Genomic DNA, 51,739 nt, shown 5'->3' on the forward strand with positions numbered 1-51,739 from the left:
GCGTGACGGCGTGACGGCGGGCGCGCATGCGTGCGCCGCGTGTCGTCGACGCGGGAGCGTATCCGCATCGTCGACGAAGGGCTTGGGGGGCGAGCGCCCCCCGGGATCTCAGGCGGAGACGAACTCGTGCACGAAGCGGTTGAACACGGCGGGGCTCGCCGCATTCATCCCGTGCGACGCGCCGGCAACGGTCTGACGTTGCGCATTGCCGATCCACTGCGACAGCGTGTCGACGTTGTTGCGAAACATCTTCGGGCTGCGCTGGCCGTCGATCAGCAGCGTGCGGCACGCGATGTCGCCGGCCGTGTGCTGCGAGTACGCGGGCAGCGGGTCGCGCAACTGCTTCGGCAGCGTGCTCGCGTTATCGATCGCCATCGTGCGGAAGCGCGACGTGCTTTTCTTCCATGCGCCGGGCAGGCTCACCGAATCGACGAACATCTCGAGGCCCGATTCGACGTCACCTTGCCCGATCAGGCTCACGGCCTTCGTGCGCAGCGCGATCGCGGCGGCCGGCAGCGCGGCTTCGCGCACGCCCGGCTGCTGCAGCGGGCCGCCCGGATCGGCGAGCGTCAGCGACTCGACGAGGTGCGGATGCTGGCGCGCGACGTTGAACGCGACGCTGCCGCCGCGCGAATGGCCGACCAGATGCACGGGGCCGAGATCGAGCGCATCGATGAATTCGGCGAGTTCGTCGACATGATTCTGCCAGCTGAAATCGTCCTGGATGCCCGCTTCGACGGCCGGCCAGTAGTGGCTGAGGCTCGGCGCGATGCAGCGGTAGTGGGCGGACAACGCCGCGAGCTGCGGATCCCAGTAGCGGTAGTCGCACAGCGAGCCGTGCACGAACACCATCGGCGCACCGCTGCCCCGCTCGACATACGGCAGGCTGATGCCTGACGAAAGCGTCGCAAATTGCAGGTCGGGGTTCGCGAGCACGGACGGCTCGATTCGCATGTTCATGACTGAAAGACTCAAAGGTGCGTCAACACGACGCAACTATGCATCACGGCGACCTGCAAGGAAAACGCATAATTTTCATCGCGACGATCAATTTTATTGATGGATCGGCCGCAAACCCTTGTCGCGTGGGGGTGGGTGTCGATGCTTTCAATCGTCTGACGGTGGGGCGCGATGCTGGAAAGGCCAGGAAAGTGCGGGCGACGGCGCACGCACGGGTGCATTTCCGGGGAAGAAAACGGACCGTGCGCGCGCCGCGCGGGCGGCCCGCGCGTCAGCGCGCCGTCGAGGCGGGCGCGGTCTGAAGCTCGACGGGGAGGTCGTTGTCGGCCGCGAACCGCATCGCGAAGTCGAATGCGTCCGCACACACGGTGCGCAATTCGTCCGACACGATCAGGCATTTGGCGCCGCCGTCGACGACCGGCATCGCGAGCCGCGACAGCGCGCACGGATAGCCGGGCCGCCGTTCGCCGACGAACAGCGTGATGACGCCCGCGAGGCGCTCGGGCCAGTCGCTCGGGCGGAAGGTCTTTTGCGCGCGCGTGACGCCGCGGATCAGGTGGCCGTCGACGCGGCCGTGGTCGGGGTGTTCGATGCGATCCATGCTGGTGTGCGTGTCCTCGTTCGCGTCATTCGCCGCCGTCGGCCGTCGCGTCGCCGCGCGCGGGAATCCGCAGGTTGCGCAGCTTGTGATAGAGCGTCTTCTTCGGCATGCCGAGCGCTTCGCTCGCGTCCGCGACGTTGCCGTGGTGACGCTGCAGCATGTCCTCGATCAGCATCCGCTCGAAATACGCGAGCTGCTCCGCGAGCGTGACGCCCGCGGCCGGCGCGCCGCCGGACGACAGCAAGCTGTCGCCGGTGAGCCCGAGCACGAAGCGGTCGGCCACGTTCTGCAGCTCGCGCACGTTGCCGGGCCACGCGTGCGTCATCAGTTCGGATACCTGCGCAGCCGTGACGACCGGCGCCGGCTGCCCGAAGCGCCGCGCGGCCGCGAGCACGAAATGCTCGAACAGCAGCGGCACGTCCTCGCGCCGCTCGCGCAGCGGCGGCAGCTCGATCTGCGCGACGTTGAGGCGGTACAGCAGATCGGCGCGAAAGCGTCCGTCGGCCGCAAGCCCGGCAAGATCGGCTTTCGATGCGGCGACCACGCGGCAGTCGACCGGAATCAGCTCGTTCGCGCCGAGCCGCTCGACCACGCGCTCCTGCAGCACGCGCAGCATCTTGATCTGGAGCGCGACCGGCATCGTCTCGATCTCGTCGAGGAACAGCGTGCCGCCGTCGGCCCATTCGATCTTGCCGATGCGTTTCTTGATCGCGCCGGTGAACGCGCCGGCTTCGTGGCCGAACAGCTCGCTCTCGAACACCTGCTCGGGCAGGCCGCCGCAGTTCAGCGCGACGAAATGCGCGTCGCGCCGGCCGCCGAAGTCGTGCAGGCTGCGCGCGATCAGCTCCTTGCCGGTGCCCGTTTCGCCGGTGATCAGCACCGACACGGCGGTGTCGGCGAGGCGCAGGATCTTCTTGCGCACGTCGGCCATCGCGGGCGACTTGCCGAGCACGAACGCCTCGATGCCCTGCCAGTTGTTCAGCGCCGCGCGCAGCCCCTGCACCTCGAGCGTCAGGCGGCGCTTCTCGACCGCGCGCGCGACGCGGCCCGCGATCAGGTCCGACGAGAATGGCTTCTCGATGAAGTCGTACGCACCCACCTGCATCGCGCCGACGGCCGTCGAGATATCGGCATGACCGCTGATCAGCACGACCGGAATCTGCGCGTCGATCGCCATCACGCGGTCGAGCAACTGCAGCCCATCGATGCCCGGCATCCGCACGTCCGACACGATCACGACCGGCGCGCCGGGCGCGACGCGATGCAGCGCGTCGGCCGCCGACGCGAATGCGTCGACCGCGAAGCCGGCGAGCGCGACCGCTTGTTCCACGCCGATCCGGACGTTTTCATCGTCCTCGACGACCAGCACCCGAATCTCATCTTCCATGCTCTGTCCTTTGCAGCGTCGCCGCCGCGAATTCGATACTGAACTGCGCGCCGCCTTCGTCGCGGTTCGTCGCGGCGATCTTCGCGCCGAACGCCTCGACGATGCGCGACGTGATCGCGAGGCCGAGCCCGAGGCCCTGGCCGCGCGGCTTGGTCGTGACGAACGGCTCGAACAGGTGCGGCAGCACCTCGGGCGCGATGCCCGGGCCGCTGTCGGCGACCGTGAAGCGCACGCGGCCGGCTTCGTCCGGCCCGGCGGCCTCGATGACGATGCGGCGCACCGGCGCATCGTGCAGCGCGTCGAGCGCGTTGCCGAGCAGGTTCACGATCACCTGCTGCAACTGGCTCGATTCGGCCGATACCGCGGTGCCGGGCGCGATGTTCACGTCGAGCCGCACGCCTTCGTCGCGGATCCGGGCGTCGTAGATCAGGCGCGCATGCGCGACGGCCTCGTTCAGCGAGACCGCGACGCGCTCGACGTCGGGCTTGCGTGCGAAAGTCTTCAGCTCGCCGGTGAGCACGGCCATGCCGTCGACGAGCTTGCCGATCCGTTCGAGATTGGCGAGCGCCGGCGCCGGCTGGCCGCGCTCGAAGAAGGTGCGCGCGTTGTCGCACAGCGTGCGGATCGCGACGAGGGGCTGGTTCAGCTCGTGCGTGAGGCCGGCGGCCATCTGCCCGAGCACCGCGAGCTTGCCCGCGTGCACGACTTCCTGCTGCGACGCGCGCAGCCGCTGCTCGGTGCGCTCGCGCTCGACGATCTCGCGCTGCATCTGCTCGTTCGCGGCCGTCAGCGCGGCCGTGCGCTGCGCGACCGTCAGCTCGAGCCGGTCGTTCGCGCGGCGCAGCGCGTCCTGCGCGTTCAGCCGCGCGACGATCGCCCGGCGGCGCTGGATCGCGTAGCCGGCCAGCAGCGCGGCGATCAGGAACGCGCCGGTGACGAACACGAAGGCCGTCTGCTGCTGGCGCCGCGCGCCCGCGATGTCGAGCAGCACCATCAGCGAATCGCCGGCCTGCGGCGCGGGGCGCGACATCACGAGATAGCGGGTGGTGCGGCCGGCGTGGCGCGGATCCGGAAAGGTGCCGAACCACGCGGCCGAGCTGCGGTCGCCGATGCGGCGGTACGGCAGCGCGTCGACGGTGCGGCCCGCGTATTGGCGCGACGCCTGGATGTCGCGCTGCTGCTGCGCGGTGATCGGGCGCAGCGCGGTGAATTTCCACGCGGGCTCGGTCGAGATCACGACCACGCCGTTGCCGTCGACGACCATCGCGGCAACGCCCGGCGCGCGCCATGCCGATTCCAGCGAATCGACGCTGATCTTGACGGCGGCCACGCCGATCGGCGCGCCGTTGTCGCGCACCGCGCTGGCGAAATAGACGCCCGGCACGCCGGTGTTGGTGCCGATGCCGAAGAAGCGGCCGCCGCCGTGCGCGAGCGCGTCCTTGAAATACGGCCGGTACGACACGTTGGTGCCGATGAAGCTGAGCGCTTCGTTCCAGTTGCTGGCGGCGATCACGTCGCCCTGCAGGTCGATCACGTCGACCGCGCCGCTGCCCGCGTCGCGGTTCACCGCTTCGAGGTAGGCGTTCACCGTGTGCGTGAGCTCGGGCGCGTCGTGCGGCGCGGCTTTCAGCATCGCGCGCACGCCGTCCTGCCGTGCGACCAGGCCGGGCAGGATCTCGAAGCGGCCGAGCTCGCTCTTCAGGCTCGACGCATACAGGTCGAGGCGGTGCGTGCCGGTTTCCTCGAGCGCGTCGATCGCGCGCTCCCACGCGAAATCGACGGCCGCGGCCGCCACGCACCCGTACAGCACGGCGGCGGACGCCCAGCCCCACCACGGAATACCTTTGAAGCTCTTCTGCACGTTCGCCCTCATCGAAGCCAGCAACCGGACGCCCGGAACGACACGCGCCGCGCGCCGGCGAGGCCGGCGGCGGCGCGTACGATTCGGCCGGCGCGACGGCGCGCGCGGCGGCGCGTCATCCGAAGTGCGCGACCAGGATCAGCGTCACCGTGACGACGATCGCGCCGCCGATGCGCGTCGCGATCTGTGCGAACGGCATCAGCTGCATCCGGTTCGCGGCGGTCAGGATCGCGACGTCGCCGGTGCCGCCTTGCCCGCTGTGGCAGGCGTTCACGATCGCGGTGTCGATAGGGTACATCTTCAGCAGGCGGCCGACCACGAAACCGGTGCCCATCAGCGTCGCGACGGTCGACACGATCGTCACGACGTTGACGACCGTAAACGCGGCGGTCAGCTTGTCCCACGGCGTCATCGCGACGCCGATCGCGAACAGCAGCGGATACGTGACGGCGGTCGAGAAGAACTTGTAGACGACGAACGCGCCTTCCTGCAGCGGCGGCGACACCGCGCGCGCGAGCTTCACGAGCACCGCGAGGAACAGCATCGCGACCGGCGCGGGCAGGCCGAACAGCTTGTGCGCCATCAGGCCGACCAGGTACAGCGTGATGGCCGTGATGCCTGCGCCGGCGATGTGCGAGACGTCGACGTGGCCGCGGATTTCCTCGTTCTCGGGCGTCATGTCGCCCGTTTCGCCGACCTGCAGGCGACCGTTGCCGGTCAGGTGCGGCAGGCGCTTGCCGAGCATGTCGAGCGCGCCCGACAGGATGATCGCGGTCAGGCTGCCGAGCATCACCGGCGGCAGCACCATCGCGAACATCTCGCCCTGCGGCAGGTGCATCAGCTCCGAATAGCCGATCGACAGCGGAATCGCGCCTTCGCCGACGCCGCCCGCCATGATCGGCACGACGATGTACAGCAGCGTATGGCGCGCGCCCAGGCCGAGCGCGGTGCCGACCGCCGTGCCGACGATCGCCGCCGCCACCGAGCCGGCCGCGAGCGGGACGAAGATCTTCACGAAGCCCTGGATCAGCACGCGGCGATCCATGCTCAGGATGCTGCCGACGATGATCGACGCGATGAACAGGTACAGGAAGTTGGTCGACTTGGTGAATTCGACCGTGAGGTTCAGCACGGGCTTCGGCAGCACGTGGTAGTAGGTGAGCGCCGACGGCACGAAGGTCGCGAAGATCGCGGCCGCGCCGATGTTGCGCAGCAGCGGCAGACGCTTGCCGAGTTCCGCGCAGGTGAAGCCGAAGAACGCGAGCACCGCGATGGCCATCGAGATCTCGCCGGGCACCTTGCCGGTCACCGAGAAGCCGACGATCAGCGCGAGCAGGATGAAATAGACGGGCAGCGGAATGATGCCGATGCGGATTTCCATCAGTTTCCACCAGCCTTGCGGCCAGAAGCGTTCGCGCGGCGCGGCGACGCCGTCGGAAACCGGCTCCGGATGGGACGGGGTATGGATAGAGGTCTGCAAGACGTGTCTCCTGATGTTGGAATGTCCGCATGCGGCGCGGCATCGTGTGCCGGCTATTACGCAACCTCCGTGCCAGCCGCCCGGCTGCCGGGCGGATATGCAGGTCGTTGATTCGTAAGGGATTCGTTTCGTCTGCGGAAAGGCGTGCGCGCGGGCCGTTCCGAGATTTCGGAATTCGCGCGGCGCGCAGGCCGGGATTTCGGCCAACGGCCGGCCGGGCGCGTTCGCGCGCCATATCGCCGCGCGCGATTTTCTTCCCACAATCGCTTCGTAGACCGTCCGCGCGCCGCTCTCTATCATCGGCTGATCCTTTTCCGACGCGATGCCCACTGTCCGGAGAACGCCTGCGCGTTCGCCGCGCCGTCGCTCATCCGTCGATACCGTCTTTGGACAGGAGAGTGGTTCCCATGCTGCATGCCGTTTTTTCCGCCCGCTTTTCCTCCGGCCGTGTCGTCCGCCTGCTGGCGGCCGCGCTGCTCGGCGTCGCGCTCATGAACGGCGCGCGTGCCGACACCGCGCCGCTGAAGGTCGGCATTTCGACCAGCCCGCAGATCGAGGCGCTGAAGATCGCCGCGAAGGAGGCGAAGGCGCAGGGGCTCGACGTGAAGATCATCGAGTTCACCGACTGGAATACGCCGAACGCGGCGCTCGCGAACAAGGACATCGACGTCAATTACTTCCAGCACATCCCGTTCCTCGAGAACGCGAACAAGCAGGGCGGCTACAACTTCGTGTCGATCGCGCCCGGCACGATCATGAAGATCGGCCTCTATTCGAAGAAGGTGAAAAGCTTCAGCGAACTGAAGGACGGCGCGCGCGTCGCGATCGCGAGCGATCCGGTGAACGGCGGGCGCGGGCTGCTGCTGCTGCAGCGCGCCGGCCTGATCACGCTGAAGCCGGGCGCCGACTACCGCGCGACGACGCACGACATCGTGTCGAATCCGAAGCACCTGAAGATCGTCCCGCTCGAGGCGTCGCAGCTCGCGCGTTCGCTCGACGACGTCGACCTGGCGCAGGGCTACCCGAGCTTCATCAAGCTCGCCGGCACGACCGACCCGAACAGCGCGCTGCTGTTCGACGGCACCGAGAACAAGATCTTCGCGATCCAGTGGGTCGTGCGGCCCGACAGCGTGAACGATCCGCGCATCCGCAAGTTCATCTCGATCTACCAGCACTCGCCGGCCGTGCGCCGTGCGCTCGACAACGCGTTCGGCTCGCTGTACGCGATCGCGTGGTGATGGAGGCGGCATGACGACGGCGAACCGCAAGAAGATCCTGCTCAACGCGTTCAACATGAACTGCGTCGGGCACATCAACCACGGGCTGTGGACGCATCCGCGCGACCGCTCCGCGCACTACACCGATCTCGACTACTGGGCCGACCTCGCGCGCACGCTCGAACGCGGCAAGTTCGACGGGATCTTCCTCGCGGACATCGTCGGCGTGTACGACGTGTTCGGCGGCGGGCCCGATGCCGCGCTGCGCGAATCGGTGCAGGTGCCCGTCAACGATCCGCTGCTGCTGGTGCCCGCGATGGCGCAGGTCACGCGGCATCTCGGCTTCGGCGTGACCGCGAACCTGACCTACGAGCCGCCTTACCTGTTCGCGCGCCGCATGTCGACGCTCGATCACCTGACGAAAGGGCGCGTGGGCTGGAACATCGTCACCGGCTATCTCGACAGCGCCGCGCGCGGCATGGGCCTCGCGCAGCAGATCGGCCACGACGACCGCTACGAACGCGCCGACGACTACATGGACGTCGTCTACAAGCTGTGGGAACAGAGCTGGGACGACGACGCGGTGATCCGCGACGCGCAGGCGCGCGTGTTCGCGCAGCCGGGCAAGGTGCGGCGCGTGAAGCACGACGGGCCGTTCTACTCGGTCGATGCGATCCACCTGAGCGAGCCGTCGCTGCAGCGCACGCCGGTGCTGTACCAGGCCGGCTCGTCCGCGCGCGGCGTCGAGTTCGCGGGCCGTCACGCGGAATGCGTGTTCGTGAACGGGCAGAGCAAGGCCGCCGCCCGCGCCGCCGTACTCGATATCCGCGCGGCCGCCGCGCGCCAGGGGCGCGACCCGGCGTCGATCCGGATCTTCGCGGGCGTGAGCGTCGTGACGGCCGGGACCGAGCGGCTCGCGCGCGAGAAATTCGACGAATACCGGCGCTACGCGAGCCCCGAGGCCGGCCTCGCGCATTTCGCGAGCTCGACCGGCATCGACTTCGCGAAGTACGGCCTCGACGAGCCGATCTCGTACGTGAAGACCGATTCGATCCAGTCGGCCGTCGACGCGATCTCGCGCAAGAGCACGACCGGCACGTGGACCGTGCGGAGGATGCTCGAACAGATGTCGCTCGGCGGCCGCTATGCGCCGATCGTCGGCTCGCCGTCGCAGGTCGCCGACGAGCTGCAGTCGTGGATCGACGAGACCGGCATCGACGGCTTCAACCTGACGCGCACCGTGATGCCCGAGTCGTTCGAGGATTTCGTCGACTGGGTCGTGCCCGAACTGCAGAACCGCGGCGTCTACAAGGAAGACTACGATCCCGCGCCGACGCTGCGCGAGAAGCTGTTCGGCGCGGGCCCGCGCCTGCCCGCGTGGCACGCGGGCGCGCAGCACCGGCCGGCCGTCCGGCCCGAACCCGCGCATCCCGCGCATGCCTGAACGTGACGGAGCGAAGCGATGACGCAATTGTTCGATACGCTGGGTTTCATCGACGCGTCGGCCGCACGGGCCGGCACCGCCGCCGCGACGCATGACGACGCGGCCGCGCCGGCCGCCGGCGGCATCGCCGTGTCGCTGGAGCAGGTCGGCAAGGTGTTCGCGACGCCGCGCGGCCACGCCGCCGCGTTGCGCGACGTGACGCTCGACGTGCGGCGCGGCGAGGTCTTCGGGATCATCGGCCGCAGCGGCGCCGGGAAATCGACGCTGCTGCGGCTCGTGAACGGGCTCGAACGGCCGAGCTCGGGCCGCGTGCGCGTGCAGGGCGTCGACGTCGGCGCGCTCGACGAGGACGGGCTCGTCGCACTGCGCCGCCGCACCGGCATGGTGTTCCAGCATTTCAACCTGCTGTCCGCGAAGACGGTGTTCGAGAACGTCGCGCTGCCGCTGAAGATCGCCGGCGTGCCGAAGGCCGAGCGCGTGCGCAAGGTCGAGGCGCTGCTCGAACTCGTCGGGCTCGCCGCGAAGCGCGACGCGTATCCGGCGAGCCTGTCGGGCGGACAGAAGCAGCGTGTCGGCATTGCGCGGGCGCTCGTCCACGATCCCGAGGTGCTGCTGTGCGACGAGGCGACCTCGGCGCTCGATCCCGAGACGACGCAGTCGATCCTCGCGCTGCTCGCCGACATCAACCGCCGCCTCGGGCTGACGATCGTGCTGATCACGCACGAGATGGAAGTGATTCGCGCGGTGTGCGATACGGTCGCGGTGATCGAACAGGGCGAAGTCGTCGAAACGGGCGCCGTGTGGCGCGTGTTCGGCGATCCGCGCCACGGCGCGACACGCGCGTTGCTCAGCACGCTCGTGCACGACCTGCCGGCCGAGCTGGCCGCGCGCGTGCGGCCGCTGCCCGAGCAGGCCGCGTTGCCCGACGGCGCACAGGTCGTGCTCGACGTCCGCTATACGGGCGAGAGCGGCGGCGAGCCGGACGTCGGCGCGCTTGCGGCGGCGCTCGGCGGCTCCGTGCGCTTCCTGCACGGCGGGATCGAGCGGATCCAGGGGCATGCGCAAGGGCGGCTCGTGATCGCGGCGGCGCCGCACGCGGACGACGCCGGCCGGCCGCCGGCACGCGGCGGCGCGGTGGCCGCGCTGCTCGAACGCGCGCGCCGCCATGCGAACCATGCGGAGGTGCTCGGCTATGTTTGACCTCTGGTGGCCCGAACTGCTCGACGCGATCCGCGACACGCTGTCGATGGTCGCCGCGTCGGCCGCGATCGCCGCGCTGATCGGCATTCCGCTCGCGGTGATCCTCGTGACGACCGCGCCCGGCGGGATCTACGAACGGCGCGGCGTCAATGCGGTGCTCGGCGCGCTCGTCAACGTGTTCCGCTCGACGCCGTTCATCATCCTGCTCGTCGCGCTGCTGCCGTTCACGCGCGTGCTGATCGGCACGACGATCGGCGTGTGGGCGGCCGTCGTGCCGCTGTCGATCGCCGCGATCCCGTTCTTCGCGCGGATCGCCGAGGTGAGCCTGCGCGAAGTCGATCGCGGGCTGATCGAGGCCGCGCTCGCGATGGGCGCGAAACGCCGCCACATCGTCTGGCACGTGCTGTTGCCCGAAGCGCTGCCCGGCATGCTCGGCGGCTTCACGATCACCGTCGTCGCGCTGATCGGCTCGACCGCGATGGCGGGCGCCGTCGGCGCGGGCGGGCTCGGCGATCTCGCGATCCGCTATGGCTATCAGCGATTCGACACGACCGTCATGGCGACCGTGATCGTGATCCTGATCGCACTCGTTTCGGCCGTGCAAATCACGGGCGACCGCCTGGTCCGACGCGTGACCCGGCGCACCTGAGCGACGCCACGAGCGTCCGCTCGCTTCATCAACGATCCTGAGAGACCGAACACATGACCTTGCCCATCGGCGCACCGCGCGAATGGAACGGACAATTCGAGGAGGCGCTGTTTCTCGACGTGGCGCGGCGCCATCGTCCGGATTTCCCGGACAAGCTGGCCACGCCGCCGCGCGAGCCGCGCGACGACGACGAACGGGCCGCCGTCGCCGACTACTACACGAAGATGGCGTCGCACGACCTGTTCATCGTGCAGGTGGTCGCGAAGGCGATCGACACGCTGTTTCGCGACGATCCGCATTTCCAGCTGATCCTGTCGCGCCAGCTCGGCGACGACGGCGCGCATGCGGTGATCGGCCGCGAGCGCGTGACCGAATTGACGGGGCGCGATCCGCTGCCGGAAGTCGACCGGCTCGTCGCTGCCCACTGGGCGCGCATCGGCGACATCGCGGTGCGCGACGTCGCGGGCTTTCTCGCGTTCGAATGGCACTACGAGCTGCACATCCTCGCGAAGCTGTGGATCCAGCGCAAGACCGGCCGCATCGGCGACGGCGCGATGCGCGAGCACGGCGAGAACCGGATCCGGCCGGACGAGGAATGGCATCGCGTGCAGATCGTCCAGTGGTGGTTCGAGACGCTGAACGCGCTGCCGGCGGCCGAGCGCGACGCCCTGATCGATCGCGTGATCGCGGCCGACGAGGAAACGCAGGCGCGGCTCGACGGCTATCTGCACGACGAGTACGCGCATACCGCCCACGTGTTCGGCGCGGACATCGCCGAGTACCGCGCGATCTACGACGACTGGCGGCGCGAGATCCTGTCGCGGCTGACCGGCCGCCGGCTCGGTGCGCTCGTGCCGCTGTCCGGCGAAGCCGTGCTGCAGGAAGCCGTCGCATGAACGATCCGCGTGGCCCGGCGGCCTTCGCGCCGGAAACCGATGCGCCCGCCCTCGATCGCGCCGCGCTGGCGCGCGCGATCGACGCGTTGCGCACGACGGCCGCCGCGCGCGACCGCGCCGGCGGTCACGCGGCGCACGAAAAACAGTGGCTCGCCGATGCGGGCCTGCTGACGCTCGCGGTGCCGCGCGCGTTCGGCGGGCAGGAAGCCGCGTGGCCCGACATCTACGAGGCGATCCGGCAGATCGCGCGGGTCGACAGCGCGCTTGCGCATCTCGTCGGGTTCCAGTGCCTGCAGGTGGTGAGCGTCGACGTCTGGGGCAGCGCCGAGCAGCGCGAGCGCTATCTGCGCGGCACGGTCGAGCAGCGCTGGTGGTGGGGCAATGCGGTCAATCCGCTCGACACGCGGCTCGTGGCGACCGCGACGCCGGACGGCGGCTACCGGCTCGACGGCGTGAAGGGCTTCTGCTCGGGCACGCGCGGCTCGCAGCGGATGACGGTGTCCGCGCACGATCCGGACATCGGCCGCAGCGTGTTCGGCGTGGTGCCGACCGGGCGTGCGGGGATCACGGTCAACGAAGACTGGGATCCGATCGGCCAGCGCCAGACCGACAGCGGCAGCGTGCGCTTCGACGGCGTGACGCTCGCGGCGGACGAGGTGCTGCATCGTTCCGAGGCGCCGCCGACGCCGCGCGCGACGCTGCGCACGCTCGTGTCGCAACTGGTGCTGACCAATCTGTTCGTCGGGCTCGCGGAGGGTGCGCTGGCCGAGGCGCGCGACTACGTGCTGCAGCACGGCAGGCCGTGGATACAGTCGGATGTCGCGCAGGCGGGCGACGATCCGTACACGCTGCAGCGCTTCGGCGACATGCGCGTGCGGGCGCTTGCCGCGGCCGCGCTGGCCGATCGCGCGGCCGGCGCGTTGCAGCGCGCCTGGGCGCGGCAGGATGCGCTGACGGCGGACGAGCGCGCCGACGCGGCGCTGGCGGTATCGGAAGCGAAGATCGTCGCGCAGCGCGCGGCGCTCGAGAACGGCGAGGCGCTGTTCGACGCGTGCGGCGCACGCGCGACGGCCGCGTCGCTCGGGCTCGACCGCTTCTGGCGGAACGCGCGCACGCATACGTTGCACGATCCGCTCGACTACCGGCTGCGCGACGTGGGACGGTTCGCGCTGAGCGGGGAACGGCCGGCCGCGTCGCTCTATACGTGAGTGAGCGCGCGCTCCGTCATTGCTCGACGGAGGGCGGGCCTTCCGTCGGCGCGGGCCCGGGCGTCGGCGCCGGCGCCGGCGTGCCCGCCAGCGGGGTGCCGGTTTCGGTCCCGGCGCGCTGGTACGACGCCAGTTCGTTCGAATAGCGCGCCGTTCGCGTCCCGTTCACGTCGTAGTACTCCTCGACCGACTTGACCCAGCGGCCCACGGCCGGCACGTACCAGAACGCCTTGTAGGTCTTGCCGGTCTGTTCCGCCGTGCCGTTGTTGCGGCTCTGCATCACGATCGTCGAGCCGCCCGCGTTGCGCGATACGCCGGAGGTGATCGACTGTCCCGGCGCGGTCTCGGCCTTCCACGTGCCTTCGGCCTCGATCTTGATCGCATCGAACTTGCCGCCGGCCACGGTGACGGTGTCGGGGCCGACGACCTTGTAGTGCGTGTCGTACGCCTCCGATGCATGTTGCGGATTCGGATGCGACTCGCTGTAGCTCACCGTCCACGTCTTGCCGGCCTTCAGCGGAAACGCCAGCGGACGGTTCACCACGATTTCCGTGCCGTTGACGCTGCGCGAACGGCTCCAGTCCGTATCGACGATCAGTTCGCGCGGCGCCTGCGTCGTGCCGCTCTGCCGGGTCTCGACATAGAGGTGCTCGGCCGTCGCACGCTGCACCGAAATCTGGTCGCGGGTCTGGCGCCAGCCGTTCGGGCCGATTTCGACGGTGTTGATGTAGGTCCAGGTATCGCCCGGTTTCAGCGTCGGGGCTGCGATCGACTGGGCGAGCGCGACGCCGGGCAGCGCGGCGCAGAGTGACAACGCGACAAGTATTTTCGTTTTCATGGTGGGAAGAGGGCCATCGGTCTCGCCGGCAAGCTTATCAACCCGACCTTTCAATCGGCATGCCATGCGCGGCGCCGCCGCACCGTGAATCGCCGCCGGACGACCGGCCTGCTGGACGTCCGAAATGATATGTTATATCGTTGCGATACAATATATCATTCGATCCTCAACGTTCTCTTCCGGAATCGCCCGATGAGCACCGCCCCCCCTCCGTCCACGCGGCTTCCCGTGACCGTCCTGTCCGGCTTTCTCGGCGCCGGCAAGACGACGCTGCTCAACCACATCCTCAACAATCGCGAGGGCCGTCGCGTCGCGGTGATCGTCAACGACATGTCCGAGGTCAACATCGACGCGGCGCTCGTCCGCGACGGCGGCGCGGGGCTGTCGCGCACCGACGAGAAGCTGGTCGAGATGAGCAACGGCTGCATCTGCTGCACGCTGCGCGAGGATCTGCTGATCGAGGTCGACCGGCTCGCGCGCGAAGGACGCTTCGATCAGCTCGTGATCGAGTCGACCGGCATCTCGGAGCCGCTGCCGGTGGCCGAGACGTTCACGTTCGAAGGCGAGGACGGCCGCAGCCTCGGAGAAGTCGCGCGGCTCGACACGATGGTGACGGTGGTCGACGCGTTCAACTTCCTGCGCGACTACGCGTCGCGCGACAGCCTGCGGTCGCGCGGCGAATCGATGGGCGACGAGGATGCGCGCACGGTGGTCGACCTGCTGATCGACCAGATCGAGTTCTGCGACGTGATCGTGATCAACAAGACCGACCTGATCGACGACGGCGCGCGCGAGCGGCTGGTCGCGCTGCTGCGCGGGCTGAACCCGCGGGCGCGGATCGAGATCGCCGCATTCGGCAAGGTGCCGCTCGAACGCGTGCTCGACACGGGCCTGTTCGATTTCGACGCGGCGTCGCGCGCGCCGGGCTGGCTGCAGGAGATGCGCGGCACGCACACGCCTGAAACCGACGAATACGGAATCCGCAGCTTCGTCTACCGCGCGCGGCGGCCGTTCCATCCGCAACGCTTCTTCGATCTCGTCGAAAGCGAATGGCCGGGCGTCGTCCGCTCGAAGGGGTTTTTCTGGCTGGCCACGCACCCGACCGTCGCAGGCTCGTGGTCGCAGGCCGGCGCGGTCGCGCGGCACGGGCCGGCCGGCCACTGGTGGGCGGCCGTGCCGCCCGAGCGCTGGCCGCAGGACGCCGAAGCCGTCGCGCAGATCCGCGCGCGCTGGGACGAGCGCGTCGGCGACGCGCGGCAGGAACTCGTGCTGATCGGCATGGACATGGACGAGCCCGCGCTGCGTACGCGCTTCGACGCGTGTCTGCTGACCGACGCCGAGATGGCCGTCGGCCCCGAACACTGGACCACGTGGGACAACCCGTTTCGCGACTGGTCCTGACCTGAACGCGCGCTGCCTGCTTCGATCCGGACGCAGACGGCGCGCCACCGGATTCCGAGCATGAATGCAGCCCTTCCCGACGTATCCCTGACCGATGCCGCACCGGGCCACCGCCCGCTCGAATGGGTCGGCATGCAGGGCATCGACCTGCCTGTCGCGGTGGCCGAGCCCGGCTGCCGGCGCGACGTGCACGCGCGCGCCGACGTACAGATCGACCTGCCCGAGCCGCACGTGAAAGGCATCCACATGTCGCGGCTGTACCGGCTGCTCGACTGGCTCGCGCAGGATGAGGCGCTGTCGCCCGCCGCGCTGCAGCGCGTGCTGCGCGCGATGGTCGACAGCCACCGCGATTGCGACACGCGCAGCGCGCGCGTGCGGTTGCGCTTCGACCTGCTGGCGCGCCGCGCGGCGCTCGTGACCGAGGGGCTGGCCGGGTGGAAGGCTTATCCGGTCCGGATCGATGCGATGCTGGCCGGCGACGCGCTCGAGCTGCGCGCGCAGGTGACGGTCGCCTATTCGTCGACGTGCCCGTGCTCGGCGGCGCTGTCGCGGCACTGGGTCGAGCAGGCGTTCCTGACGGCATTCGGCCGCGAGGACCGCGTGGACCCGGCCGCGGTTGCCGCATGGCTGAAACGGCATGCGACGGCCGCCACGCCGCACAGCCAGCGCAGCGAGGCCGTCGTGAGCGTCGGGTTGCCCGCCGACGGCGCGGCGCTGGGGCTGATCGACCTGGTCGACCGCGTCGAACGCGCGCTCGGCACGCCGGTGCAGACGGCCGTCAAGCGTGCGGACGAACAGGCGTTCGCGGTGCTGAACGGCGAGAACCTGATGTTCGTCGAGGATGCCGCGCGCCGCGTGCAGGCCGCGCTCGACGGCCGGCATGCGAGCCCGCGCGTTCGCGTGCGTCATCTGGAAAGCCTGCATCCGCACGATGCGGTGGCCTGGGCCGCACCGGTTCGCGAAGGCGCGCACGCATGCTGATCCGCAAGCTGTTCCGGTTCGAGAATGCGCACGTCGTGCGAGGCTGCAGCACGCGGCGCTGCTCGCATTCGATCCACGGCCATTCGTACCGTGTCGAGCTGCTGCTCGAGGCGCATGCGCTGGACCACGGCCAGATGGTCTACGACTTCGGGCTGCTCAAGGGCGACGTGCGCGACCTGATCGACGCATTCGATCATGCGGTGACGCTGTGGTCGGATGACGATCCGCGCTATGTCGAGGACATGCGCCGTCATTCGGAGCGCTGGGTGCTGCTGCCCGTGTCGCCGAGCGCGGAACAGTTCTCGCGCGTGTTCTTCCGGCTCGTCGACGCGGCGCTGGGCGGCACACGCATGACGAACGGCGAAGCCGGCGTGCGACTGCATTCGGTCATCGTGCACGAGACCGAGACCGGCTACGCGCAGTGCTTTCGCGGCGACGCATTCAATCCGCGCATGGGCCGCATCGAGCTCGAAGCGATCACGTTCGCGCCGGCCATCGCCGCGCAGTGGCGCGATCCGGGCCTGTTCGACCGGCTCAGGCGCATCGACTCCCTTTCCACGCAGGAATCCTCATGATCCGGAAGAACCCGCGCGGCGACCTGCCGCAGATTCACCCGAATGCATTCGTCGATCCGACCGCCATCCTGTGCGGGCTGGTGGTCGTCGAGGAAAACGTGTTCATCGGCCCGTACGCGGTGATCCGCGCGGACGAAACGGACGCGGACGGCCGGATCGCGCCGATCGTGATCGGCGCGCATTCGAACATCCAGGACGGCGTCGTGATTCATTCCAAGTCGGGCGCGAGCGTCACGATCGGCCGGCATACGTCGATCGCGCATCGCGCCATCGTCCACGGGCCGTGCAGGGTCGGCGACGGCGTGTTCGTCGGATTCAACAGCGTGCTGTTCAACTGCACGATCGACGACGGTTGCGTCGTGCGCTACAACGCGGTCGTCGACGGCTGCCACCTGCCGCCGGGCTTCTACGTGCGCTCGACCGAACGCATCGGGCCGGAAACCGATCTTGCCGCGTTGCCGCAGGTGACGGCCGACGCGAGCGATTTCTCCGAGGACGTCGCGCGCACGAACAATGCGCTGGTGCTCGGCTACAAGCACATCCAGAACGAGTTCTGAGCGATGGGCGAGTGGCTGCGATGTGAAGCGGACGACCGGGCGACGCGACGCCACGCCGACCTGCTCGTGCACGGCGGCACCGTGATGACGCCCGGCGGCGCGGAACGGCTCGACGTTGCGTGCGCGGAGGGCCGGGTGGTCGCGCTCGGCGCACTGCGCGGCAGCTGGAGCGCCGACACGCTGCTCGATGCGGGCGGGCTGCATGTCCTGCCGGGCGTCGTCGACAGCCAGGTGCATTTTCGCGAACCGGGGCTGACGCACAAGGAAACCATCGAGGCGGGGACGCGCGGCGCGGTGCTCGGCGGCGTCACGACGATCTTCGAGATGCCCAATACGCATCCGCTGACGCTCGGCGAGCAGGATCTGCAGGCGAAGCTGGATCTGGCGCGCGGGCGGGCGTGGTGCGACTACGCGTTCTATCTCGGCGGCTCGGCCGTGAACGCCGAACGGCTGCCGGCGCTCGAGCGCCTGCCCGGCTGTGCGGGCGTGAAGGTCTTCATGGGCAGTTCGTTCGGCGATCTGCTGGCCGACGACGAAACCGTATTGCGGCGGATCCTGCGCAACGGGCGGCGGCGCATGGCCGTGCATGCGGAGGACGAGGCGCGGCTGCGCGAACGCCGCGCGCTCGTGGAGGCGAGCGGCGACGTGCGCGACCATCCGCGCTGGCGCGACGAGGAAAGCGCGCTGGCCGCGACGCGGCGCATCGTCGGGCTGGCCGCGCAGGCGGGGCGCCGGCTGCATGTCTTGCATGTGTCGACGGCCGGCGAAATGGCGCTGCTTGCGCAGCACCGGCGGCACGTGACGGTCGAGGTCACCCCGCATCACCTGAGCCTGCATGCGCCCGATTGCTACGAGCGGCTGGGCACGCTGGCGCAGATGAATCCGCCGGTGCGCGAGCGGCATCACCAGCAGGCGCTGTGGCAGGCCGTGCGCGACGGCGTGGTCGACGTGATCGGCAGCGATCACGCACCGCATACGCGCGACGAAAAGCGCCGGCCCTATCCGCAGTCGCCGAGCGGGATGACCGGCGTGCAGACGCTGTTGCCGCTGATGCTCGATCACGTGCAGGCGGGCCGCCTGAGCCTCGAACGGCTGGTCGACCTGACCAGCGCCGGGCCGGCGCGCGTGTTCGGCATCGCGGGCAAGGGGCGCATCGCGGCGGGTTACGACGCCGATTTCAGCATCGTCGACCTGCGCGCGCGGCGGATCATCCGCGACGAATGGATCGCCAGCGTCAGCGGCTGGACGCCGTACGACGGATGCGCGGTCACGGGCTGGCCCGTGCATACGGTCGTGCGCGGGCACGTCGCCGTGCGCGACGGCGCGCTGAACGGCCGGCCGGCGGGGCAGGCCGTCACGTTCCTGGATGCCTGGCCTGCATAGGGAGCGCATGCGCGTGCCCCATGCAGCCCGACCCTAGATCGGCAGGCGAACCGTCTGCTTGATGCGCTTCAGCGGAATTTCGGTCTCGACGTTGCGCACGCCTTCGATCTGCGTGAGCGTTTCCATCTGGAAACGCTGGTAGTCGTCGAGATCCCGGGCGATCACGCGCAGCAGGTAATCGTAGCTGCCGGCCATCAGGTGACATTCGAGCACCTCGGGCGCCTGCTCGATCTCGCGCGCGAAGCGTTCGACGGTCGCCTTGTCCTGGCGCTCCAGCGTGACGCGCACGAACGCGGTGAACCGGAGGTCGACCGACGCGGGGTTCAGCAGCGCCACATAGGCGTCGATCACGCCCTGTTCCTCGAGCAGGTGAACGCGGCGCAGGCACGGCGTGGCCGACAGCCCGGCCTGCTGCGCGAGTTCGGCGTTCGTCTGGTTGGAATTCCGTTGCAACGCACGCAGGATGCGCCGGTCGATCGCGTCCAGTTTGATTGACATCTTTGACTGCCAGTTGTGTGATTTGTAGAGAATAGCGCCAAACTGGGTGGCTAAAATAGCCAAATACGCATCCAATCTCCACCGGAGGACGTCGATAATCTGACGACCGGCCGGCCTGTACGCCACGCTGTCGTTGCATCGGGCTTGCCATTCCCGCCCGCCCGCCTGTCCCTTTTCCGGAGCTTTCCCATGTCGCACGTATCCTGGTTGCCCTTCATCGCCACGTCGCTTCTGATCATCGTCACGCCGGGCCAGGACATGCTGCTGGTAATGTCGCGCACGCTGTCCGGCGGCACGCGCGCGGGGCTCGTCACGGCCGCGGGCGTCAGCGTCGGGCTGCTCGTCCACACGACGCTCGCGACCCTCGGGCTGGGCGCGCTTCTTCAGGCATCCGAATGGCTGTTCACGGCGTTGAAGGTCGTCGGCGCGCTGTACCTGCTGTACCTCGGCATCGCGCTGCTGCGCTCGTCGGGAGAATTGACGCTCGCGAGCGTCAGCGGCGGCGCGCGGGCCTCGCGGCTTCGCACGTTCGCGCAAGGCGCGTTGTCCAACGTCTCGAATCCGAAGGTCGCGCTCTTCTATCTGGCGTTCCTGCCGCAGTTCGTCCCGGCGGGCGCCGCGCATCCGATGCTGTCGCTGTTCGTGCTGGGTGCGACCTTTGCCGGCCTGACGTTCCTGGTCAAGGGGCCGGTCGCGCTGTTCGCCGGCCTGCTGTCGGCGTCGATCCGCCGCAACCCGCGCATCCTGACGCGCATGCACCGCGTCAGCGGCGTGGTGTTGCTGGCGCTCGGCGTGAAGCTCGCGTTCGAGCGCCGCTGACCGCGCATCGGGCGGGCGTGGCGTCGAATGCGGCGCCGCGCCGTTCCCGGGCGCGTCGCGACACTGCGTTACCATAGCCCCCGTGCCAACTGAGAGACGACGCCGGACCCGCGCCTGAAGCGCATGGGCCGGTGCCGTGCATATTTACGACAAGGCATTCCAGGGGAATCCAACAATGAAAAAGCTTGCCGTCCGGCTCGCCTGCATGGCGACGCTCGCGTTCGCCGCGACCACCGGCCACGCGCAGACCGAAGCTGCGCAGGTGGAGATGAGGGCCGCCGCCGCGGCCGCCAACGAGGCGGTCGTGAAAGGCCCGACCGACATCGACGTGAAACACGAAGCCGTGCTGAAGCTGAAGGCCGGCGAATCGTTCGTGCCGGCCGCCGAAGCCGGCCGCTACCTGCGCTCGATGGGCAACTCGATCGACGAATCGAAGCTGGTCGGCCTCGTGCTGCCCGACGATCCCGACGCCGACTGGATCTCGGTCGTGTCATTCGAGCCGAGCGGCTACATCCGCGACGACGACGCGAAGGACTGGAAACCCGACGAACTGCTGAAGAACCTGCAGGCCGGCACCGAGGAAGACAACCCCGGGCGCAAGGAACGCGGGCTGCCCGAGACCGAGGTGGTCGGCTGGGCGAAGGCGCCCGCCTACGACGCGGCCACGCACCGGCTCGTCTGGTCCGCGATCATCCGCGACAAGGGCGCGGCGCCGAACGCCGAGAACGACGGCGTGAACTACCGGACGCTCGTGCTGGGCCGCGACGGCTACCTGTCGCTGACGATGGCGTCGACGCTCGCCGATCTGCCGAAATACAAGGCGTCGGCCGACGATCTGCTGTCGAGCATCAGCTTCAACGGCGGCAAGCGCTACGCCGATTTCAACCAGTCGACGGACCACGTCGCCGAGTATGGCCTCGCCGCGCTGATCGTCGGCGTCGGCGCGAAGAAGCTCGGCCTGCTCGCGCTGATCGGCGCGTTCGCGGTGAAGTTCTTCAAGGTCGGCGCGGTCGCGCTGCTGGCGGGCGGCGCGGCGCTGAAGCGCTTCTTCGGACGCAAGCCGAAGGCGGCCGCGGTGCCGGCCGTCGCGGATGCATCGGACGCGTCCGCCGCGGAGCGCAAGGAATGACGAAGCTGCTGCTGCTGATTTTCGGCGGCCTCAAGCTTGGCAAGGTGCTCCTGTCGGCGGGCACCATGCTGGCGTCGATCGCGGTCTACGCGCTGTTCTACGGCTGGCGGTTCGCGGCCGGCTTCGTCGCGCTGCTGCTGGTGCACGAGGCCGGCCACTACGTCGCCGCGCAGCGGCGCGGGCTCGATGTCGGGTTGCCGACCTTCATCCCGTTCGTCGGCGCGTGGATTCAACTGAAGGAGATGCCGCACGACGCGGAGACCGAGGCGTACGTCGGGCTTGCCGGGCCGTTCGTCGGCACGCTCGGCGCGCTCGCCTGCTATGCGGCCGCGCGCCATTACGACAGCAACCTGCTGCTCGCGCTGTCGTACACCGGCTTCTTCCTGAACCTGTTCAACATGATTCCGCTGTCGCCGTTCGACGGCGGCCGGATCACCGCGGTGCTGTCGCCGCGGATCTGGTTCGCGGGCGTCCCGGTGCTGATCGCGCTGTTCGTGTATCGCCCGAGCCCGCTGCTGATCGTGATGGCGCTCCTCGCGCTGCCGCAGTTGAAGCGCGCGTGGCGCTACGATCCGGACGCTCCGGAGAACCGCGTGTACTACGCGACGTCGATCGAGACGAAGACGACGTATGCGCTCTGCTACGTCGGCCTGCTCGCGTTCCTCGCGCTGATGACGTCCGGCGTGCACGACATGCTGCGCGTCGCGCATTCCGCGGCCTGACCCGTTGCCGCCGGGACGCGATGCAAGAGCGGCGGCCGCCCGCGCGCGGCCGCCGTCGTTCCGTGCCGAAGCCGGCCGTCAGGCGTCGCGATGCCGCAGTTCGACGCGCCGGATGTCCTTCACGATCACGAGATAGCTGAACACGGTGACGAGCGCGTTGAGCCCGACGAACACGAGCGCGCCGTTGAACGAGCCGCTCGCGCCGACGAGGTAGCCGATCGCGATCGGCGCGACGATGCCGGCCGTGTTGCCGAACATGTTGAACAGGCTGCCCGACAGGCCGATCGCCTCCTTCGGCGCGGTATCGGCGACGACCGCCCAGCCGAGCGAACCGATGCCCTTGCCGAAGAACGACACGGCCATCAGCACGATCACCAGCGCCTCGCTGTCGACGTAGTTGCAGCCGATGATGACCATCGACAGCGCCATCCCGCCGACGATCGGGATCTTGCGCGCGAGCGTCAGCGACACGCCGCGGCGGATCAGCCCGTCCGACAGCATGCCGCCGAGCACGCCGCCCAGGAACCCGCAGATCGCGGGCAGCGAGGTCATGAAGCCGGCCTTCAGCAGCGACATCCCGCGCGCCTGCACGAGGTAGATCGGGAACCACGTGAGGAAGAAGTAGGTGAGCACGTTCACGCAGTACTGGCCGAGGTATACGCCGATCAGCATCCGGTTCGACAGCAGCTGGCGCACGTAGTACCAGCCGGCCACGCGGCTGCCCCCGGACGCCGCGCCGGCGCCGCGCGGCGCGGATCGCACCAGCCCGCCGCCCTGCTCGATATGTTCGAGTTCCGCGCGGTTCACGGCCGGATGGTCGGCCGGGTCCTTCACGACCCGCAGCCACAGGAGCGCGAGCGCGATGCCCGCGAGACCGAGCCACAGGTACACGTGGTGCCATCCGTACGCGTGCGTCAGCCACGCCATCAGCGGCGCGAACACCACGGCCGCGAAGTACTGCGCGGCGTTGAAGATCGCCGACGCCGTGCCGCGCTCGGCGGTCGGAAACCAGCTCGCGACGACTTTCGCGTTGGCGGGAAAGGCGGGCGCCTCGGCGATGCCGACCGCGAAGCGCATCGCGAACAGCGCGGCGACCGCGAACGCGGCGCTGCCGCCCAGGCCGATCGTGCTCTGCAGCAGCGTGAACGCCGACCACAGGAAGATGCTTGCCGCGTACACGCGCCGTGCGCCGAAGCGGTCGAGCAGCCAGCCGCTCGGCAGTTGCGCGAGCACGTACGCCCAACTGAACGCCGAGAAGATGTAGCCCATCGTCACCGGATCGATGCCGAACGCCTTGCGGATCGGCGTGCCGGTGATCGACAGCGTCGCGCGGTCCGCATAGTTGAGCGTCGTGACGACGAACAGCATCGCCAGGATCCAGTAGCGCATGGCGGTTCGCCGCGCGGTGTGCGCGAGGTCGTACGGAAGATCGCGAGGGGAGGTCTGATTCGGCACTTTAATGTACGTCGTCGTATGACATATCGGCAGTTTATTGGCATTGTCTGGCCGCAGAAACCTCGGGTTTTCCCTTTGCGATATCCTGTGAGAGGGTAATAAATACGGGGATATGCCGGATGCGAAAGGGTTTTGTGCGGGTCGGAACGAGCCCGGATGAGGATGTGAAATTTGATGTTTAGTGGGCGGACATCATATCTGTTGGGCTACAATGGGCGATCCATTCCCGAACCACGGAGCACACCCAATGCAACTGACAGGAGAGATGCTGATCGGCGCCGAAGCGGTGGCCGGCTCGGCCGGTACCTTGCGCGCGTTCGACCCGACGAAGGGCGAGCCGATCGATGCGCCGGCATTCGGCGTCGCGACGCAGGCCGACGTCGAGCGCGCGTGCGAACTCGCGCGCGATGCGTTCGATGCGTACCGCGCGCAGCCGCTCGCGGCCCGCGCGGCGTTTCTCGACGCGATCGCGGATGAAATCGTCGCGCTCGGCGACGCGCTGATCGAACGCGCGCATGCCGAAACGGGCCTGCCCGTCGCGCGGCTGCAGGGCGAGCGCGGCCGCACCGTCGGCCAGCTCCGGCTGTTCGCGCGGGTCGTGCGCGACGGGCGCTTTCTCGCGGCGTCGATCGATCCCGCGCAGCCCGCGCGCACGCCGCTGCCGCGTGCGGACCTGCGGCTGCAGAAGGTCGCGCTCGGGCCCGTCGTCGTGTTCGGCGCGAGCAACTTCCCGCTCGCGTTCTCGGTGGCCGGCGGCGATACGGCGTCGGCGCTCGCGGCCGGCTGCCCGGTGATCGTGAAGGCGCACGAGGCGCATCTCGGCACGTCCGAGCTGGTCGGCCGCGCGATCCGCGCCGCCGTCGCGAAAACCGGGATGCCGGCCGGCGTGTTCTCGCTGCTGGTCGGCCCCGGCCGCGTGATCGGCGCGGCGCTGGTCAGCCATCCGGCGATCCAGGCCGTCGGCTTCACGGGGTCGCGGCAGGGCGGCATGGCGCTCGTGCAGCTCGCGAACGCGCGCCCGCAGCCGATTCCCGTCTACGCGGAAATGAGCAGCATCAACCCGGTCGTGCTGTTCCCGGCGGCGCTCGCCGCGCGCGGCGACGCGATCGCGACGGGCTTCGTCGATTCGCTGACGCTCGGCGTCGGCCAGTTCTGTACCAACCCGGGCCTCGTGCTCGCGATCGACGGCCCCGACCTCGACCGCTTCGAGGCCGTCGCCGCGCAGGCGCTCGCGACGAAGCCGGCCGGCGTGATGCTCACGCGCGGCATTGCCGATGCGTATCGCAACGGCCGCGGCACGCTGGCCGAACTGCCGGGCGTGGGCGAAATCGGCGCGGGCGAGGCGGCGCGGACCGAATGCCAGGCGGGCGGTGCGCTGTACGAGGTCGGTGCGCAGGCGTTCCTGGCCGAGCCGGCGTTCAGCCACGAGGTGTTCGGGCCGGCGTCGCTGATCGTGCGCTGCCGCGATCTCGACGAAGTCGCGCGCGTGCTCGACGCGCTCGAAGGCCAGTTGACGGCCACGCTGCAGATGGACGCCGACGACAAGCCGCTCGCGCGCCGGCTGCTGCCGATCCTCGAGCGCAAGGCCGGGCGCCTGCTCGTGAACGGCTACCCGACCGGCGTCGAGGTGTGCGACGCGATGGTGCACGGCGGGCCGTTCCCCGCTACCTCGAACCCGGCCGTCACGTCGGTCGGCGCGACGGCGATCGACCGGTTCCTGCGGCCCGTGTGCTACCAGGATTTCCCGGACGATCTGCTGCCGGAAGGGTTGCAGGAGAAGAATCCGCTCGGGATTCCGAGGCTGCGGGACGGGCGCGCGGAGTGACGGGCCGGATCGGCTGAAGGCGCGATACCCGGCGTCTGCGGAGGTGCGAGGGCACCGGCAGATGTCGGGACGCAAAAAGGCGGAAGGGGCGAGTGAGCCGCTTCCGCCTTTTTTGCATCTCCCAGGCGTAGCGCAGTCGATTTCGATGGTGTTTCGATGCGCCTGTCGACCACGACACGTCCGGGCAGATCCTCGACGGCGAATCGAATGCGCGCACTTGTGCACGCATGCAAGGCCGGATCGAGGCTGGGTCAGGTCAGGTTCTGGAACGTGCGCCACCGGATCGTCGGGATCATCGCGCGGATGTGACGAGGCCGGACGGCATGCGAGGCAAGGCGAGGCGGCGTCGCGCACAGCGCTGCGCCGGAGGCGGCACGCATCGCGACGGATGCGTGCGCGGATACCGCGAACGATCGCGACACCGTCGAAGCGGCGCGCGACGCGACAACCGGCCGGCGCGGCGCCGCGCCGGCTGCGCCCGCTTACTGCGGGCCCATCTGCTTGATCAGCGCGTCGAGCTGCGCGACTTCGTCGTCGGCGAGATCGACGAGCGGCGCGCGCACCGGGCCCGCGTCGTGGCCGACGAGCTTCGCGCCCGCCTTCACGATGCTGACCGCATAGCCCGCGCGGCGATTGCGGATCTTCAGGTACGGCAGGAAGAACGTGTCGATCAGGCGGCCGACCGTAGCGTGGTCGTCCTTCGCGATCGCTTCGTAGAATTCCATTGCCGTCTTCGGGATGAAGTTGAACACGGCCGACGAATACACCGGCACGCCGAGCGCCTTGTAGGCGGCGGCATAGACCTCGGCCGTCGGCAGGCCGCCGAGGTACGCGAAGCGGTCGCCGAGGCGGCGGCGGATCGTGACCATGCTCTCGATTTCGCCGACGCCGTCCTTGAAGCCGATCAGGTTCGGGCAGCGGTCGGCGAGGCGCTCGAGCATGTCGGCGTTCAGCTTCGAATTCGCGCGGTTGTACACCACGACGCCGATCTTCAGCGCGCGGCACACCTGCTCGACGTGCTCGGCGATCCCTTCCTGGCTCGCTTCGGTCAGGTAATGCGGCATCAGCAGTATGCCGCTTGCGCCGAGGCGCTCGGCTTCCTGCGCATATTCGATCGCGACGCGCGTCGCGCCGCCCGCGCCGGCGAGGATCGGCACCTTGCCCTTGCAGGTTTCCGTCGCCACGCGGATCACGTCCGAATACTCGCGCTGCGTGAGCGAGAAGAATTCACCGGTGCCGCCCGCCGCGAACAGCGCGCTCGCGCCGTACGGCGCAAGCCATTCCAGGCGCTCGGCATAGGTGGTCGGGCGGAAATTGCCGTCGGCGTCGAAATCCGTGAGCGGAAACGACAGCAGGCCGTGGGAGATGATCTGTTTGAGTTCTTGCGGTGAGGTCATGGTTGGGTCGTCCGTCTAGCGCGAGTGCTGGGTTCGTCGGGAACGGCATACGAGCCACATTGGCGATGTCGTTGTATGTCATCGTACAACGAGGGGAAAGGTGACGCAAGCGGTTTGCTGGTCGCTCGGGAGTAGGGTCTTTCCGGATAAGGGTTTACGCAGCATCGCGGGCGCAGGTTGAATGTCGTATGATGACTAACAATACGGCCGATAGCCTCAGGAATTCCGATGACTGCTTCCCCGCTTTATATCCGCGTGCACCCGGACGACAACGTCGCGATCGTCGTCAACGACGGCGGCCTGCCCGAAGGGGCGACGTTCGCCGACGGGCTGACGCTGCGCGAAGGCGTGCCGCAGGGGCACAAGGTCGCGCTCGCCGATCTGGCGGCCGGCGACCCGGTCGTCCGCTACAACGTGGTGATCGGTTACGCGCTGGCCGACCTGCCGCGCGGCAGCTGGGTCAACGAGCGCACGATGCGCATGCCCGAGCCGCCGGGGCTCGACGACCTGCCGCTCGCGACCCGCGCCGCGCCGCCGCTGGCGCCGCTCGACGGCTATACGTTCGAGGGCTTCCGCAACGCGGACGGCTCGGTCGGCACGCGCAACATCCTTGCGATCACGACCACCGTGCAGTGCGTGTCGGGCGTCGTCGAGCATGCGGTGAAGCGCATCAAGGCCGAGCTGCTGCCGCGCTATCCGAACGTCGACGACGTGGTCGGGCTCGAGCACACGTACGGCTGCGGCGTCGCGATCGATGCGCCCGACGCCGACATCCCGATCCGCACGCTGCGCAACATCAGCCTGAATCCGAACTTCGGCGGCGAGGTGATGACCGTGAGCCTCGGCTGCGAGAAGCTGCAGCCCGAGCGCCTGCTGCCGCCCGGCGCGATTCCGGTCGCGGCCGACGGCGCGACGGACAACGGCGGCGTCGTGTGCCTGCAGGACGCCGCGCATGTCGGTTTCAACTCGATGATCGACTCGATCATGAAGATGGCCGAATCGCACCTCGAGCGGCTCGACCGCCGCCGCCGCGAGACGTGTCCGGCATCGGATCTCGTCGTCGGCGTGCAGTGCGGCGGCAGCGACGCGTTCTCGGGGCTCACCGCGAACCCGGCCGTCGGCTTCGCGGCCGACCTGCTGGTGCGGGCGGGCGCGACGATCATGTTCTCCGAGGTGACCGAAGTGCGCGACGGCGTCGCGCAGCTCACGTCGCGCGCGGCGAACGAGACGGTTGCGCGCGAGATCATCCGCGAGATGGACTGGTACGACCGCTACCTGCAGCGCGGCCGCGTCGACCGCAGCGCGAACACGACGCCTGGCAACAAGAAGGGCGGCCTGTCGAACATCGTCGAGAAGGCGATGGGGTCGATCGTGAAGTCGGGCAGCGCGCCGATCGCCGGCGTCGTGCGCCCCGGCGACCGTGCGCGGCAGAAGGGGCTGCTGTATGCGGCGACGCCCGCGAGCGACTTCATCTGCGGCACGCTGCAACTGGCGGCGGGGATGAACCTGCACGTGTTCACGACCGGCCGCGGCACGCCGTACGGCCTCGCTCAGGTGCCGGTGATCAAGGTCGCGACGCGCAGCGATCTCGCGCGCCGCTGGCACGACCTGATGGATCTCGACGCGGGGCGGATCGCCACCGGCGCGGCCACGATCGAGGAGACGGGCTGGGAACTGTTCCGGCTGATGCTCGACGTCGCGAGCGGCAAGCGCCGCACGTGGGCCGAACAATGGAAGCTGGCGAACGCGCTGACGCTGTTCAATCCGGCGCCGGTGACCTGACGCACGCGGTGGCGGCGGCAGACGACGCGGGCGCCTTCGGGCGCCCGTTTGCATGGCGGGGCGCGTAAGCGCGACGGACGGCCGTCACTCGATGCCGAGCGGCAGCGACAACCCGACCTTCACGCGCGACATCACGACCATCGTCTCGAAGTGGCGGATGTTGTGGTGCTGCCGGAACACGCGCGTCGAGAATTCCTCGTAGTGGTCGATGTCGCGCATCGCGATCATCAGCACGAAATCGGCGCGGCCCGTCACCACATAGCATTGCATGACTTCCGGCAGCGATTTCAGGAACCGCTTGAATTCGTCGAGCAGGTCGACCCGTTCGCGCTCGACCTGCACGAGCACGAGCATCGTCAACGGCAGGCCGACCTTGTTGGGATCGACGACGGCGACGTCCTGCTGGATATAGCGCTCGTCGCGCAGCCGCTTCACGCGGCGCAGGCACGCGGGCGGGCTCAGGCCGATTTCGGCGGCGAGCGCCTGGTTGGTGATCTGGTTGTCGTGCTGGAGGCGCGCGAGGATGCGCAGATCGAAGTCGTCGAGCGGCGCGGCAGTGGAATTCATCGGATTTCCTTGCGGAAGAAAAAACGAAACAAATTCACGAATCGATCCGCCCAATGTTTATCGGATTTCGCGATGGCTGTCGATAATCGTAGCATCCGTCAACGACAAAGCTGCGAGGAAATCGTCATGCGTTCCCGATGTCTGCTGCTGGCGCTTGCGCCGTTCGTACTGGCCGTTCCCGCGTTCGGCGCGGACACGGTCGTCGTGGGTTATGCCGGCGCGCTCACGGGCGCGCAGACGCATTTCGGCGAGGACAGCGCGCGCGGCATCCGGCTCGCGATCGACGAAATCAACGCCGGCCATCCGGAAATCGCCGGGCATCCGGTCACGTTCGCGCTCGATGCACAGGACGACCAGGCCGACCCGAAGGTCGCGACGACGGTCGCGCAGCGCTTCGTCGACACGCACGTCAGCGCCGTGATCGGCCATCAGAATTCGGGGACGTCGATCGCCGTCGCGCGGCTCTACGCGACGGCGAACATCGCGGAGCTCACGCCGTCGGCAACCAATCCGGCGTTCACGCGGCTCGGCTATCGCACCACGTTCCGCCTGCTCGCGAACGACGATTTCCTCGGGCAGGCCGTCGCCCGCTATGCGCTCGGGCAACTGCACGCGCGCCGCATCGGCGTCGTCGACGATCGCACGGCGTACGGGCAGGGCATCGCGGACGTGTTCGTCGGCGCGCTCGGCGCGTCGGGCGCGAGCGTCGTCGGGCGCGAATACACGACCGACAAGGCGTTCGACTTCGGCGCGCCGCTGACGCTGCTGAAAGGCAAGGCGCCCGATGCGATCTTTTTCGGCGGGATGGATACGCAGGGCGGCCCGATGCTCAGGCAGATGAGGAAATTGCGGATGGCCGCACCGCTGCTCGGCGGCGACGGCCTGTGCACGCACGAGATCCTGAAGCTGGCCGGCGAGGCGCTCGACGGCAACCTCGTGTGCGCGGACGGCGGCCGCAGTCTTGCAAAGATGCCCGGCGGCCCGGCGTTCGCGGCGCGCTTCTCGCAGAAGTTCGGCGTACCCGTGCAGCTTTACGCGCCGTATGCGTACGACGCGATGATGGCCGTCTACCACGCGGTGATGCTCGCGCAGTCCACGGATCCCGCGAAGATCGTCGATGCGCTGCATCGCGTCGACTTCCAGGGGGTGACCGGCCGGATCGCATTCGACGCAAACGGCGAACTGCGTCATCCGGCCGCAACGATTTCGACGTTCAAGGGAGGCAACAAGGTGACTTTGTCGGAGGTAGTCAAATGAATACGCGGATTCTTCCCGTGGGCACGGCGTCGCTGCGCGACGTCGCCCGTCCGGTCGACGACGTCGGTGCGCCCGCGGTGCGCGAAGCCGCACGCGCATTGAATGCCGCGCTGCGCGCGTTTCGCGACGAGCACGGCTTCGGCCGTGCGGTCGCCGCGCAGCAGATCGGCATCGGGCAGCGGATGATCGCACTCGCGCTGGACGGCTGGCCGGACGTGATCGTGAACCCCGAGATCGTGTGGCGCAGCGACGCGCGGATGACGCTGTGGGACGACTGCATGTGCTTTCCGGAGCTGTTCGTGCGCGTCGAGCGCCACGCCTCCGTGAGCGTGCGCTACACGACGCTCGACGGCGAGTCGCATCGGCGCGACGCGTTGTCGCCCGACGTGTCGGAGCTGCTGCAGCACGAGATCGATCATCTCGACGGCAAGCTGTCGTTCGATCGCGCGACGGGGCCGAATGCGGTCGTGCATCGCAGCGTGTTCGACGCCGATCGCGCATCGTTCGCCGCGCAGGTCGACCATGCGCCGGGCGTCCCCGAGGCGGCGCAAACCGCATCGCACGGCGCGCCGCCCGTCGAGGCGCTCGCGTTTCCGCGCGGCGCCGCGTACATGAACGGCCGCTTCATCCCGATCGCCGATGCGCGCGTGTCGGTGCTCGACTGGGGTTTCCTGCATTCCGATGTCACGTACGACACCGTGCACGTCTGGAACGGCCGCTTCTTCCGCCTGGACCAGCACATCGCGCGGTTCAGGCGCTCGCTGGCGAGGCTGCGGCTGAACGTGCCGCTGAGCGACGATGCGCTGCGCGACATCCTCGTCGAATGCGTGCGCCGCTCGGGCCTGCGCAACGCGTACGTCGAGATGCTGTGCACGCGCGGCGTGTCGCCCACCTTCAGCCGCGACCCGCGCGACGCCGTGAACCAGTTCATCGCGTTCGCGGTGCCGTACGGCTCGGTCGCGAACGAGCGGCAGTTGCGCGAGGGCCTGCACCTGCACGTGATCGACGACGTGCGGCGGATCCCGCCCGAATCGGTCGATCCGCAGGTCAAGAACTATCACTGGCTCGATCTCGTCACGGGGCTGATGAAGGGCTACGACGCGGGCGCGGAATCGGTCCTGCTGAAGAGCACCGACGGCGGCATCGCCGAGGGGCCGGGATTCAACGTGTTCGTCGTGCGCGACGGCCGGCTCCGGACGCCCGATCGAGGCGTGCTGCACGGCATCACGCGGCAGAGCGTGTTCGAGCTGGCGGCGTCGATGGGTATCGACGCGCAGGCCGAGCGCATCGACGATGCGCAACTGCGCGACGCGGACGAAGTGTTCATCACGTCGACGGCCGGCGGGATCATGCCCGTCACGCGGCTGAACGGCGCGGCGATCGGCGACGGCCGGCCGGGCCCGCTGACGCGTCGGCTGTTCGACGCGTACTGGGCGAAGCACGAGGATCCCGCGTGGAGCCTCGCGGTCGATTACGCGGCCGGCTGAGCGCGGCCGTGCCGGCGCGTTGCCCCGGCGGCCGCTGCCGCCGGGCGACGGAGGGCGATGCGTTCGGCGGGCCGCTGCGGTTCTCGCGGGCGCGGCGGCGTCCGGCGGCGCGGCGAGCTGACGGGCGCGGGCATCGGCGGCGGCAATGCGTCGGGCTGCCGCGCGACGGTCGCGGGGTGCATCGACGAGATGCCGGGCGCGGCGTCGTGACGCGAGCGACGGATGCCCGGCGGCTGCCGGGATCGGGTAACGTTATGCGATTCGTTCCTGATCCCGGAGACTAGCCGACATGCTGAAGAATCTCGATCCGCTGCTGCACGCCGACATCCTGCACACGCTGCGCGCGATGGGCCACGGCGACGAAATCGCGATCTGCGACGCGAATTTCCCGGCGGAATCCGTTGCGGAGCACACGGTGGTCGGCCGAGCGTTGCGGATCGACGGCGCCGATTCGGCGCGCGTCGTGCGTGCGGTGCTGTCGGTGCTGCCGCTCGACACGTTCGTCGACACGCCCGCGTGGCGGATGGAAGTCGTCGGCGACGCCGCGGCGGTGCCGCCTGTCCAGCGCGAGGTGCAGGCCGAGATCGATCGCGCGGAAGGGCGCGCGGTGCCGCTCGCGGGGATCGACCGTTTCGCGTTCTACGAGCGCGCGCAGCAGGCTTACGCGGTGATCGTCACAGGCGAGCTGCGCGGTTACGGCTGCTTCGTCTTCAAGAAGGGCGTGCTGTTGAGCGACGCGGGCTAAACGCTCGATTCGTGCCGCCGCCTGTGGGGCGCGCGGCCGCCGCCGTGTAAAGATTTGCTACAACCTTTTTCTTGGACCCGGCCGCAACTCTGTCTATGCTGGCCCATTTGCCGCCGGCCCCGCAGGGCCGCGCGGCCGGCCGAATTGCATACGAGGAGAAAGGCATGATGCGTCCCGTCGATTCCGGCGTCATTTTTTTCGCGCGCCTGGCGCTGGCGGCGTTGTTCCTGTGGGGCGGCGTGATGAAGCTGCTCGGCTACGGCGATTTCATCGGTTACCTGCATGGGCTGAACGTGCCGTATCCGCAGGTGATCGGGCCGGTCGTCGTTGCGATCGAGGGGCTCGGCGGGCTGCTGCTGATCGTCGGCTACAAGGTCAGGCCGCTGGCACTGCTGATGGCGTTCTACACGGTGGCGACCGCGATGGTCGGGCACAATTTCTGGGACGCGACGGACGCCGCGATCCAGCACGACATGGTGATCCACTTCTGGAAGAACATCGCGATCGCCGGCGGTTTCCTGCTGCTGTTCGTCACCGGCGCCGGCGGCATGAGCATCGACGGCCTGCGCCGGCCGAGCTCGACGTACCGCGTGCTGCGCTGATCGGCACACCCGCCGTCGCGACGCCGCAAAACAAAAGGGCCGAACCCCTCGGGATTCGGCCCTTTGTTCATCGAGCGGGCAGGAGCGCCGGCGCTCAGTGTGCGTCCTGCACGTCCTTCGCATCCTTCGAGAACTGCACGGCGATCGCGCCGAGCACGCAGATCGCCGCGACATACACGACCGGCGCGAACGGGTTCGACTTCATCATCAGCGACACGATGACCGGCGTGAGTCCGCCGAAGATCGCATACGCGACGTTGTACGAGAACGAGATGCCCGAAAAGCGCACGACGGCCGGGAAGCTCCTGACCATCACGAACGGCACCGCGCCGATCGTGCCGACCATGAAGCCCGCGATCCCGTAGTAAAGCGGCAGCGTCGATGCGTCGGCCGCGACTTGGACAAACAGCAGGTAGTAGCACGCGGCCAGCCCGATGCCGCCGATGCCGAGCACGCGCTTCGCGCCGATCCAGCCGGCCAGCGAACCCGCGGTGATGCAGCCGGCCGTCAGGCACAGCGTCGCGACGCTGTTCGCGAACAGCGTCGTCGCGGGCGTCAGGTGGAACTGCTTTTGCAGCAGCGCGGGCGTCATCAGGATCACGACGACGATCGCGGCCGACAGCATCCACGTGAGCAGCATCGACACGATCACCGCGCGGCCATGGTCGCGCAGCACGGCCTTCAGCGGAATTTCGGCGGCGAGCGCCTTTTTCGCCTTCATCTCGGCGAACACCGGCGTTTCGTGCAGCCAGCGGCGCAGGTACACGGAGAACAGCCCGAACACGCCGCCGAGCAGGAACGGAATGCGCCACGCGAACGCGGCGACCTCGGCGGTCGAGTAACGGCTGTTGATGCCGGCGGCGACGAGCGAGCCGAGCAGGATGCCGGCCGTCAGGCCCGCTGTCAGCGTGCCGCACGCGTAGCCGATGTGGCGCGACGGCACGTGCTCGGACACGAACACCCACGCGCCCGGCACTTCGCCGCCCACCGCCGCGCCCTGCAGCACGCGGAACAGCAGCAGCAACACCGGCGCGAGGATGCCGATCGTGTCGTAGGTCGGCAGCAGGCCCATCAGCAGCGTCGGCACGGACATCATCAGCACGCTCAGCGTGAACATCCGCTTGCGGCCGAACAGGTCGCCGAAATGCGCCATGATCACGCCGCCGAGCGGACGCGCGAGATAGCCGGCCGCGAAGATGCCGAACGTCTGCAACTGGCGCAGCCAGTCGGGAATGTCGTGCGGGAAGAAAAGCTGTCCTATCGCCGGCGCGAAGAACACGAAGATGATGAAGTCGTAGAACTCGAGGGCGCCGCCAAGTGCGGCAAGGCCAAGGGTCTTGTAGTCGCCGCGCGAGAGCGGGCGTTCGGCGGCGCGAGGCGCGCCGCTCAATTCGGAAGCTTGCATGGTCAGGACGATCGGTATTCGAATGTTGTTGTCGGTGCTGCGTCTCCAGGGCCCGCTATCGGCATGGACTGGCAAGGCGCGGCTTGCGTCGTCGGAAGCGTGCCGCGTGCCGGATGGGGCGCGAGGCGCGCACCGCCGCACCGGGATGGGGCGCGGCGGGGACGATGCGTGAAAGCGGGTGGGAGGATTCTACAGGAGCGCGAAATGCGTGCGCGCGGATGCGCACCGAGGATCGTTTCGGACCGCGAAGCCGAAGCGCGCGGCGCCGGCGGCCGGTGGGCCGCAGGCGCGCCGCGCGGGCGGGTGCCGGCGTATCAGTTGCCGGCGATCGTATCGACCGGCTTGAACGCGCCGTGCTCGACCTTGTAGATCGTCACCGGCGCATCCTTCAGGTCGCCCTTCGCGTCATACGCGATGCTGGGGGCCGACACGCCCTTGATCGACACCTTGCCGAGATACGGCGTATAGACCTTCGGATCGGTCGAGTTCGCGTTCTTCATCGCGGTGAGCAGTGCGATCGTGCCGTCGTACGAGTAAGGCGAGTAAGTGATCACGTCTTCGTTGAAGCGCGCCTTGTAGCGCGCCGCGTAGCCGGCGAAGCCCGGCATCTTTTCCTTCGGCAGCCCGCCCATGTAGACGATCGCGCCTTCGGCCGCCTCGCCGCCCACCTTCAGGAACGTCGGCGAGCGCGACATCTCGCCCGTCACGAACGCCGACTTCATCCCGAGCTGGCGCATCTTGCGGATCATCGGCGACGATTGCGCGTCCCCGCCGCCGTAGAAGATCGCATCCGGGTTCATCCCCTTGAGGTTGGTGAGGATCGCGGAGAAATCGAGCGCCTTGTCGTTCGTGAAGTCGCGCTTGACGATCGTGCCGCCCGCCGCCTCCACGGCCTTCGCGAACTCGTCGGCGATGCCCTGGCCGTACGCGGTGCGATCGTCGATGATCGCGATGCGCTTGAAGCGCAGCGTCTTCACCGCATACGTGCCGACGATGCGGCCGGCCTGCGCGTCGCTCGTCAGCAGCCGGTAGGTCGTCTTGTAGCCGCGCGCCGTGTATTGCGGCGACGTCGCCATCGAGATCTGCGGCAGCCCGGCGCGATCGTACAGGTCGGACGCCGGAATGCTGGTGCCCGAGTTGAAGTGGCCGATGATCCCGCGCACGTTGTCGTCGATCAGCCGTTGCGCGACGGTCGTGCCCGTGCGCGGGTCGGCCTGGTCGTCCTGCGAGTCGAGCTGGAACGTGACGGGCTTGCCGTCGATCGTCGGACGCGTCGCGTTGAAATCCGCGATCGCGAGCTGCACGCCTTTCTGCATGTCCGTGCCGTAATTCGACTGCGGGCCGGTCAGCGGTGCGGCGAAACCGATCTTGACGACGTCGGCGGCGATGGCGTGCGCGCCCGACAGTGCGCAGGCGGCGGCCAGCGCGACGTGCGATACCTTCAGCTTCACTTTCACTTCCCCTTGATGGCGTGGTTGGGCTGCCGCCGGCATGCGGGCCGGCGGCCGGTGCGAGGGCCGCACGCCGTCCGCGAGCTGTGCCGGAATCGGCGTGCGCGATGACGGATGCGGCGAGCCGTGCGTGCCGATTGCTGCAGCGGCGGGATGTCGTCTCGTGACCGTGAAGCGAAGTCTAGATAGCGAAAATGTGGGCGTCTTGCGTGTTCGATGCGTGGCCGGCGACGATATCGGCATATCGTCGATAACCCTGATATATGCTGAAATCGTCACCTGGAATGCGCAAACGCGCCAAGACGCGGGGCGTCCGCATTTTTAGGATGGTGGGTTCGCGCGTGCGTGCGGCGCAGTGTGGCGGGCGGCAGACCGGCAGCGGCGCATGCATGACGACATGCGCCTTTCCGGCGGGTTCGTCGCCGCATGCCGGTTGCCGTACGCGCGACGCAGCGGTTGCACGCACAACATGTGCCGCGACTCGACGCGACGCAACGCCATCTGGCAGGCGGCGCGCCGACGCAACTGCCGCCCGCTTGCCCGCCTCCGGCGCACCGCGACCGGAGGGGCGCTTCTATAATCGACGCCATCTGCCACTCGCACTGCGGTTGCCGGGATGACGACCTTGCTTGCCGTACCGCCCATGAGCCTGCCCGAACCGTTGCGCTACCAGCCCGAGAATGCCGATTTCGGCGCGATGCTCGCGCACTTCCGCCTGCTCGAACCGGTGTTCGATGCGCTGCCGGACGTCGCGTTCTTCGTGAAGGACGAGAGCGGCCGCTATGCGATCGTCAACCGTACGCTGGCGATGCGCTGCGGCTACAAGGACAAGCGCGACCTGCTCGGCAAGACGGCCGACGCGGTGTTTCCGCGCCGCTTCGGCCGCAGCTATTTCGAGCAGGACATGGCGACGATCAACGCCGGCCAGCAACTGACGGACCAGCTCGAACTGCACCTGTACCCGGGCCGCCAGCCGGGCTGGTGCCTGACCTGCAAGGAGCCGCTGCGCGACGCCGCGGGCAGGGTGGTCGGCCTGGCGGGCATTTCGCGCGACCTGAAGGCGCACGAGGGATCGCACCCGGCGTACAGCCGGCTCGCCGACGTGGTCCAGCACATCCAGGATCACTACGTGCAGCCGCTGAACCTGAAGCATCTCGCGCAGATGGCCGGGATGTCGGTTGCGCAGCTCGAACGCTACTTCCACAAGGTGTTCCATCTGACGCCGCGCCAGGTGCTGCTGAAGACGCGGCTCGATGCGGCCACCGCGCTGCTCGTCACGCACGACAAGGTGACCGATGTCGCCGCGCTATGCGGCTATACGGATCACAGCGCGTTCACGCGCCAGTTCAAGGCGACGGTCGGCGTGACGCCGACGGAATACCGGTTGATGCTGCAGGAGCGGGCAGGATGACGCGACACGCCGCAAGGGCCGGCGCGTCGCAGGGATCGGGGTGTGGCGGGGAAACGGGGAAGCCGGCGGCTCAGCGGTAGCCGAGGCCTTTCAGGATGGCCGTGCCGTCCGCGGTCAGCCGGAAGCTCGGGGCCGTATCGGCGTCGAGCCTGACCATCTCGACGAGGCCGGCTTCCTGCAGCGCAGGCAGTTCGGGTTTGGCGTTCGCGCCGATCGGTGCGTGCAGCAGCACCAGCAGCGTCGCGATTTCATGATGACTGAGCAGGCGGCGCAGCATCGTCTTCTTTGCAGGGGGCGCGGCCTGGCGGCCCGCGGGTGCTTCTACGGCGCTCATCGCTTTCCTCCTTTTCAAGATAACCATCGGGTACTGGTTCCGGATGGTGCCGTCGAAGACTTAAGCGATTCTTAAAACCGCGGCGGGCGATGCGATGTTGCGCTGCGGTATGGGTTACGGGATGTAACGCCAGGCGTGGCGCGGCTCCCGGCCGATCCCGGCCAGCCGCGCGGGCCGGTACGCGGCGGCGATATTCACCATCATGGTGCATATTTGATCAGGCCCTTTGAAGTAATCGCGGGTCGCGCGGCAATCCGGCCCGGCTGCCCCGATTCCACTCCTTCCCTTATTTCCTGCGCTGCGCCTGCGCGGCGAGCCGCACGGCCGCGTTCGCCGCGCCGTACCCGTCGTATCCGCCGCGCCGTTCGACGATCTCGAGCGAGAAGCGGTTGTCGACCAGCTCCGTATAGGCGTGCAGGAATTCGCCGCCGTGTTCGTCGCGGTCGTACAGCAGGTGATGGGTGCTCAGCGTGTCGACGAGGGCGTCCGGCAGCGCGTAGCGGGCGGCGAGATCGTCGTAGTAGTTGGGCGGAATGCGCAGGAACGGGATGCCGTCGGCCACGAACGCGGCGATCGTCTTCACGATGTCGTCGGTGCGGAACGCGACGTGGTTCAGCCCGGTGCCGTGATAGCGGTCGAGCGACTCGGCCACCGCCGTGTGGCGGTCGACCGACGCGTTCAGCGCGATCCGCACCGAGCCGTCGGCGCTGCGCACCGCGCGGCTGCGCATCAGCCCGTACGGGTCCGGCACGAGCCAGCTGCGCTCGGCCTCGAAGCCGAACGCCGTCTTGAAGAACAGGATCCATGTGTCGAGCGCGTCGGCCGGCAGCGCGAGGCACACATGGTCGATGCCCGTCAGCGGGCCGACTTCGCTCGGGCCGTCGATATCGGTCAGCGCGAAGTCCGATTCATAAAGCGTCGGCGCGTTCGGCGCTTCGTCGACGAAATACTCGAGGCTGCCGTCCGGCGCCTGCACGCCCGGCAGCACGCGCTCGTTCGGTCCGACGCGGCCGGAGAACGGCGCATAGCCGAAGCCGGCCGCGCGCTCGAACGCCACGTTCGCGTCGTCCACGCGGAACGCCGATGCGCACAGCGACAGCCCGTGGCGCTGGAAGAAGGCATCGGCGAACGAGTCGCGCTCCGCGTTCAGCACGATCGATGCGGCGCCGTGCTGGAACAGCGTCACGTCCTTCGAGCGATGCCGGCCGGCGAGCCGGAAACGCATCCGGCCGAGCCATTCGCCGACGGTCGCCGCCGCCTGCGCGTCGACCGCGAACTCGATGAACTGGAACCCGACATGCGCGGGCGGCGCCGGCGGCGCGAACAGCGGCTGGGTGGCGGCCGGCGCCCGGCCGTCCCGGGCGAGCCGTTCGCGCGTCAGTTCTTCCAGATAGAGCAGCGAGCGATGGCCGTCGGCGGCCGTGATCGCGGTCGGCGCCGCGCGGAAGCCGTCGTTGAAGATCTCGAGCGACAGCGGTCCCGTATAACCCGACTCGATCACGCGCGCGGTGAAGCGCGCGAGGTCGAAGTCGCCCTGGCCCGGGAACGAGCGGTAGTGGCGGCTCCATTCGAGCACGTCCATTGCGAGCTTCGGCGCGTCGGCGATCTGCACGAAGGCGATGCGGTCGCCGGGAATGTCGGCGATCGCGTCCGGCGAATCGTCGAGCGACAGCGTGTGGAAGCTGTCGAGCGCGAGGCCGAGATGCGGGCTGTTCACGGCGTTCACGAGCTTCCACGCATGGCCGTACCGCTTCACGACGCGGCCCCACGCGAGCGCTTCGTATGCGGCGATCACGCCGGCCTGCCGCGCGGCTTCCGCGAGCGCGCCTAGCTGGTCGACGAGCAGCCCGTCGTCCGCGATCGTATCCGCCGACACATTGCTGCACACGAGGATGCGATCGGCGCCGAGCGCGTGCATGACGTCGAATTTGCGCTTGATGCGGTCGAGGTTGCGGGCGAGCTGGGCGGCGCTCACGCCCTCGAAGTCGCGAAACGGCTGGAACAGCACGATGTCGAGGCCGAGGTCGGCGGCCATGCGCCGGACGTCGGCCGGCGATCCGTCGAAGTAGACGAGGTCGTTCTCGAAGATTTCGACGCCGTCGAAGCCCGCGGCCTGGATGGCGGCGAGTTTCCCGGCGAGCGTGCCGGACAGTGACATGGTGGCGATCGAGCGCTGCATGGGCGAATCCTGCGGATGAGCGGGGCATGGCGCCGGTCGTGCGGGCCCTGAATGAACCAGTCGTTGAATTCCGTACGCGCGCCATATCCCGAATTTACTGGGCTGGTGATGCGTATTGTACAAACTAACTAGATGGTACAAATTAGCGAAAACCCGAAAAGACAGCCTCCCTGCACGGGCGCACACTAGCGTCAAATTCCGATGTCTTCGGGGCGGAAACGGTCACGGTCCGCCCCTGTTTCAGGAGCAGAATCACCATGAGCAAGCACAAGGTGCTGGTGCTGAACGGCCCCAACCTGAATCTGCTGGGCACACGCGAGCCCCATATCTACGGCGCGGAAACGCTCGCCGATGTCGAGCAGCGCTGCCGCGCGGCGGCGGCGGGGCTCGGTCTGGAGATCGACTTCCGCCAGTCGAACGCCGAGCACCAGCTGATCGACTGGCTGCATGCCGCGCGTCACGACACGCACGGCATCGTGATCAACCCGGCCGCCTACACGCACACGTCGGTGGCGCTGGCCGATGCGCTTGCCGCGATCGCGAAGCCGGTGATCGAGGTGCATATCTCGAACGTGCACCGCCGCGAGGCGTTCCGTCACCATTCCTACGTGTCGGCGGTCGCCGAAGCCGTGATCTGCGGCTGCGGCACCGAGGGCTACGTGTTCGCGCTGCAGCGTCTGTCGACCCTGTTCGCGCAGGGAGCCGCACGATGAGCCGGCCGTCGTTTCTGATCGGCCTGATCGGCCAGGGCATCGGCGGGTCGCTGTCGCCGGCGATGCACGAGGAAGAAGGATTCCGCCAGGGGTTCGGCTATGTCTATCGGCGCATCGATCTCGATGCGCTCGGCGTGACGGTCGATGCGCTGCCGCAGTTGCTCGATGCCGCGCAGCGGCTGGGCTACAACGGCCTGAACATCACGCACCCGTGCAAGCAGCGCGTGATCGAATACCTCGACGCGCTGTCGGACGACGCGCGCGCGCTGGGCGCGGTGAACACCGTGCTGTTCAAGGACGGCAAGCGGATCGGTCACAACACCGACTGGTCGGGTTTCGCGAAAGCGTTCGGCCGCGGGTTGCCCGGCGCGTCGCTCGAGCGTGTCGTGCAGCTCGGCGCGGGCGGCGCGGGCGCGGCCGTCGCGCACGCGGCGCTGCAGATGGGGGCGGCCGGGCTGACGGTCTTCGATGTCGACGGCGCGCGGGCCGCCGCGCTCGCGGACGAGCTGCAGTCTCGTTTCCCCGCGGCGCGGGTCGTCGCGGGCGGCGATCTCGCGGGCGCGATGCGCGCCGCGACGGGCCTGATCCACGCGACGCCGACCGGCATGGTCAAGCATCCGGGCCTGCCGTTGCCGGCCGAATTGCTCCATGCGGGCATGTGGGTGGCCGACATCGTGTATTTCCCGCTCGAAACCGAACTGCTCCGCGCCGCGCGCGCGGCCGGCTGCGCCACGTTGCCGGGCGGCGGGATGGCGGTCTACCAGGCCGTCGATGCGTTCGAACTGTTCACCGGACGCACGCCCGACGCCGAGCGGATGTTCGGGCACTTTCAGTCGCTCGTCACGCGCTGACCCCATCCAGAAAGAGAGACCAGGAGACGACCATGCAGCACACCACCCACACGAGCGCCGCGCCGGCGCAGGCGGCCGGCACGGTCCGGCGCACCTCGGCGCGTTACAGGATTCTCGCGCTGCTCGCGATCGGCACGATGATCAACTATCTCGACCGCACCGTGCTGGGGGTGGCTGCGCCGCAGCTCACCAGGGAGCTCGGCATTAACGCGGCCGTGATGGGCATCATGTTTTCCGCGTTTTCGTGGACCTACGTGGCCGCCCAGGTGCCCGGCGGCCTGTTCCTCGACCGCTTCGGCAGCAAGATCACCTATTACTGGTCGATGACGCTGTGGTCGCTGTGCACGTTCCTGCAGGGCTTCGTGCCCGGCGTCGCGACGCTGCTCGCGTGCCGTCTCGGTCTCGGCGTCGCGGAAGCGCCGTGCTTCCCGACCAACAGCCGGGTCGTCGCCACCTGGTTTCCGCAGAACGAGCGCGCGATGGCGACGGGAACCTATACCGTCGGCGAGTACATCGGCCTCGCGTTCTTCAGCCCCGTGCTGTTCGCGCTGATGGGCGCGTTCGGCTGGCGCTCGCTGTTCTGGGTCGTCGGCACGGTCGGCATCGTGTTCGGCTTCGTCTGGTGGAAGTTTTATCACGAGCCGCGCAACCATCCGGCCGCGAATTCCGAGGAACTCGCGTATATCGAGGCGGGCGGCGGCCTCGTGCACGGCGTGCGCAAGGACGGCGGCAAGGGCAGGCAGACGTCGTTCAGCTGGGCGATGGCAGGCCGGCTGCTGAAGAAGCGCCAGCTTGCGGGCATCTGCCTCGGCCAGTTCGCCGGCAATTCGACGCTCGTCTTCTTCCTGACCTGGTTCCCGACCTACCTCGCCACCGAGCGCCACATGGGCTGGCTGAAGATCGGCTTCTTCGCGGTGATGCCGTTCATCGCCGCGTCCGTCGGCGTGATGTTCGGCGGCTTCTTCTCCGACTGGCTGCTGCGCCGCGGCAAGTCCGCGAACCTCGCGCGCAAGCTGCCGATCATCGCCGGCCTGCTGCTCGCGTCGACGATCATTCTCGCGAACTACGTGCAGAGCAACGAAGCCGTGATCGCGATCATGTCGGTCGCCTTCTTCGCGCAGGGGATGGCCGCGCTCGGCTGGACGCTCGTGTCCGACATCGCGCCGGACGGCCTGCTCGGCGTCACGGGCGGTATCTTCAACTTCGCGGCGAACCTCGCGGGAATCGTCACGCCGCTCGTCGTCGGCTTCATCGTCGCGTCGACCGGTTCGTTCGTCGGCGCGCTCGTGTTCATCGGCGTGATCGCGCTGGTCGGCGCGCTGTCGTACATCTTCGTCGTCGGCGACATCAAGCGGATCGAGCTGTAGGCGTCGCTTCCACGCACGTCTCGTGCGTTGGCCCGGCGGCCGAAGGGCCGCCGGGCTTTTTTGTCGGTGCGCCGCCCGGCGTGCCGGTCCGTACTCCGGGTCGCGCGCGGCTTCAGGCGCGCTGCACGGCGATGCCGAGCGATTCGACCGCCCGCGCGATCGCGGCGACCGCGCGCCGGATATCGTTCGCGTCGATCGCGCCGATGCAGCCGACGCGGAACGTCTCGAGCTGCGTGAGCTTGCCCGGATACAGGATGAAGCCCGCGTCGCGCACCGCGTCGTAGAAGCGGCGGAAATCGTAGGCCGGATGGGCGGGGGCGTGGAACGTGACGATCACCGGCGCCTGCACGCTCGCGTCGAGGAACGGCGCGAAGCCGAGCGCGCGCATCGATTCGACCAGCGTCCGGCAGTTGTCGGCATAGCGCGCGCCGCGCGCCGGCTGGCCGCCTTCGGCGAGGTACTGGTCGAGCGCGGCGCGCAGTGCGGCGATCACGTGCGTCGGCGGCGTGAAGCGCCACTGGCCCGTCTTGCGCAGGTACGCGTACTGATCGTGAAGATCGAGCGCGAGCGACGGCGAGTTGCCTTCGCTCGCGTCGAGCGCGTCGCGACGCACGATCGCGAATCCCATCCCCGGTACGCCTTCGAGGCATTTGCCGCTGGCCGAGATCAGCGCGTCGATGCCGCTGTCCGCCAGTGCGATCGGCAGCGCGCCGAACGAACTCATCGCATCGACGATCAGCCGCTTGCCGTGACGCCGGCACACGGCGGCGATCGCGTCGAGCGGGTTCAGGATGCCGGCGCTCGTCTCCAGATGCACCTGCGCGACGTGCGTGATGCGCGGCTCGCGTGCGAACGCGGCTTCGATCGCGGCCGGATCGACGGCTGCGTCCTCGCCGAACGGCAACGCGATCGCTTCGATGCCGAGCCGGCCGAGGATCTTCAGGATGCGCGCGCAGTACGCGCCGTTGTCGGGCACGAGCACCACGCCGTCGCGCGGCACCAGCGTGCCGAGCGCGGCCTCGACCGAGAACGTGCCGCTGCCCTGCATCGGCACGCACACGTACTCGTCGCCGCCGTGCGCGATGGCGACGAGATCCGCGCAGACGCTGGCCGTCAGTTGATTGAAAGCGGCATCCCAAGAGCCCCAGTCATGTTGCATTGCGTGGCGGGTCGTGGCGGACGTGGTGAGCGGGCCGGGCGTGAGAAGGATCGGATCGGACATGGTTTTTCCTTGCAAAGGTAGGACGAAACACCGGGCGGCATTTCTGAATGACTTGCATGATATTGGCAAAATGTGTCATTTTTTGGAAATTGTGGGAATCGTCACGGGTTTGTCATCGAACGCTGTGATCCTTCGCTTGCCGCGAGAAACCACCCACTGCGCGGCAGCGAGGCGAGGCCGGTTGTCGGCCTGCCCGGATAACAGGCCTTGCACGGGGCAGGAGTCGGCGCCGAAGCGCCAGCTCCGGCCGACAGAGCCGGTGTGCCCCCGGCCATTTGGTGTTCCGCCTACGGAGAAGTGAGATGACACTGCAGAAATCCTCGCGCGCCGCTGCCGGCGCGTTCCGCAAGCTTGCGCTGGCCGCCAGCGTCGCCGGCCTGATGGGCGCCGCGTTGCCCGCGCACGCGGCGAGCGCGGTCGTGCTCTATACGGCAGACGGCCTCGAGAATCTCTATCGCGATGTGCTGCCGGCGTTCGAGAAGAAGGAAGGCGTCAAGGTCAACATCGTGACGGCAGGCAGCGGCGAGGTCGTGAACCGCGCGAACATCGAGAAGAATTCCCCGAAGGCGGACGTGATCGTCACGCTGCCGCCGTTCATCCAGCAAGCTGGCCAGATGGGCCTGCTGCAGCCGTACCAGAGCGTGAACTACAAGAACGTGCCGGCCATCGCGAAGGCCGAGGACGGCACGTGGGCGACGTTCGTGAACAACTACTTCTCGTTCGCGATCAACCCGGACGTCGTGAAGAGCCAGCCGAAGACGTTCGCCGACCTGCTGTCGCCGGCCTACGCCGGCAAGGTCGCGTACTCGAACCCGGCCACGGCCGGCGACGGCATGGCCGTGCTGATCCTGACGACTTCGCTGATGGGCGAGGACAAGGCGTTCGACTACCTCGCGAAGCTGTCGCAGAGCGTGAAGTTCCATACGAAGGGCACCGGTTACCTGAACGTGCTGCTGTCGCGTAACGAGATCAGCGTCGCGAACGGCGACCTGCAGATGGATCTCGACGACGCCGAACACGGCGCGCTGTCCGTCAAGCCGATCTTCCTGGCCGCGAAGGACGGCGACCAGCCGACCACGTTCCAGCTCCCGTACGGCATCGGCCTGATCAAGAGCGGCCCGAACCAGGACGTGGGCAAGAAGCTGATCGACTACCTGATGTCGACGGACGTGCAGTCGAAGGTGCCGGACATGTTCGGCATCCCGGGCCGCACCGACGTGCCGCTGACGGGCAAGAACGGCGAGGCGGTCAAGAAGGCGATTGCCGGCGTGAAGCTGATTCCGGTCGACTGGTCCCAGGTGATGGCGAAGAAGCCGGTGTGGATCGAGCGCTGGAAGAAGGACGTGATCGGCAGCTCGGGCAAGCAGCTCGACGTCGTCAAGCCGAAGTGATCGGCGCGCGCCGCCTGTATTCGTGAGCAAGAGGATGAACCCGGTGGAAACCGCCCTGACCCATCCCGGCGCATTCGGCGCCGCCGAACCGCAAGCGACGCTGCGGTCCGGCGCGCCGGGCGGCGTGCAGATCGAACACCTGAGCGTGCGCTACGGCGCACGCACGGTGCTGGAAGATCTGTCGCTGTCCATCGGCGCCGGTGAATTTCTGACCGTGCTCGGCAAGAGCGGCTGCGGCAAGACCACGCTGCTGCGTTTCATCGCCGGGTTCGTGAAGGCCGACGGCCTGACCGGCACGCTGACCGTGGCCGGACGCGACCTGACCTATGCGCCGCCGCACAAGCGCAATCTCGGCCTGCTGTTCCAGAACTACGCGCTGTTCCCGCACCTGTCGGTGTTCGAGAACGTCGCATTCGGGCTGCGCGCACGCGGCATGGCGTCGTCGGAAGTGACGCGCCGCGTCGCCGACGCGCTGAAGCTCGTGCAGCTCGGCGACGCGGGCCATCATCTGCCCGCGCAACTGTCGGGCGGGATGCAGCAGCGCGTCGCGCTGGCACGCGCGCTCGTGATCGAGCCGGACGTGCTGCTGCTCGACGAGCCGCTGTCGGCGCTCGACGCCAACCTGCGCGCGTCGGTGCGCAGCGAACTGAAGGCGCTGCACGAGCGCCTGCCGAACCTGACCGTCGTCTGCGTGACGCACGACCGCGACGACGCGCTCGTGCTGTCCGACCGCGCGTTGCTGATGCGCGACGGCCACATCGCGCAGCTCGGCACGCCGCAGCAGTTGTACGACGCGCCGCGTGACGGCTACGTCGCCCGCTATCTCGGCCCCGCGAACCTGCTGCCGCCGCACGTGATCTTCCCGCTCGGCGATCCGCGCCACGAAGTGCGCGGCAAGGTGGCCTGCGTGCGCCCCGAGCGCCTGACCGTGATGCCGCCCGCCGCGGGCGGGCTGCACGGCACGGTGTCGTCGGTCGAATGGCAGGGCGCGGACCTGTCGATCGCGGTCACGATCGATGCGGCGCCCGACGAGCCCGTGCGCGTGACGATGCAACGCGGCCGCGGCGCGGCCCCCGAGCGCGGTGCGCGCGTTTCCCTGCATTGCGAGGCAGACGATGTCGTCCTTATCGAGCCCTGAAGCCGGCCTGCCGCCGCACGTGCTTGCGTCGGCCGCCGCACATGCCGCCGCCGCGCGCCGCCGCAAGCGCATGGGCGACCTGCACCTCGCCGCGCTTGCGATCGTCGTGCTCGGCCCGCTCGTCGTCTATCCGCTGGTGCGGCTGGTGCTGCTGAGCGTGTCGGGCGATCACGGGCTGAGCCTGGCCGCGTACCGCACGTTCTTCGGCAACCCCGATACGCGCGACGTGCTGGTGACGACGCTCGGCGTGCTGTTCGCGAGCGCCGGCACGGCCTCCGTGCTCGGCGTGCTGCTGGCCGCGCTGCTGTTCTTCAAGCCGTTTCCCGGCGCGTCGCTCGTCACGCGCTTCCTGGAGCTGTACGTCGCGTTCCCGTCGTTCCTGGTCGCGTTCACGCTGATCTTCCTGTACGGCTCGCAAGGGTCGATCAGCATCGCGCTGCAGCACCTGTTCCACCTGGAGGAGCCGCCGCTGAACTTCCTGTTCGGCATCGGCGGCGTGATTCTCGCGCAGACCGTGTTCTATACGCCGTTCGTCGTGCGGCCGACGCTCGCGTCGTTCGCCACGCTCGATCTGCGGCTGATCGAAGCCGCGCGCAGCCTCGGCGCGTCCGGCTGGATGCTCGCGCGCCGCGTCGTGCTGCCGATCGCGTGGCCGGGCATCGCCGCGGGCACCGTGCTGTGCTTCCTGCTGACGCTGAACGAGTTCGGGATTCTGCTCGTGCTGGGCAGCGCGCGGCTCGTTACGCTGCCGGTCGCGATCTACAGCAGCGCGACCGTCGACCTCGATTTGCCGACCGCGTCGGCCGGCGCGGTCGTGATGCTGGCGTTGTCGCTGGCGCTTTATGCGGTTTATCGCCGGGTGAACCGGCGTGCGACGGGAGGGAACGATGGCCGCTGAATTCCGTATCGGGCAAGCCGTGCCGCGCCACCGGATCGGCTGGAGCGACACGCTGCTCAAACATGCGTCGCGCGTGGCGCTCGCGCTGGCCGCGTTCGCGTGCTTCTGGTTGTTCGTGCTGCCCGTCGTCGTCGTCGCGCTGTCGAGCGTGTCGACGCAGTGGTCGGGCACGATTCTGCCCGCCGGCTACAGCCTGCGCTGGTTCGAGCGGCTCGGGTCGCCGGAATACGATGCGCTGCTGACGAGCCTCGAGATCGGCTTCGGCGTGTCGGCGTTCGGCACGATGCTCGGGCTGTGGCTCGCGCTTGCGCTCGAAGGGCGCGACCGGCGCGGCCTGGGCGCGGTGGTCGACGCGCTCGTGATGGTGCCGAACGGCGTGCCGAGCGTGGTGCTCGGGCTGGCGGTGCTGATTGCGTATCACCAGAAGCCGCTCGACCTGTCGAGCTCGGCGGCGATCGTCGTGCTCGTGCAGCTCGCGCTGATCCTGCCGTTCTGCTATCGCTGCGCGGCCGCCGCGCTGCGGCCGGAGCTGACCGTGCTGCGCGAAGCGGCGGCGAGCCTCGGCGCGCCGCCCGCGATGGTGCTGCGCCGCGTGCTGCTGCCGCAGCTCGTGCCGGCGCTGCGCGCGAGCCTCGCGCTCGGTTTCGCGCTGTCGCTCGGCGAGCTTGGCGCGACGCTGACGGTTTATCCGCCCGGCTTCGCGACCGTGCCGATCGTCGTGATCGGTCAGGTGGAGCGGGGGTATTACCTTCCGGCATCGGCGCTGTCGCTGCTGATGCTCGGCGCGTCGCTCGCGGCGCTGCTGCTGATCGCCGCGCGTGTGCCGCGCGGCAAGCGGGCGGCATCATGAACGCCGCGTTCGCATTGCGCCAGCCCGGCGAAGCGGGCGCGACCGGCGCATCGACGGAGCTTGCGGGACGTTCCGTCGACGTCAACGGCCGGCATTACCGGCTGCCGGTCGAACCGACCGTCGTCGTCTGCGTCGACGGCTGCGAGTACGACTACCTCGAACGTGCCGTGGAAGCGGGCGTCGCGCCGTTCATCGGCCGGATGATCGCGGAAGGCACGGCCTGGCGCGCCGATTGTGTCGTGCCGACCTTCACCAACCCGAACAACCTGTCGATCGTCTGCGGCGTGCCGCCGTCGGTCCACGGGATCTGCGGCAACTATTTCTGGGATCCGGCCGCCGACGGCGGGCGCGGTGCCGAAGTGATGATGAACGACCCGGCCTACCTGCGGGCCGGCACGCTGCTCGCGGCGGCGTCCGACGCCGGTGCGCGGGTGGCCGTCGTGACCGCGAAGGACAAGCTGCGCCGGCTGCTCGGCTGGCAGCTGAACGGCATCTGCTTCTCCGCCGAGAAGGCCGCGCAGGCGAATCTCGCCGAAAACGGCATCGTCGACGTGCTCGACTGGGTCGGCCTGCCGTCGCCGAACGTCTACAGCGCGGCGCTGTCCGAATTTGTGTTCGCGGCCGGCGTGCGGCTCGCGCAGACGCGCCAGGTCGACCTGATGTACCTGTCGACCACCGACTACGTGCAGCACAAGTGCGAGCCCGGCAGTGCCGGCGCGAACGCGTTCTACGCGATGATGGACGGCTATCTCGCGCAGCTCGACGCGCTCGGCTGGGCGATCGGGCTCACGGCCGACCACGGGATGAATGCGAAGCACGATCCCGCGACGGGCCGGCCGAACGTGATCTACCTGCAGGATGCGTTCGACGGCTGGTACGGCGCGCAGGCGGCGCGCGTGATCCTGCCGATTACCGATCCGTACGTCGTGCATCATGGCGCGCTCGGTTCGTTTGCGACGATCTACCTGGCTACGGGCGTCGACCGGGCCGAGGCGATGTGGCGCGTGGGCGGCCTCGACGGCGTCGAGCTCGTGCTCGACAACGCGGAAGCCGCCGCACGCTTCGAATTGCCGGCCGACCGGATCGGCGATCTCGTCGTGATCGGACGCCGCGACATGACGCTCGGCACGCGCGAGCGCGAACACGACCTGTCGGGCCTCACGGTGCCGTTGCGCTCGCATGGCGGCGTGTCGGAGCAGGAAGTGCCGCTGTTGTTCAATCGCCGTATCGAGCGGGACGATCCCGCGCGTCGCCCGCGCAACTTCGACGTGTTCGATTTCGTGCTGAACCGGGTCGCGACATGATGGCTCATCCCCGACACGATCACCCGGCGTTCCGCGCCGAAACGCTGCGCTGGTGCGGCACGCGCGCGGCGCGCGAACGCACGCTCGACGTCATGGACCCTTACACGGGCACGCGCGTCGGGACGGCGCCGCTGGCAAGCGTTGACGACGTGCGCGCGGCGTTCGACTACGCGATGGCGTACCGGCCGACGCTGACGCGCTACGAGCGTTCGCAGATCCTCGAGCGTGCGGCCGCGCTGCTGCGCGAGCGTACCGAGGAAGCGTCCGACCTGATCACGCTCGAATCGGGGCTGTCGAAACAGGATTCGCGCTACGAGATCGGCCGGGTTGCCGACGTGCTGAAGTTCGCGGCGGTCGAGGCGTTGCGCGACGACGCGCAAAGCTTCTCGTGCGACCTGACGCCCCACGGCAAGGCGCGGCGCGTGTTCTCGCAGCGGCAGCCCCTCGACGGGGTGATCGTCGCGATTACCCCGTTCAATCATCCGATGAACCAGGTGGCGCACAAGATCGCGCCGGCGATCGCGACCAACAACCGGGTGATCGTGAAGCCGTCCGAGAAGGTGCCGCTGTCGGCGTTCTATCTGGCCGACCTGCTGTACGAGGCGGGGTTGCCGGAGCCGATGCTGCAGGTGCTGACCGGCGATCCGCGCGAGATCGCGGACGAGCTCGTCACCCATCCGCATGCGTCGCTGATTACATTTACGGGCGGCGTGGCGATCGGCAAGGCCATCGCCGCGCGGGCCGGCTACCGCCGCATCGTGCTGGAACTGGGCGGCAACGATCCGCTGATCGTCCTCGAGGACGCGGATCTCGAGCGCGCGGCGTCGCTGGCGGTGCTCGGGTCGTACCGGAATTCGGGCCAGCGCTGTACGGCCGTCAAGCGCATGCTGGTGCAGCGCTCGATCGCGCCCGCCTTCACCGAGTTGCTGGTCGAGAAGACGCGCGCATGGAAATACGGCGATCCGTTCGATCCCGCGAACGAAATGGGCACGGTGATCGACGAAGAGGCGGCGCGGCTGTTCGAGGCGCGGGTCGGGGAGGCGGTCGCGCAGGGCGCGCGCCTGCTGACCGGCAACGTGCGGCGCGGCGCGCTGTATGCGCCGACCGTGCTCGACAACGTCGATCCGTCGATGACGATCGTGCGCGAGGAGACTTTCGGCCCCGTTTCGCCGGTGATCACGTTCGACACGATCGACGACGCGATCCGCATCAGCAACGGCACGGCGTTCGGGCTGTCGTCGGGGGTCTGTACGGACAGCACGGCGGCGGTCGTGCGGTTCGTGAACGAGCTGAACGTCGGTACGGTGAATGTGTGGGAAGTACCCGGATACCGGATCGAGCTGTCGCCGTTCGGCGGGATCAAGGATTCCGGGCTCGGTTACAAGGAAGGCGTGCAGGAGGCGATGAAGAGCTTCACGAACCTGAAGACGTTTTCGCTGCCTTGGGAGTAGACGAATGGCATTGACGGTGCAAGAGATCCACGGGCTGTATCGCGAGCATGGCCATGTGGCCTATAGCGGCGAGCCGGTCACGCAACTCGAACATGCGCTGCAGAGCGGCTTGCTGGCGGAAGAGGCGGGCGCCGGCGAGGCGCTGGTCGCGGCGGCCTTTCTGCACGATCTCGGTCATCTGCTGAATCGCCAGGGTGAAACGCCGAGCGCGCGCGGGATCGACGATCTGCATCAGTACTATGTGCTGCCGTTTCTGCGGCCGCTGTTTTCCGACGCGGTGCTGGAGCCGATCCGGCTGCACGTCGACGCGAAGCGCTGCCTGTGCCGCACGGACGCCGGCTACTTCGAGAGCCTGTCGCCGGATTCGGTGCGCAGCCTCGCGCTGCAGGGCGGCGTCTTCAGCGAGGAGGAGACGGCGGCGTTCCTGCAGCGCCCGTTCGCGGCGGACGCACTGCGTCTGCGCCGCTGGGACGATACGGCGAAGGAGGAAGGCAAGACGACGCCGGATCTCGATCACTATATGGAGATCGTCGCGCGCCAGGCGCGCGCGGCCTGACGGTTCGGCCTCGTCTTTATGAAGCCCCGCACGCGGCAGCGTGCGGGGCTTCATATTTTTTGAGAAACCCCTTGCGCGATTCGAGGCAGGTACCTACAATCACGCCTCTTTCGCGCTAACGGAAACACGGCGCGGAAGGGGAAGCGAAGCTGGTGGTGTGCTGCAGTCCGGAGTGCGCAACTGGCCCAGGAAGTTGAACCCCGCAGTCGCAACGAAGCAGTAAAAAAGTTGTTGACGAGCTGCGAAACACGGTTCATAATCTCGCTTCTCTGCTGCTGAAAACGCAGCGCTGCTG

Annotated in this window: 48 protein-coding genes; 32 read left to right on the forward strand and 16 right to left on the reverse strand. The window is 68.5% G+C overall.

The window, feature by feature from the left end; all coding sequences use genetic code 11:
• Positions 1–108 precede the first annotated feature (108 nt).
• Positions 109–960, reverse strand: coding sequence for an alpha/beta fold hydrolase (locus GQ56_RS0132855; protein WP_031402693.1), 852 nt, complete (start codon positions 958–960; stop codon positions 109–111).
• Between the two features lie 38 nt (positions 961–998).
• Between GQ56_RS0132855 and GQ56_RS45000 the strand changes: the two genes are divergently transcribed.
• Positions 999–1,262, forward strand: a complete 264-nt coding sequence (locus GQ56_RS45000) for a hypothetical protein (RefSeq protein WP_152601932.1) — start codon at positions 999–1,001, stop codon at positions 1,260–1,262.
• Here the strand turns inward: GQ56_RS45000 and GQ56_RS0132860 are convergent.
• The 4 genes from GQ56_RS0132860 to GQ56_RS0132875 all read right to left on the reverse strand — a co-directional run bounded on the left by GQ56_RS0132860 (position 1,232) and on the right by GQ56_RS0132875 (position 6,289).
• Positions 1,232–1,561, reverse strand: coding sequence for a DUF3579 domain-containing protein (locus GQ56_RS0132860; protein WP_031402694.1), 330 nt, complete (start codon positions 1,559–1,561; stop codon positions 1,232–1,234). The two genes, GQ56_RS45000 and GQ56_RS0132860, sit on opposite strands and share 31 nt — an antisense overlap.
• A gap of 25 nt (positions 1,562–1,586) precedes the next feature.
• Positions 1,587–2,948, reverse strand: a complete 1,362-nt coding sequence (locus tag GQ56_RS0132865) for a sigma-54-dependent transcriptional regulator (protein WP_031402695.1) — start codon at positions 2,946–2,948, stop codon at positions 1,587–1,589.
• Positions 2,938–4,821, reverse strand: coding sequence for a sensor histidine kinase (locus GQ56_RS0132870; protein ID WP_031402696.1), 1,884 nt, complete (start codon positions 4,819–4,821; stop codon positions 2,938–2,940). Before GQ56_RS0132870 ends, GQ56_RS0132865 begins: the two co-directional genes overlap by 11 nt.
• A gap of 103 nt (positions 4,822–4,924) precedes the next feature.
• The gene (locus tag GQ56_RS0132875) at positions 4,925–6,289 is read right to left on the reverse strand and encodes a 2-hydroxycarboxylate transporter family protein (protein ID WP_031402697.1); all 1,365 of its coding nucleotides are present in this window, start codon (positions 6,287–6,289) and stop codon (positions 4,925–4,927) included.
• Between the two features lie 407 nt (positions 6,290–6,696).
• Between GQ56_RS0132875 and GQ56_RS0132880 the strand changes: the two genes are divergently transcribed.
• The 6 genes from GQ56_RS0132880 to GQ56_RS0132905 are packed head-to-tail and all read left to right on the forward strand — an operon-like array spanning position 6,697 to position 12,903.
• Positions 6,697–7,527 carry a MetQ/NlpA family ABC transporter substrate-binding protein gene (locus tag GQ56_RS0132880; protein WP_031402698.1) on the forward strand — a complete coding sequence of 277 codons (831 nt, stop codon included), beginning with the start codon at positions 6,697–6,699 and terminating at the stop codon, positions 7,525–7,527.
• Positions 7,528–7,537: 10 nt separating this feature from the next.
• Entirely contained in the window at positions 7,538–8,950 is a 1,413-nt protein-coding gene (locus GQ56_RS0132885; protein ID WP_031402699.1) for an LLM class flavin-dependent oxidoreductase, read from the forward strand.
• 18 nt (positions 8,951–8,968) lie between these two features.
• Positions 8,969–10,150, forward strand: a complete 1,182-nt coding sequence (locus GQ56_RS0132890) for a methionine ABC transporter ATP-binding protein (protein WP_031402700.1) — start codon at positions 8,969–8,971, stop codon at positions 10,148–10,150.
• Positions 10,143–10,799: a methionine ABC transporter permease gene (locus GQ56_RS0132895; protein WP_011353926.1), complete on the forward strand. Its 657-nt coding sequence runs from the start codon at positions 10,143–10,145 to the stop codon at positions 10,797–10,799. Before GQ56_RS0132890 ends, GQ56_RS0132895 begins: the two co-directional genes overlap by 8 nt.
• A gap of 53 nt (positions 10,800–10,852) precedes the next feature.
• A complete protein-coding gene (locus tag GQ56_RS0132900) occupies positions 10,853–11,695 on the forward strand; it encodes a hypothetical protein (RefSeq protein ID WP_031402701.1) in 843 nt (280 codons plus the stop codon).
• Positions 11,692–12,903, forward strand: a complete 1,212-nt coding sequence (locus GQ56_RS0132905) for an acyl-CoA dehydrogenase family protein (protein ID WP_031402702.1) — start codon at positions 11,692–11,694, stop codon at positions 12,901–12,903. The genes GQ56_RS0132900 and GQ56_RS0132905 overlap by 4 nt, the downstream gene beginning before the upstream one ends.
• A gap of 16 nt (positions 12,904–12,919) precedes the next feature.
• On the opposite strand, the gene GQ56_RS0132910 is transcribed toward GQ56_RS0132905, so the two are convergent.
• On the reverse strand, positions 12,920–13,741 hold the full coding sequence (locus GQ56_RS0132910; RefSeq protein ID WP_031402703.1) for a hypothetical protein: 822 nt from the start codon (positions 13,739–13,741) through the stop codon (positions 12,920–12,922).
• A gap of 192 nt (positions 13,742–13,933) precedes the next feature.
• Between GQ56_RS0132910 and zigA the strand changes: the two genes are divergently transcribed.
• The 5 genes from zigA to GQ56_RS0132935 are packed head-to-tail and all read left to right on the forward strand — an operon-like array spanning position 13,934 to position 18,638.
• Positions 13,934–15,142: a zinc metallochaperone GTPase ZigA gene (zigA, locus tag GQ56_RS0132915; protein ID WP_200878016.1), complete on the forward strand. Its 1,209-nt coding sequence runs from the start codon at positions 13,934–13,936 to the stop codon at positions 15,140–15,142.
• 60 nt (positions 15,143–15,202) lie between these two features.
• On the forward strand, positions 15,203–16,123 hold the full coding sequence (folE2, locus tag GQ56_RS0132920; RefSeq protein WP_031402705.1) for a GTP cyclohydrolase FolE2: 921 nt from the start codon (positions 15,203–15,205) through the stop codon (positions 16,121–16,123).
• Positions 16,117–16,698 carry a 6-pyruvoyl trahydropterin synthase family protein gene (locus GQ56_RS0132925; RefSeq protein ID WP_031402706.1) on the forward strand — a complete coding sequence of 194 codons (582 nt, stop codon included), beginning with the start codon at positions 16,117–16,119 and terminating at the stop codon, positions 16,696–16,698. The genes folE2 and GQ56_RS0132925 overlap by 7 nt, the downstream gene beginning before the upstream one ends.
• On the forward strand, positions 16,695–17,255 hold the full coding sequence (locus tag GQ56_RS0132930) for a gamma carbonic anhydrase family protein (RefSeq protein ID WP_031402707.1): 561 nt from the start codon (positions 16,695–16,697) through the stop codon (positions 17,253–17,255). The genes GQ56_RS0132925 and GQ56_RS0132930 overlap by 4 nt, the downstream gene beginning before the upstream one ends.
• A 3-nt stretch (positions 17,256–17,258) precedes the next feature.
• Positions 17,259–18,638 carry a dihydroorotase gene (locus GQ56_RS0132935; protein ID WP_031402708.1) on the forward strand — a complete coding sequence of 460 codons (1,380 nt, stop codon included), beginning with the start codon at positions 17,259–17,261 and terminating at the stop codon, positions 18,636–18,638.
• 33 nt (positions 18,639–18,671) lie between these two features.
• On the opposite strand, the gene GQ56_RS0132940 is transcribed toward GQ56_RS0132935, so the two are convergent.
• Positions 18,672–19,136 (reverse strand): Lrp/AsnC family transcriptional regulator, encoded by a 465-nt coding sequence (locus GQ56_RS0132940; RefSeq protein ID WP_031402709.1) that lies wholly within the window; start codon positions 19,134–19,136, stop codon positions 18,672–18,674.
• A gap of 189 nt (positions 19,137–19,325) precedes the next feature.
• Here GQ56_RS0132940 and GQ56_RS0132945 point away from each other — a divergent pair, with 189 nt between their 5' ends.
• The 3 genes from GQ56_RS0132945 (at position 19,326) to GQ56_RS0132955 (ending at position 21,806) form a co-directional block, all read left to right on the forward strand.
• A complete protein-coding gene (locus GQ56_RS0132945; RefSeq protein WP_031402710.1) occupies positions 19,326–19,955 on the forward strand; it encodes a LysE family translocator in 630 nt (209 codons plus the stop codon).
• Positions 19,956–20,130: 175 nt separating this feature from the next.
• Positions 20,131–21,084, forward strand: a complete 954-nt coding sequence (locus GQ56_RS0132950) for a DUF2167 domain-containing protein (RefSeq protein ID WP_031402711.1) — start codon at positions 20,131–20,133, stop codon at positions 21,082–21,084.
• A complete protein-coding gene (locus GQ56_RS0132955; protein WP_031402712.1) occupies positions 21,081–21,806 on the forward strand; it encodes a site-2 protease family protein in 726 nt (241 codons plus the stop codon). Before GQ56_RS0132950 ends, GQ56_RS0132955 begins: the two co-directional genes overlap by 4 nt.
• Positions 21,807–21,884: 78 nt before the next feature.
• Here the strand turns inward: GQ56_RS0132955 and GQ56_RS0132960 are convergent, their stop codons facing one another.
• Positions 21,885–23,261, reverse strand: a complete 1,377-nt coding sequence (locus GQ56_RS0132960) for an MFS transporter (RefSeq protein WP_031402713.1) — start codon at positions 23,259–23,261, stop codon at positions 21,885–21,887.
• 247 nt (positions 23,262–23,508) lie between these two features.
• Between GQ56_RS0132960 and GQ56_RS0132965 the strand changes: the two genes are divergently transcribed.
• Positions 23,509–25,086 (forward strand): aldehyde dehydrogenase (NADP(+)), encoded by a 1,578-nt coding sequence (locus GQ56_RS0132965; RefSeq protein ID WP_031402714.1) that lies wholly within the window; start codon positions 23,509–23,511, stop codon positions 25,084–25,086.
• A gap of 482 nt (positions 25,087–25,568) precedes the next feature.
• On the opposite strand, the gene kdgD is transcribed toward GQ56_RS0132965, so the two are convergent.
• The gene (kdgD, locus tag GQ56_RS0132975) at positions 25,569–26,483 is read right to left on the reverse strand and encodes a 5-dehydro-4-deoxyglucarate dehydratase (protein ID WP_031402715.1); all 915 of its coding nucleotides are present in this window, start codon (positions 26,481–26,483) and stop codon (positions 25,569–25,571) included.
• 228 nt (positions 26,484–26,711) lie between these two features.
• Between kdgD and garD the strand changes: the two genes are divergently transcribed.
• Positions 26,712–28,265: a galactarate dehydratase gene (gene garD, locus GQ56_RS0132980; protein WP_031402716.1), complete on the forward strand. Its 1,554-nt coding sequence runs from the start codon at positions 26,712–26,714 to the stop codon at positions 28,263–28,265.
• An 84-nt stretch (positions 28,266–28,349) separates the two neighbouring features.
• Here garD and GQ56_RS0132985 read toward each other — a convergent pair whose 3' ends face one another.
• Positions 28,350–28,832, reverse strand: a complete 483-nt coding sequence (locus GQ56_RS0132985) for an Lrp/AsnC family transcriptional regulator (protein WP_031402717.1) — start codon at positions 28,830–28,832, stop codon at positions 28,350–28,352.
• A gap of 126 nt (positions 28,833–28,958) precedes the next feature.
• On the opposite strand from GQ56_RS0132985, the gene GQ56_RS0132990 reads away from it, so the two are divergent.
• The 4 genes from GQ56_RS0132990 (at position 28,959) to GQ56_RS0133015 (ending at position 32,923) form a co-directional block, all read left to right on the forward strand.
• On the forward strand, positions 28,959–30,089 hold the full coding sequence (locus GQ56_RS0132990) for a branched-chain amino acid ABC transporter substrate-binding protein (RefSeq protein WP_031402718.1): 1,131 nt from the start codon (positions 28,959–28,961) through the stop codon (positions 30,087–30,089).
• Positions 30,086–31,576, forward strand: coding sequence for an aminotransferase class IV (locus GQ56_RS0133000; RefSeq protein ID WP_075123083.1), 1,491 nt, complete (start codon positions 30,086–30,088; stop codon positions 31,574–31,576). Before GQ56_RS0132990 ends, GQ56_RS0133000 begins: the two co-directional genes overlap by 4 nt.
• Before the next feature lie 289 nt (positions 31,577–31,865).
• Positions 31,866–32,321: an RbsD/FucU family protein gene (locus GQ56_RS0133010; RefSeq protein WP_031402719.1), complete on the forward strand. Its 456-nt coding sequence runs from the start codon at positions 31,866–31,868 to the stop codon at positions 32,319–32,321.
• Between the two features lie 164 nt (positions 32,322–32,485).
• The gene (locus GQ56_RS0133015) at positions 32,486–32,923 is read left to right on the forward strand and encodes a DoxX family protein (RefSeq protein WP_031402720.1); all 438 of its coding nucleotides are present in this window, start codon (positions 32,486–32,488) and stop codon (positions 32,921–32,923) included.
• Positions 32,924–33,017: 94 nt separating this feature from the next.
• Here the strand turns inward: GQ56_RS0133015 and GQ56_RS0133020 are convergent, their stop codons facing one another.
• Together GQ56_RS0133020 and GQ56_RS0133025 are read right to left on the reverse strand one after the other, a co-directional pair.
• On the reverse strand, positions 33,018–34,328 hold the full coding sequence (locus tag GQ56_RS0133020) for an MFS transporter (protein WP_031402721.1): 1,311 nt from the start codon (positions 34,326–34,328) through the stop codon (positions 33,018–33,020).
• A 314-nt stretch (positions 34,329–34,642) separates the two neighbouring features.
• Positions 34,643–35,821: a branched-chain amino acid ABC transporter substrate-binding protein gene (locus GQ56_RS0133025; protein ID WP_052001551.1), complete on the reverse strand. Its 1,179-nt coding sequence runs from the start codon at positions 35,819–35,821 to the stop codon at positions 34,643–34,645.
• Between the two features lie 574 nt (positions 35,822–36,395).
• Between GQ56_RS0133025 and GQ56_RS0133030 the strand changes: the two genes are divergently transcribed.
• The gene (locus tag GQ56_RS0133030; protein WP_031402723.1) at positions 36,396–37,190 is read left to right on the forward strand and encodes an AraC family transcriptional regulator; all 795 of its coding nucleotides are present in this window, start codon (positions 36,396–36,398) and stop codon (positions 37,188–37,190) included.
• Positions 37,191–37,260: 70 nt separating this feature from the next.
• Here the strand turns inward: GQ56_RS0133030 and GQ56_RS0133035 are convergent, their stop codons facing one another.
• Both GQ56_RS0133035 and GQ56_RS0133045 read right to left on the reverse strand, forming a co-directional pair.
• Positions 37,261–37,524 (reverse strand): hypothetical protein, encoded by a 264-nt coding sequence (locus GQ56_RS0133035; RefSeq protein WP_031402724.1) that lies wholly within the window; start codon positions 37,522–37,524, stop codon positions 37,261–37,263.
• A gap of 286 nt (positions 37,525–37,810) precedes the next feature.
• Entirely contained in the window at positions 37,811–39,703 is a 1,893-nt protein-coding gene (locus GQ56_RS0133045; RefSeq protein ID WP_031402725.1) for a bifunctional sugar phosphate isomerase/epimerase/4-hydroxyphenylpyruvate dioxygenase family protein, read from the reverse strand.
• A 257-nt stretch (positions 39,704–39,960) separates the two neighbouring features.
• On the opposite strand from GQ56_RS0133045, the gene aroQ reads away from it, so the two are divergent.
• The 3 genes from aroQ to GQ56_RS0133060 are packed head-to-tail and all read left to right on the forward strand — an operon-like array spanning position 39,961 to position 42,634.
• On the forward strand, positions 39,961–40,416 hold the full coding sequence (aroQ, locus tag GQ56_RS0133050; RefSeq protein WP_031402726.1) for a type II 3-dehydroquinate dehydratase: 456 nt from the start codon (positions 39,961–39,963) through the stop codon (positions 40,414–40,416).
• Entirely contained in the window at positions 40,413–41,267 is an 855-nt protein-coding gene (locus GQ56_RS0133055; protein ID WP_031402727.1) for a shikimate dehydrogenase, read from the forward strand. The genes aroQ and GQ56_RS0133055 overlap by 4 nt, the downstream gene beginning before the upstream one ends.
• Before the next feature lie 32 nt (positions 41,268–41,299).
• Entirely contained in the window at positions 41,300–42,634 is a 1,335-nt protein-coding gene (locus GQ56_RS0133060) for an MFS transporter (protein ID WP_031402728.1), read from the forward strand.
• A 112-nt stretch (positions 42,635–42,746) separates the two neighbouring features.
• Here GQ56_RS0133060 and GQ56_RS0133065 read toward each other — a convergent pair whose 3' ends face one another.
• On the reverse strand, positions 42,747–43,856 hold the full coding sequence (locus GQ56_RS0133065; RefSeq protein WP_031402729.1) for a 2-aminoethylphosphonate--pyruvate transaminase: 1,110 nt from the start codon (positions 43,854–43,856) through the stop codon (positions 42,747–42,749).
• 302 nt (positions 43,857–44,158) lie between these two features.
• Here GQ56_RS0133065 and phnS point away from each other — a divergent pair, with 302 nt between their 5' ends.
• Genes phnS through GQ56_RS0133100 form a run of 7 tightly spaced genes read left to right on the forward strand, consistent with a single transcriptional unit; the run spans position 44,159 to position 51,444 of the window.
• The gene (gene phnS / locus GQ56_RS0133070; protein ID WP_031402730.1) at positions 44,159–45,247 is read left to right on the forward strand and encodes a 2-aminoethylphosphonate ABC transporter substrate-binding protein; all 1,089 of its coding nucleotides are present in this window, start codon (positions 44,159–44,161) and stop codon (positions 45,245–45,247) included.
• 34 nt (positions 45,248–45,281) lie between these two features.
• The gene (gene phnT, locus GQ56_RS0133075) at positions 45,282–46,385 is read left to right on the forward strand and encodes a 2-aminoethylphosphonate ABC transport system ATP-binding subunit PhnT (RefSeq protein ID WP_031402731.1); all 1,104 of its coding nucleotides are present in this window, start codon (positions 45,282–45,284) and stop codon (positions 46,383–46,385) included.
• Entirely contained in the window at positions 46,363–47,283 is a 921-nt protein-coding gene (gene phnU / locus GQ56_RS0133080) for a 2-aminoethylphosphonate ABC transporter permease subunit (RefSeq protein ID WP_031402732.1), read from the forward strand. The genes phnT and phnU overlap by 23 nt, the downstream gene beginning before the upstream one ends.
• Positions 47,273–48,133, forward strand: coding sequence for a 2-aminoethylphosphonate ABC transport system, membrane component PhnV (phnV, locus tag GQ56_RS0133085; RefSeq protein WP_031402733.1), 861 nt, complete (start codon positions 47,273–47,275; stop codon positions 48,131–48,133). Before phnU ends, phnV begins: the two co-directional genes overlap by 11 nt.
• Positions 48,130–49,437 carry a phosphonoacetate hydrolase gene (gene phnA, locus GQ56_RS0133090; RefSeq protein ID WP_031402734.1) on the forward strand — a complete coding sequence of 436 codons (1,308 nt, stop codon included), beginning with the start codon at positions 48,130–48,132 and terminating at the stop codon, positions 49,435–49,437. Before phnV ends, phnA begins: the two co-directional genes overlap by 4 nt.
• Entirely contained in the window at positions 49,434–50,888 is a 1,455-nt protein-coding gene (gene phnY, locus GQ56_RS0133095) for a phosphonoacetaldehyde dehydrogenase (protein WP_031402735.1), read from the forward strand. Before phnA ends, phnY begins: the two co-directional genes overlap by 4 nt.
• Positions 50,889–50,892: 4 nt before the next feature.
• Entirely contained in the window at positions 50,893–51,444 is a 552-nt protein-coding gene (locus GQ56_RS0133100) for a phosphonate degradation HD-domain oxygenase (RefSeq protein ID WP_031402736.1), read from the forward strand.
• Positions 51,445–51,543: 99 nt separating this feature from the next.
• On the opposite strand, the gene GQ56_RS46760 is transcribed toward GQ56_RS0133100, so the two are convergent.
• A partial coding sequence (locus tag GQ56_RS46760; protein ID WP_235212803.1) for a hypothetical protein occupies positions 51,544–51,739 on the reverse strand: 196 nt, incomplete at its 5' end.

The organism is Burkholderia paludis (assembly GCF_000732615.1).
Lineage (GTDB): Bacteria > Pseudomonadota > Gammaproteobacteria > Burkholderiales > Burkholderiaceae > Burkholderia > Burkholderia paludis.

Coding starts and splice junctions, on each gene's coding strand:
- GQ56_RS0132855 (WP_031402693.1), bottom strand. CDS start 960: ATGAACATGCGAATCGAGCCGTCCGTGCTCGCGAACCCCGACCTGCAA.
- GQ56_RS45000 (WP_152601932.1), top strand. CDS start 999: ATGCATCACGGCGACCTGCAAGGAAAACGCATAATTTTCATCGCGACG.
- GQ56_RS0132860 (WP_031402694.1), bottom strand. CDS start 1,561: ATGGATCGCATCGAACACCCCGACCACGGCCGCGTCGACGGCCACCTG.
- GQ56_RS0132865 (WP_031402695.1), bottom strand. CDS start 2,948: ATGGAAGATGAGATTCGGGTGCTGGTCGTCGAGGACGATGAAAACGTC.
- GQ56_RS0132870 (WP_031402696.1), bottom strand. CDS start 4,821: ATGAGGGCGAACGTGCAGAAGAGCTTCAAAGGTATTCCGTGGTGGGGC.
- GQ56_RS0132880 (WP_031402698.1), top strand. CDS start 6,697: ATGCTGCATGCCGTTTTTTCCGCCCGCTTTTCCTCCGGCCGTGTCGTC.
- GQ56_RS0132885 (WP_031402699.1), top strand. CDS start 7,538: ATGACGACGGCGAACCGCAAGAAGATCCTGCTCAACGCGTTCAACATG.
- GQ56_RS0132890 (WP_031402700.1), top strand. CDS start 8,969: ATGACGCAATTGTTCGATACGCTGGGTTTCATCGACGCGTCGGCCGCA.
- GQ56_RS0132895 (WP_011353926.1), top strand. CDS start 10,143: ATGTTTGACCTCTGGTGGCCCGAACTGCTCGACGCGATCCGCGACACG.
- GQ56_RS0132900 (WP_031402701.1), top strand. CDS start 10,853: ATGACCTTGCCCATCGGCGCACCGCGCGAATGGAACGGACAATTCGAG.
- GQ56_RS0132905 (WP_031402702.1), top strand. CDS start 11,692: ATGAACGATCCGCGTGGCCCGGCGGCCTTCGCGCCGGAAACCGATGCG.
- GQ56_RS0132910 (WP_031402703.1), bottom strand. CDS start 13,741: ATGAAAACGAAAATACTTGTCGCGTTGTCACTCTGCGCCGCGCTGCCC.
- zigA (WP_200878016.1), top strand. CDS start 13,934: ATGAGCACCGCCCCCCCTCCGTCCACGCGGCTTCCCGTGACCGTCCTG.
- folE2 (WP_031402705.1), top strand. CDS start 15,203: ATGAATGCAGCCCTTCCCGACGTATCCCTGACCGATGCCGCACCGGGC.
- GQ56_RS0132925 (WP_031402706.1), top strand. CDS start 16,117: ATGCTGATCCGCAAGCTGTTCCGGTTCGAGAATGCGCACGTCGTGCGA.
- GQ56_RS0132930 (WP_031402707.1), top strand. CDS start 16,695: ATGATCCGGAAGAACCCGCGCGGCGACCTGCCGCAGATTCACCCGAAT.
- GQ56_RS0132935 (WP_031402708.1), top strand. CDS start 17,259: ATGGGCGAGTGGCTGCGATGTGAAGCGGACGACCGGGCGACGCGACGC.
- GQ56_RS0132940 (WP_031402709.1), bottom strand. CDS start 19,136: ATGTCAATCAAACTGGACGCGATCGACCGGCGCATCCTGCGTGCGTTG.
- GQ56_RS0132945 (WP_031402710.1), top strand. CDS start 19,326: ATGTCGCACGTATCCTGGTTGCCCTTCATCGCCACGTCGCTTCTGATC.
- GQ56_RS0132950 (WP_031402711.1), top strand. CDS start 20,131: ATGAAAAAGCTTGCCGTCCGGCTCGCCTGCATGGCGACGCTCGCGTTC.
- GQ56_RS0132955 (WP_031402712.1), top strand. CDS start 21,081: ATGACGAAGCTGCTGCTGCTGATTTTCGGCGGCCTCAAGCTTGGCAAG.
- GQ56_RS0132965 (WP_031402714.1), top strand. CDS start 23,509: ATGCAACTGACAGGAGAGATGCTGATCGGCGCCGAAGCGGTGGCCGGC.
- kdgD (WP_031402715.1), bottom strand. CDS start 26,483: ATGACCTCACCGCAAGAACTCAAACAGATCATCTCCCACGGCCTGCTG.
- garD (WP_031402716.1), top strand. CDS start 26,712: ATGACTGCTTCCCCGCTTTATATCCGCGTGCACCCGGACGACAACGTC.
- GQ56_RS0132985 (WP_031402717.1), bottom strand. CDS start 28,832: ATGAATTCCACTGCCGCGCCGCTCGACGACTTCGATCTGCGCATCCTC.
- GQ56_RS0132990 (WP_031402718.1), top strand. CDS start 28,959: ATGCGTTCCCGATGTCTGCTGCTGGCGCTTGCGCCGTTCGTACTGGCC.
- GQ56_RS0133000 (WP_075123083.1), top strand. CDS start 30,086: ATGAATACGCGGATTCTTCCCGTGGGCACGGCGTCGCTGCGCGACGTC.
- GQ56_RS0133010 (WP_031402719.1), top strand. CDS start 31,866: ATGCTGAAGAATCTCGATCCGCTGCTGCACGCCGACATCCTGCACACG.
- GQ56_RS0133015 (WP_031402720.1), top strand. CDS start 32,486: ATGATGCGTCCCGTCGATTCCGGCGTCATTTTTTTCGCGCGCCTGGCG.
- GQ56_RS0133020 (WP_031402721.1), bottom strand. CDS start 34,328: ATGCAAGCTTCCGAATTGAGCGGCGCGCCTCGCGCCGCCGAACGCCCG.
- GQ56_RS0133025 (WP_052001551.1), bottom strand. CDS start 35,821: ATGCCGGCGGCAGCCCAACCACGCCATCAAGGGGAAGTGAAAGTGAAG.
- GQ56_RS0133030 (WP_031402723.1), top strand. CDS start 36,396: ATGACGACCTTGCTTGCCGTACCGCCCATGAGCCTGCCCGAACCGTTG.
- GQ56_RS0133035 (WP_031402724.1), bottom strand. CDS start 37,524: ATGAGCGCCGTAGAAGCACCCGCGGGCCGCCAGGCCGCGCCCCCTGCA.
- GQ56_RS0133045 (WP_031402725.1), bottom strand. CDS start 39,703: ATGCAGCGCTCGATCGCCACCATGTCACTGTCCGGCACGCTCGCCGGG.
- aroQ (WP_031402726.1), top strand. CDS start 39,961: ATGAGCAAGCACAAGGTGCTGGTGCTGAACGGCCCCAACCTGAATCTG.
- GQ56_RS0133055 (WP_031402727.1), top strand. CDS start 40,413: ATGAGCCGGCCGTCGTTTCTGATCGGCCTGATCGGCCAGGGCATCGGC.
- GQ56_RS0133060 (WP_031402728.1), top strand. CDS start 41,300: ATGCAGCACACCACCCACACGAGCGCCGCGCCGGCGCAGGCGGCCGGC.
- GQ56_RS0133065 (WP_031402729.1), bottom strand. CDS start 43,856: ATGTCCGATCCGATCCTTCTCACGCCCGGCCCGCTCACCACGTCCGCC.
- phnS (WP_031402730.1), top strand. CDS start 44,159: ATGACACTGCAGAAATCCTCGCGCGCCGCTGCCGGCGCGTTCCGCAAG.
- phnT (WP_031402731.1), top strand. CDS start 45,282: ATGAACCCGGTGGAAACCGCCCTGACCCATCCCGGCGCATTCGGCGCC.
- phnU (WP_031402732.1), top strand. CDS start 46,363: ATGTCGTCCTTATCGAGCCCTGAAGCCGGCCTGCCGCCGCACGTGCTT.
- phnV (WP_031402733.1), top strand. CDS start 47,273: ATGGCCGCTGAATTCCGTATCGGGCAAGCCGTGCCGCGCCACCGGATC.
- phnA (WP_031402734.1), top strand. CDS start 48,130: ATGAACGCCGCGTTCGCATTGCGCCAGCCCGGCGAAGCGGGCGCGACC.
- phnY (WP_031402735.1), top strand. CDS start 49,434: ATGATGGCTCATCCCCGACACGATCACCCGGCGTTCCGCGCCGAAACG.
- GQ56_RS0133100 (WP_031402736.1), top strand. CDS start 50,893: ATGGCATTGACGGTGCAAGAGATCCACGGGCTGTATCGCGAGCATGGC.